The following is a 43,684-nucleotide window of genomic DNA, read 5'->3' as shown; positions in this document are numbered from 1 at the left end:
CTCATTTGAAGAAAATCGGTACATCACTAGATCATGGATACACTTTCGTAACTAGAAAGACATCTTTCCTGAGTCCTTTGATCGCTTCGCCTACTAAACGCTCAGAATCACCATTCCCATACATTTCCGCTGTGTCGATTAGCTTCATGCCTAATTCTATTCCAAGCTGTAAAGCTTTGATTTCCTTTGCTTTCGCCTGAGGATTCTCCCCCATGTACCATGTTCCCTGCCCTAAACTTGGGAGCGATGTTCCCTCAGACAATGTAACCTGACGTTTTTCCATATGATCTTTGATTTCGGTTATTTTCCCTTTGTCCAGTGAACTCATCGCAGGTCTTCCCTTTCTGTAGTAAATTCATGTCTCCGTTGTTTACGTTTTACCATTTATAACCAATAAAAAATGACGGCCTTCTCTTTCAGAGTAATGCCGCCATTTTTGTATAGTGTAACCAACTGTCCGATACTATCCGCTGTTTACCGCTTATTGATTTCCTTTTTTAACCCATTCTGCAACCGTAACGGTTCGTTTAGCCTGATATTCCACTGCTGCTTGCACATCTTCCTTCATGCCATTCTCACCAACCGTTACACTTGTTCCATATGGATTGCCGCCAGCAGAATAAGTTACAGGATCTGTATAACCAGGGGTCGCTACAATTGCTCCCCAATGGTACATGGTGGTGTAGAGCGATAAGATAGTTGCCTCTTGGCCGCCATGTGGGTTTTGGGCCGAACTCATCGCGCTGACGACCTTATTCACAAGCTTCCCTTTAGACCAGATGCCGCCAGTTGTATCCAAAAACTGCTTCATTTGCGCGGGCATATTACCAAATCTGGTAGGAACACTGAAAATGATCGCATCTGCCCATTCTAAATCGTTCAATGTAACTTCAGGGACATCTATTGCTTCTTCAACATGGGCTTTCCATGCCGGATTCGATTCAATCGCTGACTGCGGAGCGAGTTCCGGAACCTTCAATATTTTAACTTCGGCACCTGCTTCTTTTGCCCCTTCTCCAGCCCAATTTGCCAATTTGTAATTCGTACCTGTCGAGCTGTAATAGATAATCGCTACATTTACACTAGTCATTCCTGTTTGCCTCCTCCTTTTTATGAAATCCTTCTCAAAGCCTCGTATTCTCAATCCCCTCATTTATTTATTGTTAAACCTTAAATGAACATGATTTATTTTCCGGATATAGAGCAAAGTAAAATAAATCGACTCTAATTTGATTCATGAAAGGAGTATGTATGGCATGCCACATTTGCATGTAACGGGCTATGGAACCTACCCTGTAGAAAAAGGTATTAAGCTTGTACTGGCTTTGGAAGACAATGGCGTAAATATTCTTCACCGCTGCTGCGGAAATGCAAAATGCACGACTTGCAGGGTAGAAATATTATCTGGAGAGTATCAAGATGTAACAAATAAAGAGAAAAATGCGTTTGCTGAAAAAGGAATCGAAGATAATTTGAGGTTATCATGCCAAATCAGAATCGACGGGGATATTTCCGTTCGTCCTATTATGACTGTGGAGCAAGCAGATATGAATCCAGGCCCGAGACCGGCGGAGTGAAGAAGCACTTTTAAGGATTAGCTGCGGATAGAAACTATATATTTGAAGTTTTTCTGATTGAGTGCTAATCACAATTAGCTCATAAATTTGAATAACCGCTCTTAAATTTCCGGAATAGCTCTAAAATCTGAATAATCGCTCTTATTTCTTGATAATCGCTCTAATAAGTTAAAATAAAGATAAACTTGGAAAATATTTAGGATAACCGCTTGCTATTTTTCTAATTTCAACAATTACTTTGTTAAAAAGATGCCCATCGCTCTTATATCTCAATGAACGCTCTCATATTCTGATAATCGCTCTTATATTTCAATAATCACTCTTAGATTTGTATAATCGATCATAATGAGTGGCCATGTACGTGGAGTTAGAGGTTCTCCTTCCATAAGAACGAACATTTCACACAATTTTCAGGAAAACAAATCAAACTCAAGCCCGTGCCATCATAAATAAAAAAGTTTAAGTATCCATTATTTGTATTTTCACTAAATAAGATGAATCGATTATGTATGGAGAATTGATTATTAAACAAAGACCACTCACCTATAGTTTTAGGCAGCGGTCCTTTTCGAGTTCAGTTAATTACACCAAGTGTGCGCCCCCATCAATGAGAACGACTGATCCGGTTGTAAATCCGTTTTTCGCTAAGTACACATAAGATTGAGCAATATCTTCAGGCTGTGCTACCCGTGCTACAGGCAATTGCTGCGCAATTCCACTGTACATTTCTTCCCGTTGCTCTTCTGGCATCCCGGCATACATCGGTGTATCAACTATTCCTGGTGAAACAACGTTTACCCTTACAGGAGACAGGTCCACCGCTAGTCCGCGCACCAAGCCTTCGACCGCAGAATTAATTGCTGCTAAGGTAGAGGCCCCTTTAGGAGGGCGTATGCCGTACACACCGGACGTTAACGTGATTGATCCCTCTTGATTCAAATAAGGAAGTGCCTTCCTGACGGTTATGTATTGGCCCCAGAACTTGCTGTCAAATGCCTCTTTTACGTCTGCAACAGGCAACTCGCTAAAGTGACCCATTGCCCCATCTCCTGCTGTAATTACTAAATGATCAAACTTTCCAATCTTATTGAAAAAGTCCGCTACCTTCTCTTCACTGCGAAAATCGATTTCATATGTTTCTACATTACCGCCAAGCGTCTGTTTCGCATCAGAAAGTTTAGACGAGGAACGGCTGGCGATAATCACTTGGGCTGATTCATCAAGAAATGCTTTGGCAGTCGATAATCCAATCCCAGAAGTACCTCCGATAACGACCACTCTTTTTTCTTTCAATGACATAGTGAAAACCTCCTTAAAGATTTTGTTTAGTTTAACCAATATGCCGACTGAATACTGCTTGTTTACTATATTTTACTACCCTTACTTTAGCCGTGAAAGGAATTAGCTCATGGACTCCCCATCTGCCCCACTTGCCCTTCTTCTGAATTTTTAAATTTTATCTTCCCATTTAAGATTTAACAGCATGAAAAACTTCAATAGCAAAGTAAGAAACAATAACGCGGTAGGGATCTATCATGAAACTGTAATGATCGACTGCTTACAAAGCTGAGATAGATGAATTAAAATGCATTAAAAAAACCCTTATAAAATAAGGATTAGTTTGTGCAACTTTAAAGGTCCAAAATTAGATATAGAAAAAATCTACTTTTTCAAAATAAGTGATTAACTGAAGCATCCTTTTGCCAGGAGTATATTGAAGCATATAATTGCCATTCAAGCAATATATGCTTCAAGTGCTGGCCTGACTGAATTCCACTATGTAGTGGAGACGGTGGGACGTGCAACTCCATGCTTTCGGCACGGCACTGACTATATCTTGAACCTGCTTTACACAGGTCCTCCGGCGTATTATGCGAAATATGAATTTGCACAAATCATTCATGCAGAATCCCGCATCCTAGTACTACCGTATCACGGCAGCCTATAAGTCGATACACGGCTGTTGGATCGCTCCACATACCGCTCGGCATTGCCCTATCGCGCCTTTGCGACTTAGGTTTCACCGATAAAGCCGGATTATCACTTGTGTGTTGCCACACAAGGCGACTATTTACTAATCGAACCCACGTCCAGACATAACGGCACTTAAGCTTCTACGAGTGTAGTCGACATATTGGCAATTCGCTTACTAGTCGGCCTATCGACAGGCTTCCGAGCAGCTAGTCTGATTGTTCTCTTCCTTCATCCTCAGACGGTGGAATCCGGCGTAGCCCACTTAGAGTGAGTCCCTTACCCTACCACATGGGCAATGGAGGGAGGAACCGCAATCAACTGTTATTAAGCAGCGAAAGCGAGGTTGTTGTTTTGTTTGCCAGTTATAGGCTTTGACGTTTTAACGAGGCCGATCCCCTCGACTCGCAACCTAAGCTCGAACTATCCCTGTCGAATCCGTAACGTCCCCATGATAAGAATGGAGCGTACGAGAATGAATAGTCAACTCTTATTGCTGATATTCAATTGTCATTCGGTACATGTATTATTATATCATGTTCTCAGGAAATTTCAATTGTAAATTCCTGTAAAATCCTACATCTTTTGACGCTCGCGGAAAGCACGTTCGATATCGCGTTTCGCTTCCTTCTGCTTCACATCTTCTCGTTTGTCATACTGTTTTTTACCCCTGCCCAGGCCAATTAACACCTTGGCAAAGCCGTTTTTTAAATAAACCTTTAACGGCACAATCGTGTAGCCCTGCTCCTTTGTTTCACCGATCAGCTTATTGATCTGTTTGCGGTGCAGCAATAGCTTCCGGGTGCGCAGCGGTTCATGGTTATAACGGTTACCCTGTTCATAAGGGCTGATATGCATGTTATGGAGATAAACCTCGCCTCTTTCAATCTTTGCAAAGGCGTCCCTCATGTTGACCTTGCCGGCACGGATCGATTTTATCTCTGTACCCTGCAGCACGATCCCTGATTCAAAGGTTTCTTCGATAAAATAATCATGATTTGCTTTTTTATTCTGTGCAACTTGCTTGCCCTCTCCTTTTGGCATCTCTACTCCCCCTTGTGAAAATCTTCCTTATTTCCCATTAACCGAAAGAGAGCCTGTCGAAGAGGCTCTCCTTTTATCAATCATCCAGCAGAAAAGTTATCTTTTCCGCGGTTTCTTTTTTTTACGTTTGGCGGAAGGTGCGTTCTCATAAAACTTTTTCTTTTTCGGCTTTCCATCAGATGAAGATGCACCTTCCCCGGAACGATTCTTGCCACGGCCTCCCTGGCCACTGCTTCCGCCTTTACGGCGGCTGCGATCGCTTGGAGCTGCTTTAAAGATTCGCTTTTCTCCCATTTCACGGCTGCGGGTATTTTTCATGCCGATAATTTCAAAATCCACGGCACGTTCTTCTTTATTTACGCTCGCTACGCGGATGGAAATTTCATCACCGATTCGGAATACCTTTGCGGTGCGTTCCCCGATCATCGCCAGCTGACGCTCATCAAAGCGATAGTAATCGTCTGACATGGCGCTGACATGGACTAATCCCTCAATCGTATTAGGCAATTCGACAAACATCCCGAAGTTCGTGACAGAGCTGATAATGCCGTCGTATTCCTGCCCGATTTTATCAAGCATATATTCTGCCTTCTTCAGATCATCCGTTTCGCGTTCCGCATCAACGGCACGGCGCTCTCGTTTTGATGTATGGTCGGCTATTTCCTGCATTCGCGCATTCCATTTTTCACGGGTCGCCTCACCTAATTTTCCTTCGATGAGGTATGTCCTGATCAAACGATGGACAATCAAATCCGGATAGCGGCGGATTGGCGACGTAAAGTGTGTATAGTAATCGGTCGACAACCCGAAATGTCCAAGGCTTTCCGGATCATATTTCGCCTGCTGCATCGAGCGTAGCATAACTGTGGAAATGACCATCTCCTCAGGTTTGCCTTCAACTGCTTCAATAATTTCCTGAAGCGCACGCGGATGAACTGAATTCGCCTTTCCTCTAACGATATAGCCAAAGTTTGTGATGAATTCAAAGAAGCGCTGCAACTTTTCTTCTTTTGGGTCTTCGTGGATACGGTACAAAAAAGGTACATCCATCCAATGAAAATGTTCGGCAACCGTTTCGTTGGCAGCCAGCATAAATTCCTCAATCAGGCGTTCAGCAACGGATCTTTCTCTTAAAACGATTTCTGTAGGATGGCCTTCATCATCGACCAAAACCTTTGCTTCTTTAAAGTCAAAATCAATCGCACCGCGGCCCATCCGTTTCGTGCGCAGGATTTGGGCTAACTTTTCCATTTCCTTAAACATTGGAATCAATGGTTCATATTGTTTATAAAGCTCTTCATCTTTTTCGACGAGGATCTTTTTGACGTCGCTATAGGTCATCCGTTCTGTCGTTTTAATGACGCTCTGGAAAATTTCATGCTCAACCACTTCACCCTGCCCGTTAATTTCCATTTCACAGGATAGCGTAAACCGGTCCACTTTCGGATTCAAGGAACAAATCCCATTCGAGAGGCGGTGCGGAATCATCGGGATGACCCGATCGACAAGATAAACGCTGGTTCCGCGCTCAAAAGCTTCCACGTCGATGCTAGAGTTTTCCGTAACATAATGGCTAACATCGGCAATATGAACACCAAGCTTATAGTTGCCGTTTTCCAGCCTGGTGACAGTAACCGCATCATCCAGGTCTTTCGCATCGGCACCATCGATGGTAACAATGGTTTGATTGCGGAGATCTCTTCTATCTTTAATTTGGCTCTCTTCGATGGTATCAGGCGTTTCATTTGCCTGTTTCATTGCATCTTCAGGAAACTCCATCGGCAGACCATGCTTATGTATGACGGAGAGAATGTCTACGCCCGGATCGTTTTTATGCCCGAGAATTTGAATGACCTCTCCCTCGGCGCTGACACGGCCTTCAGGATAGGAAGTAAGCCGGACGACCACTTTATGTCCTTCCACTGCACCTCGTGATACTTCTTTCGGTATAAAAATGTCGTTGGCAATTTTCTTATCATCCGGTATAACGAAACCGAAACTCTTGCTCTCAACATATGTACCTACTACCTCTGTAACCCCGCGTTCAATAATTTTTTCAACAGTGCCTTCTCTTCTCGAACCCGAACTTTCCGAAGAAACTCTCACCAAAACAATATCGCCATGCATCGCATTTTTCGTCTCATTCGGCGGAATAAAAATATCATCTCGGCCTGGCTGATCATCAGGTGTTACAAACGCAAAGCCTTTTGCATGTCCTGACAACTTTCCGCGTATTAGGTTCATTTTTTGCGGCAAGCCGTAACGATTGCTTCTAGTCCGTACAACTAGGCCCTTTTCCTCCATTTTAACAAGCGCCTTAACGAAATCTTTAAAGTCGATGGAGTCTTCCACACCTAATGCTTCTTCAAGCTCCTGGACTGTTAACGGCTTATACGCTTCCTCCTTCATATAAGAAAGGAGCTTATCCATATGGTTCTGGATATTTTCTTCCATGCTAAAACCCTCCTTTATAGGGTGTTTTTAAACTAAATTTATGATATAGATAATGAAGGAGAAAGCTTTTCTTAAAAATTACTCAGACCAGTCCAGCTTTTCTAAAAACTGATAAACATCTTCATTAAGCTGCTCGCGTTCCCTATCAAGCGTAATGACATGCCCGGATTCCTCATACCATTTCAAATCCTTCATATCTGATTCAACTTCGTTATAAATAATGTTGGCACTGTCTGGATTTATCATCTTGTCAAGCCTTGCTTGGGCGACAAAGATAGGAGCGTAAATATGGTCTACATGGTTACGCACATCGGAAATAAGCTCCTGCAATGCCTTCAATGTAACCATCGGAGTATACAGTTCCATTTCCTTTTCGATTTGCTCAAGGGTTTTTCCTTCACGTTTCTTAAATTCCCTAGCGTACTCCAAAACTCCTCTATACATTGTCCCTTCACTCTTTATATACATTGGCGCACACATTGGCACGATACCCTTTATAGGAACAGTGTAACCTAATTTAAGGGAAAATACGCCTCCAAGTGAAAGTCCGGCAACTGCTATTTCCTCATGTCCTCTACTTTTCAGATGATCATAAGCCATCATGACGTCCTTCCACCAATCTTTTGGTCCAGTCTCAAGCAGTTCCTCCGGCGGCACCCCATGCCCTTTGTATTGCGGTGCATGGCATGTATAGCCCCTTTTCTCAAGATAACGGCCCAATATCCGCACGTCAGAGGAATTGCCAGTAAACCCATGCAAAAGCAAGACAGCACGTTTTCCTCCTTCAAAGGTAAATGGCTGCGGCAACTTAATTTTCATATGCTAAAAACCCCTTTATACTCTTCTAAAACGTTCTTAATCAATCGTTTGATTAAACTTATTTTATCCCCAATTGATGCGTAAAACCAGCTAATAAACCAACTTCTTTGATAGATTCTATTTATAGAAAAAAAACCCGGCATGGCTGCCAGGCTGGTCTTTTGTATTTTAAATTAAAGGCCAATATAAGTAACTAGCAGCGTCAAGATAAAGAAAAGGACAGACAGAACGATTGTCATGCGGTGCAGGACCAAATCAATGCCACGTGCTTTTTGCTTTCCAAACAACTGTTCAGCCCCACCGGCAATTGAACCGGATAATCCAGCACTTTTTCCCGATTGCAGCAATACACATGCGATAAGCCCGACACAAACAATAACTAATAATGTAACTAGAAGTGCGTGCATACATAATACCTCCCGAATACCATAAACCATTATTTCTATTGTATCACAAAATTACCATTTCCACAATGGAATTAAAGCTCCATTTACAAATTGCCTCTCGATCCCATCAGAATGATATTTTGCAGACTCTGTATATAACCTGTTTTACAAGTCTAGAATAACTAATAAAAGACAAACTCTAGGAGTCTTCCATATGCAAAAGCATATCATAATAACTGCCTTACTTTTTGCAATTTTTCTGACAGGCTGCCGGAATGAAGATCCTTATTATTTAGTGCAGGACAACGATGAGAAGATCATTCATATTCAGAGTAATAAGAATGACAAGGCAGAGTCAAGTACACCAATGGTCACTCATCCCAATAGCATTCCCGCCCTCGTAAACAAAGATTATGCCTTGCCGGAAAATTATAAACCAAAAGATCTTGTCTATCCGGATGTTCCCTTTCTTTTTGACGAAAAGATCGAAAAACGGATGATGCGAAAGCAAGCGGCGTATGCATTAGAAGAATTATTTCAGGCTGCAGAAAAAGATGGTGTGCATTTGGCCGGTGTTTCAGCCTACCGTTCCCATACAACCCAGAAGGATGTTTTTGAGAAGAATGTTGAAAAAGATGGCTATGAGATTGCCGCGACGTACAGCGCGTTTCCGGGAACAAGCGAGCACGAAACCGGACTGGCTGTCGATATAAGTGGCATTAGCGGCAAGTGTGCGACAATTGACTGCTTTGGAGATACCAAAGAATCTGCCTGGCTGTCCAATCATGCTCACGAACAAGGCTATATTATCCGCTATCCAAAAGGAAAGCAGGCTATTACCGGTTATAAATATGAACCGTGGCACTTGAGATATGTAGGAAAATCGGTTGCATCCGAGATCACAAATAAAGGAATTACGCTGGAGGAATATACAAATGCTGTACCTGTAACAAACTGATTCTCACCACCACAGTATCGGTAAAATTGGATTTGTGCATGCATTTTAAATTACGATGATATATTTCGACTTTGGTGATATCTCGACTTTCGGCGATAAATTCTGGAGAACATGCTGTTGATTTTCAAAAAAATCTGCCTCTCGTCAGAGGCAGATTTTTTTATTTATATCTTTAAGTTGTAGAAAGACTTCAAGCCAGCATAAATGGCTAATTCACCAAGCTCGTCTTCGATACGGAGCAATTGGTTGTATTTCGCGATACGGTCAGTACGGGACATCGATCCTGTTTTGATTTGGCCAGCATTTGTAGCAACGGCGATATCAGCGATGGTTGCATCTTCTGTTTCACCTGAGCGGTGGGAAACGACGGCTGTGTAACCGGCACGTTTAGCCATTTCAATTGCATCAAATGTTTCAGTCAAGGTTCCGATCTGGTTTACTTTGATAAGGATAGAGTTGCCTACGCCTTTTTCAATGCCTTCAGCGAGTTTCTTCGTGTTTGTAACAAATAAATCATCACCGACTAATTGAACTTTTTTGCCCAGGCGGTCGGTTAAGAGCTTATGGCCTTCCCAGTCGTTTTCGTCAAGTCCGTCTTCAATGGAGAGGATCGGGAATTCGTTAACCAATTCCTCGTAGAAGCTTACCATTTCTTCAGAAGTCACACCTGTGCGGCCTTCACCGGCAAGGTCGTATTTGCCTGTTTCTTTGTTAAAGAACTCAGATGATGCAACGTCCATCCCGAGGTAGACATCCTGCCCAGGCTCATAGCCGGCTTTTTTGATTGCTTCGATGATGACTTCAAGAGCTTCACGGTTTGAACCAAGGTTAGGAGCAAAGCCTCCTTCGTCCCCAACTGCTGTATTCAAGCCTTTAGATGAGAGAACGGATTTCAAAGCATGGAAAACTTCGGCGCCCATACGGATTGCTTCCTTGAATGTAGGAGCCCCTACCGGAAGGATCATGAATTCCTGGAAGTCCACGTTATTGTCAGCGTGGGAGCCGCCGTTGATGATGTTCATCATTGGAGTCGGCAATTGCTTCGCATTGAATCCGCCAAGGTAGCGGTATAAAGGAAGACCGACAGATTCTGCTGCTGCGTGAGCACAAGCCATAGAAACGCCAAGAATCGCATTGGCACCCAATTTTCCTTTGTTTTCGGTTCCATCCAGTTCAATCATAGTACGGTCAATGCCGACTTGATCGGTAACATCAAAGCCGATGATTGCTTCTGCTATGATGTCATTTACATTATCTACTGCATTTTGTACACCTTTTCCAAGGTAACGGGATTTGTCTCCATCACGGAGCTCAACAGCTTCGTATTCACCGGTGGATGCTCCGGATGGTACTATTGAGCGTCCAAAGAAACCGGACTCTGTCATTACTTCTACTTCCACTGTTGGATTGCCGCGGGAATCAAGTACTTCTCGAGCGTATACATATTGGATAAATGGCATATTAACTCTCTCCTTTTTATTTGCTAATTAATGATGTTCCTGTCATTTCCATAGACTTATCCACGGCGAGCAAGTCGAGCATTGTCGGGGCTAAATCTCCGAGAATACCATCAGTTCTTAATGTTACACCATTTTTCGTAACAATGACAGGCACCGGGTTCGTTGTGTGGGCTGTCATCGGGTTCCCTTCTAGCGTCATCACTTCATCGGCATTGCCGTGGTCCGCGGTGATGATGGCAACGCCGCCTTTAGAAAGGATTAAATCAACAACTTTGCCAAGACATTCGTCCACTGTTTCTATCGCTTTAATTGTCGGTTCAAGCATTCCTGAGTGCCCAACCATATCGGGGTTAGCAAAGTTCAGGATAATCGCATCAAATCTGTCATTTTGAATCTGCTCCATAAGTGCATCGGTAACTTCATAGGCACTCATCTCAGGTTTCAGGTCATAAGTCGCTACCTTAGGTGAATTAATCAAAATTCTCTCTTCACCCGGAAACTTTTCTTCGCGTCCTCCGCTCATAAAAAAGGTAACGTGCGGATACTTTTCCGTTTCTGCAATTCGTAGCTGCGTCAAGTTGTTTTGTGATAAAACCTCGCCAAGTGTATTATCGAGATTTACCGATTTGAAAGCAACATATCCGTCCACACTTTCGGAAAAATGTGTCAAGCATACGAAGTGAAGTTGTTTCGGATATCCGGGTCCGCGGTCAAACGAGCGGAAATCCTCGTTCGTAAATGTATTGGATATCTGTATCGCACGGTCGGGGCGGAAATTATAGAAAATGACCGCGTCGTTGTCCTTGATGGTAGCAACTGGCTTCTCATCTTCAGCAGTGATTATGGAAGGAATGACGAACTCATCGAAAATTCCGTGCTTATAAGAATCTTCCACACATTCAAGTGCTGAAGTATAGGCAGGACCGTCACCGTAAACCATGGAACGATAAGACTTTTCAACACGCTCCCAGCGTTTATCCCGGTCCATTGAATAGTAGCGTCCGGAAATCGTCGCAAACTTGCCGACCCCGATTTCCTTCATTTTAGCTTCTGCTTCTTCGATGAAGCCCTGCGCCGTTTTTGGGCCTACATCACGTCCGTCCAAAAACCCATGGACATACACATTTTTGATGCCTTCTTTTGCAGCAATTCTCAGAAGGGCATACATGTGGTTGATATGGCTATGAACTCCCCCATTAGACAGCAAGCCAAAGAGGTGTAAATCCGTTCCTTTTTCTTTAACATACTTCATGGCGTTAAGAAATGTTTCATTTTCGGAAAACTCACCTTCACGAATGGCAACATTAACCCGGGTTAGACTCTGATAGACGACCCTTCCGGCGCCAATATTTAAATGGCCGACCTCGGAGTTCCCCATTTGCCCTGCAGGCAAGCCGACTGCCTCACCGCTCGCAGTTAATTGAGCGTTCGGATACGTATTCCAAAAGCGATCAAAGTTAGGCTTTTTTGCATGAGCGACAGCATTTCCTTTTACTTCGTTACGTAAGCCGAAACCATCTAAGATGATTAACGCTACGGGTGGCTTACTCATTTTTTCCAGCCTCCAATAGTTGAAGGAAAGACTGTGCTTCAAGGCTTGCGCCGCCTACCAATGCACCATCGATATCCGGCTGTGACATGTATTCTTTGATATTGGACGGTTTCACACTGCCGCCATATTGGATACGGACACTATCGGCAATATCCTGTGAAAACTGAGAAGCCACTACAGAACGGATATGTGCACAAACTTCATTGGCATCTTCAGCAGTGGAGGATTTTCCAGTTCCGATCGCCCAGATAGGTTCGTAAGCAATGACTGTCTGCTTTGCTTGATCTTCAGTCAACCCTTCTAACGCTTTTTGAATCTGGTTCCCAACAAGTTCGTTCGTTTTGCCACTCTCGCGCTGCTCCAGGGTTTCACCACAGCACACAATCGGAATAAGATTGTATCTAAAAGCAGCCAGGGTTTTTTTGTTAACAGTTTCATCAGTTTCATTGAACATTTCACGGCGTTCGGAATGGCCAATAATGACATACTCGACGCCGACATCCTCTAAAGCTAGTGGGCTGATTTCTCCTGTAAATGCTCCGCTTTCTTCAAAATGCATATTCTGAGCGCCGATTTTGACGGCACTTCCTTGAGAAAGCGCGACAAGCTCGTTCAGAAATAGCGCAGGTGCACAAATGACTGAATCTACAGCTTCTTTTGTTGGTACGAGACTTTTCACTTCTTCTAAAAAGCTTTTCGCTTCCGAATGTTTCTTGTTCATTTTCCAGTTGCCTGCAATGATTGGTTTACGCATTTTGTAACATCCTTTCTTTAGTAAGACGGTTTTACATATGTCCAGACGATAATCTGCAAACCGTTATACCTATTTGAGCATGCTTTCTTTATTTATCGTTAAGGGCTACGACTCCCGGCAATTGCTTACCTTCCATAAATTCAAGTGATGCACCGCCGCCGGTTGAAATGTGCGACATTTTATCGGCCAGGTCGAATTTTTCGACAGCTGCTGCTGAATCACCGCCGCCGATGATGCTGTATGTATCGTCAGCTTCGCCAAGTGCTTCTGCCACTTCCTTCGTTCCACCCGCAAATTTGTCAATTTCAAATACGCCCATAGGACCGTTCCAGATCACAAGCTTTGAACTCTTGATCACATCTGCATAGATGTCCCTTGTTTTAGGGCCAATATCGAGAGCTTCCCAATCAACAGGGATCGAATCGATTGCCACTTCTTTTGTGTTCGCATCTTTTGAGAAGTCGTCAGCTACCACTACATCAACAGGCATATATAGCTTGACCCCTTTTTCTTCCGCCTTTTTTATAAAAGAGTTCGCAAGGTCAATTTTATCTTCTTCAAGCAAGGATTTGCCGATTTCGTAGCCTTTCGCTTTTACGAATGTATAAGCAAGACCGCCGCCGATAATCAGGTTATCGACCTTTTCAAGCAGGTTATCAATAACACCAATCTTATCTTTAACCTTGGCTCCGCCGATGATCGCAGTGAACGGACGTTCAGGATCCGACAAAGCCTTGCCGAGAACATCCAGCTCTTTTTCCATAAGGAAACCTGAAACAGAAGGCAAATGTTTAGCGATTCCTTCAGTGGATGCATGGGCGCGGTGGGCAGCACCAAATGCGTCATTTACATATACATCTGCTAGTTCTGCAAAGGACTTGGCCAATTCCGGATCATTCTTTTCTTCTCCTGGATAGAAACGGACATTTTCAAGTAATAAAACGTCTCCGTTGTCTAGCTTCTCGATTTCAGCCTTTGCAATATCGCCATAGGCTTCGTTCGATTTCGCCACATTTTTGTTTAACAATTCGCTTAACCTTTTTGTCACAGGAGTAAGGCGCAGCTCCTCAACAACTTGGCCTTTGGGACGTCCAAGATGGCTTGCCAGTATTACCTTCGCCCCTTGTTCGGAAAGATACTGAATCGTAGGGAGAGCTGCACGGATTCTCGTATCATCCGTTACATTGCCATTCTCCATTGGAACGTTAAAATCGACACGGCAAAAAACGCGTTTGCCTTTCACATCGATATCCTTAATCGACTTCTTACTCATGACCCAAGAACCTCCTTTAATAAAAAGCGCAAGCGCCTTAGCACGAGGACCGTCGACTAAGATCCGCCACGTCCTGTGGCGAACGTCGACGTCAGCGCATCCTGCGCAAGTCCGACAAGCATAAGACGAGCAGCTGTATGGGGAGCGGTTTTCTCCCCATCAGATGCTTGGCTTATGACCTCGAGGCCGACTAAGATCGCCACGTCCTTATGTCTTCGTCGGCACTAGCACGTCCTGTGCGTCGGGGCTAGGCTGCTTGCGCTAGACACCAGTACACATTGAAAAAGTTATACTTTCTTTCTCTTTTACAAACAAAGCTAAATCTCAGTTCAAAGGGGAGAGGGCATATATCCCATCTCCCCTTTTTCTCTTTTTCATTATAGTCTCTTTACAGTAAATTATCCAAAATTTCCATAAGAATAATTTCCAAAGTTATCACTTTATTATATCATGACAAACTTTTTTGTAGATTACAGTCCTTCTGAAGCAATATAGTCAACAAGGTCTACTACACGGTTGGAATAACCAGTTTCGTTATCGTACCAAGAAAGGACCTTCACCATGTTACCTTCCATAACCATTGTGGAAAGGGCATCGATAGAAGATGAATAACGGCTGCCATTGTAATCGGTAGATACTAGTGGAAGCTCATTGTATTCAAGAATACCTTTCAAATCACCTTCAGCTGCTTCTTTAAAAGCTGCATTCACTTCTTCTGCAGTCACGTCTTTGTCGAGTTCAGCAACTAGGTCAACAACAGATACGTTTGGTGTAGGAACACGCATAGCCATACCGTTTAATTTTCCTTTTAATTCAGGCAATACTAGTGCAACAGCCTTTGCAGCGCCTGTGGTTGTCGGAATAATATTTTCTGCAGCTGCACGTGCACGGCGATAGTCTTTGTGCGGAAGGTCAAGAATTTGCTGATCGTTTGTATAAGAGTGAACGGTCGTCATCATCCCACGTTTAATACCGAATTTATCATTTAGCACTTTCGCGAATGGAGCCAGACAGTTTGTTGTACAAGACGCATTGGAAATGACATGGTGGTTAGCTGCATCATATTTATCGTTGTTTACGCCCATAACGATTGTGATATCTTCATCGTTTGCAGGAGCTGAAATGATCACTTTTTTAGCACCGGCTTCAAGATGTTTCGCTGCATCCGCACGTTTTGTGAAACGGCCTGTAGATTCTACAACCACTTCAACGCCAAGGTCTCCCCAGCCAAGTTGTGCAGGATCGCGCTCCGCTAATACTTTAATCTTATGGCCTTCAACTATAAGATAATCACTATCTACAGTTACTTTTTCATTCAATGTTCCGTGAACGGTGTCATATTGTAATAGATGGGCCAACATATTTGCATCTGTTAAATCATTGATTGCTATTATTTCTACGTTTGGATTGCGTAAAGCCGCGCGGAATACATTACGTCCAATACGTCCAAATCCATTGATACCAACTTTTACTGTCATGTTTAGTTCCTCCTTTTAATTAGGAAAAGTTTTTATTTAAAAAGGATATTATCCCTTTAATAACTCTGTTGCAGCAGCTTCATCTGTTATCAAAACAGTAGACGAAGGAGCTCTTTTCATATAGGAACGGATTGCTTTTGCCTTTGATTTCCCACCGGCTACCGCAATTACGCTTCTTGCTTGTTCAAGATCGTCCAGCTGAATGCCGACTGTTTGCACTTTATGTACAACATCGCCATTTTCGTTAAAATAATACCCAAACGCTTCCCCAACAGCGTTGCCTTCCGTAATTACTTTCATAACATCCGGCGCTGTCTTCCTTCTTTCGGCCATCGCGAGTGCGTCCCCGACCCCATGTACAACGATATTGGCTGATCTGATGAGCGAGATTACTTCCTTGATCGTCGGTTCCTTCATAAAAGATTGATAAGCTTCGTTACTGACCTGATCCGGGATATAAAGGACACGGTACGAAGCATCCGCTTTCTCAGCCATCTTAGAAACAATCATATTAGCCTGGTTATGAACATCCTCCCCCAGGCCGCCGCGGGCAGGCACGAAAATTAACTCTTCGCCATCGGGGAGAGGTGTCAGCATGTTCGCCACCTCAGCCATTGTTGACCCTCCAGTTACAGCGATGATATTATTCCCAATCCATTCCTGTTTCATACGGTTTGCGCATGCTTTACCAAGCTCGCTCTTTACCCAGGGTGATTGATCGCTGTCACCAGAAACAATGACTACCTCATTTAAAGCTAATTTTCGTTTTAAATCCTGTTCCATTGAGTCTATCCCCATCACTTCCCGCATGATGCCTTCTAACTTTTCGAGGATGTCCTCGCCTTCCTCTGAGAGCCGCATGCCAGAGCTGAACACATAAATAAGTTGCTGATCCTTCAAAAAATCAACTTCGCTTCTCAACGTCCTTTCCGTTAAGTTCAAGCTAACCGCCAAACTCCTCCTGCCGACCGGCTGCATAATTTTGATATAACGCAGGATATCATATCGTTTTTGCATAACCGCAAGGAAATCGGGTAATAATTTCCTTTGTACGTCAAGCAATGAGCGCATGTAAAAAACTCCTTGGATAATTTTATAAAGGGACTTAATTTGTCCCGGTTAGACAATTAGTGTCCCACTTACGGTAAAAAAAAATTCCTGCTACTTTTTTTATTTTAGCAGGAAAGAATATCTACTTCAACATTTAAGTTTTGATTATTTTTGCAACCGATTAAGAAGACCATATTTATCTATATTGCCGTATTGCAGGATTTCACCTTGCCATTCAAGTACAGGAATCATCAATCCGAATCGCTCAATCAAATCATCATCGGAATAAATATCAATCTCTTTATATGAGATGCCGATTTCTTTTACTAATTCATCTAGAATATCTTTTGCCTTGTCACATAAAGGGCACTTTACCCTGCTGTAAAGCAGCAGCTCTCCTTGCATCAAATCAATCATCCTTTGCCTTTTCGTATAATAGGCTCATCAAGTTTTGTCTCAGTCAAATCTCTTTCTTTTTGATGAAGAAGGAATCCTCAACTGATCACGGTATTTCGCAACCGTCCTCCTTGATAGGACGATTCCTTTTTCAGATTTCAACGTATTGGAAATATCTTGATCCGAGAGCGGCTTTTGTTTACTTTCCTCATGCACTGCTTTTTCAACCGCTTTCTTTGCCTTTTGTGTGGAAATATCCTCTTCCGACGTTGTTTGCAATGTCGATGTGAAGAAGGCCCTCATTTCCACAGTTCCAAACGGAGCCTGCACATACTTATCTTTAACTGCCCGGCTGACAGTGGATTCATGAATTTCCAATTCCTCGGCAATTTCTTTCATCGTCATCGGAGCCAGAAATGACATTCCTTTATAAAAGCATTCCGGTTGCCTTTCGACAATCTTACCGGTAACCTTCATAATTGTTTCTCTTCTTTGCTGAACGCCTCGATGAATCCATTGGAATTCCTGCCACTTTTCTTGCAGAAAGCGGTCAACCTGCTGGTCTTTATGCTGCTTCATTTGTTCCATATAGGATTCGTTTGTACTTATTTTAGGTGCGTTTTTTTCGAAGCTTGTGATAATGAACTCCCCATCCCTGAGCTCGACTGCGACATCAGGAACGATGTAAGCTGGTTTCTCCTGAACATATAACGATCCTGGCCGGGGATTTAATGTTTGGATAAAGTCGGATACACCCTGGATTTCCTGTAAAGTAATTTGTAACTTCTTCGCCAGTTCCTTCCACTTTTTATCGGCGAAAAGCAGAAAGTATTCCTCAAGAATTTTCTCTGCCCATTTATGTTTCGCCTGTTTTGCCTGGATTAACAGGCATTCCTGCAAGTTTCTGGCACCGATGCCAAAAGGTTCGAGCTGATGAAGCACATTAAGGCACTCAGCAACTTCCGTCTCGTTTGTCCCGGTCACTGCGGCAGCGTCATGCAACCCAATTCTTAGATAGCCATTTTCATCAATATTTCGAATAAGCTGCAGAAAAATTTTCAGTCTGTTTTTTGATAGCTTGTTAACATTCAATTGTGATAATAATTGTTTTTCCAGGGTTTGCGTTTCCTCGCCAATTTGTTCGATCCAATACTTCGGATCCCGCCCCATGGTGATACGATTCCCTTTTGTCTTCGCTCCCTTTTGCTGAAAAATAAGCGACTGCGGGTATTCAAGGGAAATTAAAGGGTTATCTAAAGACTTGTTCTCCAGGAAAGCCGTTAGTTCCTGTGAAGAATATTGTAAAAGGGCAATTGCCTGGCTCAATTCTTGGGTCATCGCTAATTTTAATGTTTGCTGCTGAAAAAGCCCCGCTCTCATATTCATGCTTCTCCCCCCGTTTCTATTCTACAGCATACGGAGATAATCTTGTAGAAAAAGCCATTGAAAACGCTTACTAAATTATTCCTACCTTCTCCCTTCTTCCATTATATGAAAGAGAACGTTGGTAACAACAAAAAAGTTTAGCAACCATTAAAAATAATACTTGTAATACCAAATCAGCTACAAAAGAACCGATCAAGTCATTGTATTTGCGTGTATCTAATAAATGGCATATATTTTTCCTCCAATTGCGTGTTATTCGTTGCGTGCTATCCGCAATTGAAAAGCACCCAACAAAAAAAGTTCCTATGCTTGTATAAAAAACATACAAACATAAGAACTCATTGATTTCTATGATGCCCTCGGCGAGAATCGAACTCACATTTCAAGCTTCGGAGGCTTACGTGCTATCCGTTGCACCACGAGGGCATTAGAAAAGCGCAAGCGCCTTATTAGTCAACGAGTTTTATTATATGTCAGATTCCATTAGTTTGCAAGTGGCTTTCATGTTTAAATGCAATCATTATGGGTATCATGGATAAAGTCATTCTTTTTTTCACATTTTTGGAAAATTGTCGAACAAATTATTGTTATAGCAAGGTTGTTTTGTTTGACCTTAATTGACCAAAAAGTGTATCATAACTTACATAGAGGATTCCCAACAAGGAAACCGATAATAATTCTCTTCAATTTAAGGAGGAAGAAAATATGAACTTAATCCCTACAGTCATTGAGCAAACAAACCGCGGGGAACGTGCATACGATATTTATTCCCGTCTATTAAAAGACCGTATCATCATGCTTGGTAGCGGCATTGACGATAACGTCGCCAACTCAATTGTTGCCCAGCTATTATTCCTTGAAACGGAAAACCCGGAAAAGGATATTACTTTATACATCAACTCTCCGGGAGGAAGCATCACAGCCGGTATGGCGATTTATGATACGATGCAATATGTGAAGCCGGATGTTTCTACTGTATGTATCGGAATGGCTGCATCAATGGGTGCATTCCTTCTTGCTGCCGGCGCAAAAGGAAAACGTTACGCTCTTCCAAGCAGTGAAGTGATGATCCATCAGCCTCTTGGCGGCGCACAAGGCCAGGCCACCGAGATTGAAATTGCTGCACGCCGTATCCTTTTCTTGCGTGATAAACTAAATAAAATTCTTTCTGAACGTACGGGCCAGCCGCTTGATGTAATTGAGCGCGATACAGAGCGCGATAACTTTATGGTTGCCGAGAAAGCAAAAGAATACGGATTAATCGACAACGTTATCTCCCGCAACACTGACAGCGAGAAAAAAGAATAATCCAACTAAAAAGGATGCCAATCTTTCAGATTGTGCATCCTTTTTCTTATTAGATATCTTGTTCAATAAAAGCCTGCAAGGCTTCAAAAGCTTCCTCTTCATCCCTGCCCTCTACAGTCAGCTTAATGACTGACCCGGAGCTTACAGCAAGGCTCATTAAACCCATAATGCTTTTGGCATTCACTTTCCTTCCATCCTTCTCCAAGAAAACCTCCGAGCTAAACCGGGTCGCTTCCTGGACGAAAAGAGCAGCCGGGCGGGCCTGCAATCCGCTTTTCAAGCGTACTTCCACTTGTTTTTCAACCATTCCTTTTTCCTCCTTTTTTATATTTTTTGTGAGGGAACAGATTCACCGGTTTTTAGCTTCTCTGCAATTTCATCAATCTTTCGCAGCCTGTGATTAATTCCCGACTTACTGATTGTTCCCCCGGATACCATTTCGCCAAGTTCTTTCAGTGTCACATCCTGAAATGCCACTCTCAGCTCAGCAATTTCCCGGAGCTTGTCGGGCAATATGCCAAGGCCAATCGTTTCATCAATAAACCTGATGTTTTCTACCTGCCTTAAAGAAGCACCGATTGTCTTATTCAGGTTGGCTGTCTCACAATTCACCAGACGGTTCACGGAATTACGCATATCGCGGACAATACGTACATCCTCAAATCGCAGCAAAGCGTTGTGTGCACCGGCTATACTTAAAAAATCAGCGATTTTTTCCGCTTCCTTTAAATAGGTAATATAGCCTTTCTTGCGCTCGAGTGTTTTTGCTTTTAATCCAAATTGATTCATTAATTCACAAAGGGCATCATTATGCTCTTTATAAAGCGAGAACACTTCGAGGTGGTAGGAGGAGGTTTCAGGGTTATTGACAGATCCCCCTGCCAGAAAAGCACCTCGTAAATAAGCACGTTTGCAGCACCTTTTTGTGACCAGCTCTTTTGAAATGCTGTGCTGGATCGTGAAACCGCCCTCCAATATCTTCAAATCTGCTAGGATGGGTTGTCCACCTGAAGACATTCTTACTATATAGACATTATTTTTTTTCAGCTTCATTTTTTTGCGGACAAGCAATTCCACCTGGACTACTTCATAATTTTTCTTTAATAATGTGTAAATTCTTCTTGCAATCGCCGCATTTTCTGTTTGAATGTCGACCACAAGCTTTCGATTGGAAAACGAGAGCGAGCCATTCATTCGAATCAGCGCACACAATTCAGCTTTTCCACAGCAATCTTTTTCTTCCAATGTTGTCAGTTCCTTTTTCGTTTCCGAAGCAAACGACATGAATCCCACCTCCAATAAGAAAAGCGCAAGCGCCTTGTAATAAGGAACGTCGACTAAGAGCCGCCACGTCCTGTGGCGAACGTCGACGTCAGCGCATCCTGCGCAAGTCCGACAAGCATAAGACGAGCATCTGTATGGGGAGTGGTTTTTCTCCCCATCAGATGATTGGCTTATGGCTCGAGGGGCTAGGCGCTGGAGCTAGACACTCGTTCCCATCGAAAAGTATATTTTCTTATCAATTTGAGAAAAGCGCAAGCGCCTTGTAAAAAGGAACATCGACTATCCTTATCTACGAATGAATCGACGGTTAGTTTCATCTAAAAGCATATTGTACAGAATATGGGCTACCTTTTCTGTATCGTGCCTGATGACATGTTTATCGAAACTATAAATTTTATCTTCCACGATCTCTAAACCGAGAGCCGATAAACTCTTTATATCAAATTGCACCGGCTGGGCATACTCTTCTTTATATCGCTGCTGCACGGCATAAGGAATGGGTTCATTGTTGACTAGGATGCTTGAGATAAATTCACGTCCCATATGCCCGTAAATTGCCTTGACATGATCGCTTGCCGTGTAATCCAAGGTTTCTCCTGCCTGAGTCATTAAATTACAAATGTAAACCTTCTTAGCCTTTGAGCTGCGAATTTCTGCTCCAAGATTGGGTACAAGCAGGTTTGGAAGGATGCTGGTATAAAGGCTGCCGGGACCGATTACAATTAGATCGGCCTGCCGGATTTCCTGGATGGTCTCGTGCAATGGCATAATGTTATCCGGTGACAGGAACACGCGTTTAATCATTTTCCCTGCGTTCGGAATTTTTGATTCCCCTGTCACGATGCTGCCGTCATCCATCTCGGCATGGAGGATAACGCTTTGATTGGCGGACGGGAGAACTTTTCCCCTGACATTCAATACCTTGCACATCTCTTGGATTGCATGGACAAAATCTCCTGTAATTGAGGTCATGGCAGCAATAATCAGGTTCCCAAGCGAATGGCCGGTGAGTTCATTCGAACTTGCGAATCGGTGCTGGAACATCTGCTCGACAAGCGGCTCTACATCGGATAAAGCGGCCAGAACATTTCGGATATCACCTGGTGCCGGGATGTCCAGCTCGTTCCTTAATCGGCCCGAGCTGCCGCCGTCGTCCGCTACAGTGACAATCGCTGTAATATCAACAGGATATTTTTTTAAACCACGCAGTAAAACAGGGAGCCCGGTACCTCCCCCAATTATGGCAATTCGCGGTCGTTCAGGTTTGTTTGGTATCAATTTTACTCGGCCTCTTCTCTATATCACGATGGGTAACATGGGTAACGTAATCTTTTTTGAAATAATTCGCAATATATTCAGCCAGTGCTACAGACCTGTGCTGGCCGCCCGTACAGCCAATCGCAATGATAAGTTGCGCTTTTCCCTCCCGTTTATAGTGGGGGAGCATAAAACTCAACAAATCCGTTACCTTCTCTAAAAACTTGCTCGTTTCATTCCATTTCAATACATAACCTGACACTTCTTCATCAAGGCCTGTCTTATGCCGCATATGTTCAATGTAATGTGGATTTGGGAGAAAGCGGACATCAAAAACGAGGTCGGCGTCGATCGGCAGTCCATGCTTGAAGCCGAATGACATCACATTCACCGTAAAGATGGCCTTTTTATTATTGGAGTACTCTGTTAAAATTTTTTCCCTCAGTTCCCGCGGTTTTAATGCTGAAGTATTATATATCGTTTGTGCCCGGCCTTTTAATTCTTCTAACAGGTTTCGTTCCAGACTGATCCCCTCCAGAGGCAGTCCTGAAGGAGCAAGCGGATGTGTCCGCCTCGTTTCCTTATATCTCCGGACAAGGGCTGAATCGTCAGCATCCAGAAACAGAATCCGTGGAGTAACCCATGCCGTCTCCGCAAGATCGTCGAGCGCCTTAAATAAATGGTCGAAAAATTCGCGGCCCCGCAAATCCATAACAAGGGCAACTTTATTCATTTTTTTGCCGGATTCTTTCATTAATTCAAGAAACTTCGGCAGTAATGTCGGCGGCAAATTATCGACACAGAAAAACCCCAAATCTTCTAAGCTTTGGATAGCAACCGTTTTACCAGCACCTGACATGCCCGTTATTATCACTAACTGAGTCCCACTAACCGAACCTTTACTCATATATCCTCCCCCCAATGGAAAAGCGTAAGCGCCCTGTAAAAAGGAACGTCGACTAACAACCGCCACGTCCTGTGGCGAACATGGATTTGACTTAACCAGGATCAAGTCTGTATGAAATTAGTTTAAAATCTGGTGTATATGTAAACGTACCATAAATGATGCCGGTTCCATGAATCATATATTCCAAAATATGATGATCACCTTCTGCCATTGAAAGGTTGTTGATATCTTCCAGCCGGTGCCAGGATAGTTCTCCTTCTTCGGACTTTTCAAGATTCACACCGTCAGACTCTGACGCCATGAAAGTGAACATCATCCACTCGGAGAGGACTTTTTCTCCCTCTTTCATAATGAATGTGAAGATACCCTTGATAGCTGGGTTCTTTAAATACACTCCGGTTTCTTCGCGGTATTCTCTGATGCAGGCATCTCGCACTGATTCCCCCGGTTCCATTTTCCCGCCAGGAGCCACCCACCATCCACGCCGCGGCTTTTTTAACAGCAAGATATGATCATCCTTAACCAAAACACAATTCGTAACACGCTGCACTTTCTTTCACCTCAATCGCCTGAACTAAGACGTCTAAAAGCCTATTCACGCTAACTCTCTATTCTGCTTGCACGCACCGCCCAACCTGACATTCACAAAGATGGATTGTTATTTTTATCATTATACTATTTTTATAAAAAGCCCACAATGAGCATACTGGCCATCTGGAAAGATAAAAAAAAGAGGCACGGAACAATAATGTCCGTGCCAGCCAAGGTTTATATTAAAAAAGGGGGTCAATTTCTATTCTAACTATACCCGAACATTGTTTCATATATGTTACAGCATAATTAAAACGGAATTACGGATTGCTAAATATTACATTTTATCGTCCGATATCAGCCCCGATATTAAGCTTTAATTTCATCTGCTCTTTCAGCTCTTCTATATAATGCTGCGCAGCTTGGGCTGCAATACTCCCGTCACCTGTAGCCGTGACAATTTGGCGAAGCGTTTTTTCACGGATGTCCCCTGCCGCATAAATGCCCGGTATTTTCGTTTCCATTCTTTCATTGGTTTCAATATAACCGTTAACATTTGTGATGCCTAAGCTTTGGAACGGTTTAGTTAAAGGAAGCATTCCGATGTAAATGAACACGCCGTCCGCTTTGAATTCCTGTTCTTCTCCGTTCACAGTATTTATCAGCGTTACGCCGCCGACTTTTCCGTCTTTATCATTAATTTGTTTAATAGTATGATTCCAGATGAAATCGATTTTTTCATTATCAAACGCGCGGTCTTGAAGAATCTTTTGCGCGCGGAGCTCATCACGGCGATGCACGATCGTTACCTTAGAAGCAAACCTTGTCAAATACACTCCTTCTTCAACAGCAGAGTCTCCCCCGCCGACGACGACAAGCTCTTTTTGCTTAAAGAATGCTCCATCACAGACTGCACAATAAGAAACGCCGCGTCCTCCCAGTTCGTTTTCACCAGGCACACCGATCTTTTTGTATTCGGCACCGGCGCTTACAATGATGGCACGGGCCTTATACTCCTTGGAGCCGGCAATAATCGTTTTATATTCTTCGCCATCGATCACTTCTTTTACGTCTCCATATGCATATTCCGCACCAAACTTTTTCGCATGATCAAACATCTTGGTAGAAAGCTCAGGACCTAAGATGGAGCCAAAGCCCGGATAGTTTTCCACTTCTTCCGTATTAGCCATTTGGCCGCCGGGCACTCCGCGTTCGAGCATTAAAGTTGAAAGATTTGCACGGGATGTATATACAGCCGCTGTCATACCGGCAGGTCCTGCACCGATTATGATCACGTCGTAAATTTTTTCTTCAGTCACTTTGTCCACTCCTTCGATCGATCTTTTCCACTAACTATTAGTATTTCCTATCTACTATCCTATATAACAAATAAATATCAGTCCAAAAATTTGCTCATTGAAGGAGCGCATTCACTAATTTCACGTATTTGGATAGGGTAGACACCGAAATGAAATGTTTTTCCGCGATTTCCGGCTGGCTTTTTCTTTCATTGCGAAGCCTTTGCCATATATATTCCAAAGCTGCAGCCCAACCGGCGGGGTTGGTCAGCTTCTGGTTTGTTTTCCTTGCCTCCACAAACACCGAAAACCACATCAAGTACAATCCTGCCTCTGGAAGCTGCACGGGGTGAAAATGATGATACAGCATTTCCGCCGTCTGGTTCGCAAAATCGATTGCCGGCTGCGTCTTTTCCCTGCCCGGTTCCTTAACGGTGGCGGCATATTCTTTTTCAAGTGATGTAAAGAGCGGATTCTTTTGGAAAGCAGGGTGCATCAAAACATGCTCCTTTTGAGTCGAATGCTTCGCTAAAAATATCGCAAACAGCCTTTCTTCGATAAATTCGCTTCCCAGGCGTTTAATAATGGAAGGCAGGTGGTGTTCAAAGCCATTCACCGCAGAGTTCAAATCATTCCAGGGTTCCAGTCCTTCTTTTTCCGGATTAATCTCCAGCACCTTTTTCCAGGCTCGCAATGCAGTTCTTTCATGACCTAAATGGAAGGCGGACATACTAAGCCAGTAATAAAACGTTCCATCACCCTCGAATCCCAGTTTTTGAAGCTGCTTCAACCATTTATACGCAAATGCGTATTTGCCGATTAAAGCAAAGGTGGCCCCGAGCTTAAAGCGATGTTCCATTAACATTGGCCGGACTTTAGCCAGAGCCTTCACTAATTCTTCGACCTTTTCGTCGCTATGCTGGTAATAATGAAATACGACCATGTTGCATAGGGCATGCAGGTTGCCTGGACTCTTAGCAAGAATTTCCTCTAAGGTGTTGAAGGCCTCCTCTGTTTTTCCCAAGTAAAAATAAGCAAGCGCAAGATTGTTATAAGCTGACCAGAAGTCCGGATGTTCCTTTATCGTTTCATTCAGCACTTCAATCGCTTTTTGAAAATTGCCTGCCTCCAGATACTCACGAGCTTCTTCCTGCTTAAAAATCAATCCATCTTCATGCGCGAGGCTTTCTTCTGTTTCATCTGCCTCAAACATGATCAAATCCAGGAGATCCTCAGCATCTTCGCAGAATTCTCCATCTTCTTCTTTATCAAGATACGCGCTCGCGTGGCGGTATGCTTCCTTAAACATGCCTAAATGGGCATAATTGTTAGCTAAAAAATAATGGCATTCCGTCATATAAGGATCCAGGACATGCAATACATTCTCAAGCAAATTGTTAGAACGGCTGTATTCACCGATTTCCGTGCATGTGATTGCAAGCTGGCATGCAATCATCGGTTCAGTCGGTTCGAGCTCAAGCGCTCTTTCGAAATATTTTTTTGCTTTATATAAATCACGTCTATGATGTGCTTTTAAACCCTTGGAATAATAGTATTCTCCTGTTGGGTGAAAGGATAAAATTTTGGCCGTCTGGCCCAGTTTAGAGTCTTTAGCCATGAAATCCTCCATCTTCAAGTTGATTAACTATAGTAGTATACCATAACGGATAGGGTTTGAGTATCTTTCCATACTCTAGGATGAAAGCAACCCTCATTGCATAGTAGATACTGTCTACCATGTGAATAACTGCAAAAAATGAGAAGGGGTCTCGAACCCCTTCTCATTTTTCATTCTTTGCCGGCATGCCTTTGCTTTAGTACAGAGAGCACCGCCTCAAATGGCAGTTCCTGTTCCTGAAGCAGCACCAGCAAATGGTATAATAAATCAGCCGATTCCAATGATAACTCTTCGTGGCTTCTATTTTTCGCAGCGATAATGACCTCGGCTGCTTCTTCGCCGACTTTTTTGAGGATTTTGTCGACTCCCTCATCGAATAGGTAGGTTGTGTATGAACCTTCGGGCTTCGATTTTTTGCGCTCGGCGATAAGTGCTTCCAGCTCAAGTAAAAAGGAAGCGCCAGTATGTTCAGCCTCTGCTTTGCCTGCTTTATATACGGATTCTGTAAAACAGCTGGTTGTACCTTTGTGGCAGGCAGGTCCATTTGGTTTTACCAGGACCACAAGGGCATCACGGTCGCAATCTACTTTCATTTCAACAATTTTTTGGGTATTTCCGCTTGTTTCCCCTTTATGCCACAGTTCATTTCGTGACCGGCTAAAGAACCACGTTTCCCCTTTTTCAACGGAAAGCTGAAGGGATTCTTTATTCATGTAGGCAAGCGTCAGAACTTCTTTTGTGTCTGCCTCTTGAACAATAGCGGGAATCAACCCATTCTCATCAAATGTGACATCATTTATATTCATCTCACAACCACTCCTTGCTGTTTAAGAAACGACTTTACTTCTTTGACCGAGGTTTCTTTATAATGGAAAATCGAAGCGGCCAGAGCTGCATCAGCTTTTCCCTCTTTAAAGGCATCCTCGAAATGCCCGGCGTTTCCAGCGCCGCCCGATGCGATGACCGGGACTGTTACTGCTTCACTTACTGCTTTTGTCAACTGAAGATTAAAGCCGCTTTTTTCACCGTCGTTATCCATGCTCGTCAGGAGTATTTCTCCTGCACCCCGGTCTACTGCTTCCCTGGCCCAGGTGATAACATCCTGCTCTGTCGATTTTCTGCCGCCATGAGTATATACTCTCCAGGTGCCGATCGATTCATCATATTTGGCGTCTATGGCTACAACGATACACTGTGAGCCAAAATAGCCGGCTCCTTCATTGATTAATTCAGGGCGCAGCACAGCGGCCGTATTTAATGATACTTTATCAGCACCGGCGCGCAAAATCCGTTTCATATCCTCTAATGAGTTAATGCCACCGCCTACTGTAAACGGAATCGCAAGGCTCGCGGCGACGGATTTTACGACCTCGACCATCGTTTGCCTTCCTTCGTGTGATGCTGAAATATCCAGGAAAACCAGCTCATCGGCGCCTTCTCGATCATAAAAGGCCGCCAGTTCAACAGGATCGCCGGCATCCCGCAGCGAAACAAATTGAATTCCTTTCACAACTCTTCCTTCTTTTACATCCAGGCAGGGGATGATTCGTTTTGTAAGCATTATCCACGCACCTTCTCTAACGCTTCTTTAACCGTGAAGCGATTCGAATAAAGAGCTTTTCCAACAATCGTACCGACGATGCCATGGGCCTGGTTTGCTTTAAGCGAATGGATATCCTCGAGGCTGCTGACGCCCCCTGACGCAATCACATCTCGTCCGGTTTCTTCCGCCATCCGGACAACTCCCTCAATATTCGGGCCTGACAGCATTCCATCGGTGGCAATATCGGTTACGATAAACACTTCCGCCCCGGCGTCCGCCACCGCTTTGCCAAGTTCATAAGCATCGGTCCCGGAAGTCTGAAGCCAGCCATGTGTGGCCGCTTTCCCATCCTTTGCGTCAATCCCAATGGCAATATGGCTGCCATACTTTCGAATCATTTCTTTTGTGAAATTTGGATCCGAAACGACGACACTACCTAAAATCACTCGCGAAACGCCGTTTTCAAGGTAATGGACTACATCCGCTTCCGTACGGATCCCACCGCCAATCTGGATGTTAGCAGAAAGTTCCTTCGCTGCCTGGGTTACGTATTTGCCATTGATGCGTTCCCCCGTTCTGGCCCCGTCCAAATCAACCATATGAATCCATTCGGCGCCTTGGTCCGCAAAGCTCTTTGCCATATCGAAAGGAGAGTCGCCATAAACCGTTTCCTGGTTATAATCACCTTGAATCAAACGGACACACTTCCCTCCGAGCATATCAATCGCCGGATAGATGGTAAAGTTACTCATCGGACACCCTTCCCTTCCACTAATTCTAAGTAATTTTTCAAAAGAGACATGCCCATGCTGCTGCTTTTTTCAGGATGAAATTGCATGCCATATACAGAACCTCTGCCGACTATTGCAGGAACTTCTCCATGGTAATCGGCAGAAGCTATTACCACGCTCTTATCATCCGTTTTCAAATAATAGGAATGGACAAAATAAACGTAATCCTCTTGAAAATCTGTAACCAAGTCTGATTCATTGGTAAACTTCAAAAAGTTCCAGCCCATGTGCGGCACTTTATAGCTCTCTCCGTTTTTATCTGTACCCGGGAAACGGACAACCTTTCCAGGCAGCAAAGCTAAGCCGTTGGACAACCCATTCTCTTCACTTTCCTCAAATAACAGCTGCATCCCAAGACAGATTCCAAGCAGCGGCTTTCCACTGGACGCATAGTCTTTAATAAAACCTGATAACTCCTGCCTGTCTAAAAGGGTCATCGCATCCTTAAACGAACCGACACCCGGCAGGATAAGCCCCTTCGCATTGCCTAGCTCTGCAGGATCATCGGAAATAAACCATTCCGTACCAAGACGCTCCAGTGCCTGACTTACGCTAAAGAGGTTGCCCATGCCGTAATCAATAATGCCGATCATTACAACATCCCTTTCGTTGAAGGAATACCCTTCACCCTTGGGTCAATCGAGGTTGCTTCATCAAGTGCCCGTCCCAACGCTTTAAAAACGGCTTCAATCATATGGTGTGTATTCTGGCCGTAATGAACGATTACATGCAGGTTCATCCTCGCTTCGAGTGCTAGCTTCCAGAGGAACTCATGTACTAATTCTGTATCAAAGCAGCCTACTTTTTGCGACGGAAAAGAGGCTCGGAATTCAAGATGCGGACGGTTGCTCAGGTCGACAACCACCTGGGCCAGCGCTTCATCCATTGGTACAAAAGCATTGCCATAGCGCCGAATCCCCTTTTTATCGCCAAGTGCTTTAACAAGGGCCTGTCCCAGGCAAATCCCGATATCCTCTGTCGTATGATGACCATCCACCTCTATATCGCCTTTGGCATCAACCGTCATATCAAAGTGACCGTGCTTTGTGAACAAATCAAGCATGTGAGTCATGAAAGGAACCCCTGTTTCAATAGAGGAGGTGCCTTCCCCATCAATCGAAAAATCGAGCTTTATATTTGTTTCATTTGTGTTTCGCTCTATGTTTGCAACCCGCTGCATCCTGCGCTGCCCCCTTTATTAGTCTTCCTCGCTTCTACCGCACGTGCGTGTGCCTCAAGCCCTTCCAGTCTGGCAAAGGCTGCAATTTTCGCCGAGTTATCTCGGAAAGCATCTTCACTATACATAATGATGCTTGATTTCTTTTGAAAGTCATCAACGTTTAAAGGACTGGAAAACCGTGCTGTCCCATTTGTCGGCAGCACATGGTTGGGGCCTGCAAAATAGTCCCCCACCGGCTCACTGCTATAACGGCCAAGAAAAATCGCGCCAGCGTGGCGGATTTTCGCCATCACTTCCAGCGGTTTTTCTGTGAGAATCTCCAAATGCTCCGGCGCCAGCTCATTAACTGCTTCGACGGCATCCGCAGTGTCCTCACAGAGAATAATCCGGCCGTAGTCTTTAATTGCCTGCTCGGCAATCTCCCGGCGCGGAAGCCGTGCAAGCTGATTTTCCACCTCAGCGGAAACTTCCTCTGCAAGTTTCAGGGAAGTTGTCACCAATACACTGCAGGCCCGCGGGTCATGCTCCGCCTGTGAAAGCAAATCAGAGGCCGCTTCAGAAGCAACTGCCGTTTCATCTGCCAGGATCGCAATTTCACTCGGCCCGGCAATCATATCAATGGCAACATCGCCGAACACTTCCCGTTTTGCCAGTGCGACAAAAATATTTCCCGGCCCAACAATTTTATCCACCTTTGCAATCGTTTGCGTTCCATAGGCAAGGGCAGCAATCGCCTGAGCCCCGCCAACTTTGTAAATCTCAGTGACGCCTGCTATTTTTGCAGCAGCGAGAACGACAGGTGCCAGCTTGCCGTCCTTTGCCGGCGGTGAGACCATGACAATCCGCTGCACACCGGCTACGAGCGCAGGAAGAACATTCATCAAAACAGATGACGGATAGGCCGCAGTTCCACCAGGTACATAAACCCCGACCGCATCCAGCGCCGTAATCTTCTGTCCAAGCATCGTACCTGTTTCATCGGTCGTCATCCAGGAATTGCGCTGCTGTTTTTGATGGAAGGATTGAATATTCCCGGCCGCTTCACGAATAATCGCGATATGCTCCTTGCTAAGCGCTGCTGTGCCTTCCTCTATTTCCTTTTCAGTAACTTTCAGACCAGTTAATTTCACGCCATCAAAACGCTCCGTATATGTAAATAACGCCAAATCCCCGCTATTCCTTACATCTAATATGATGTCCCGAACCGTATTTCTCTGTTCATCTGTACCGGAATCAACCGAACGTTTTAAGGACACCCCTTCTGAGTATCTTTCGATTTTCATATACTCACCTCTTTCTATATAAGTTGGAGGAAACTCTCTCATATTAAAAGTCGTAGTTCTAGTTTTGGCGTCTCTTTTTCTGTTTTGTCGTCACTTTTTTAGTTTTGTCGTCACTTTTTAATTTTCGTCGTCTCTTTTTCTGTTTTGGCGTCTGGTTTCTAGTTTTGGCGCCACTTTTTTAATTTTGGCGTCTGGTTTCTAGTTTTGTCTAACAAGTGTTTATCGCTTCAACGATTCAATTACCGGCGTAAGCCGTTCGACGATTTCCGTGATCCGCTGTTCTTTAATGCGGTAGCTAACCGGATTTGCAACCAGCCTTGAAGTTACATCGGCAATTCGTGCATATTCCACCAAACCGTTTTCCTTCAGCGTCTGTCCGGTTGATACGATATCGACGATTAGCTCGGCAAGTCCGATTAACGGGGCCAATTCGATTGAACCATTCAACTTAATAATTTCAACCTGCTCGCCTTGTTCTCGGAAATATCCTGAGGCCACATTCGGATACTTGCTGGCAACCCTTGGGGCGACATCACTTAAAGTTGTATCAGGCAGGCCTGCAACCGCCAAATAGCAGGCGCTGATTTTTAAGTCAAGGAGTTCATATACATCCCGTTCCTCTTCCAGCATAACATCTTTCCCGGCAATGCCAATGTCGGCGACGCCATGCTCGACATATGTAACGACATCCATCGGTTTTGCCAGTATGAAACGGAGATTTTCTTCTTCTACTTCAAGGATTAATTTCCGGGAGTCGTCGAATTCCGGAGGCAGCTGGAAGTTCGCTTTTCTCAGCAGCTCAACCGCTTCCTCGAATATTCTTCCTTTCGGCATCGCAATTGTTAGAAAGCTATTCATCCCTGCTTGCCCCTCCTTTGCCAATAAAGAATTGCACATCGGAAAATGTGGCCGTGAACGCATCAACATTTTGGACGGCATTGATATCCTGAATCGCTACTCTTCTTCCTTCCGTTCTTCTCTTCCGTGCATAAGCCAGTGCTTCTTGTCTGTGTTCCTGGCTGAATAAGACACATTCGATAGGCTCCCGCGCGTTTAGTTCCCCTAACGCTTCCGTCAACCGGTCCATCCGGATGGCAAAACCGGTTGCAGGTGTATCCCAGTCAAATTTTTGGAACAAGCTGTCATATCTGCCGCCGTTTCCGATCAGCGAACCGACCTGCCCTGCATACACTTCAAACAAAGTCCCGGTGTAATAGCTCATATGGCTGACAAGCGTTAAATCGAAGCTAATGTATGGTTCGACGCCAAACTCTTTTAATTGCATATATAGTTCTTTTAATTCATACAGTGTTTCTTTACCTCTGCCATTTTCAAGCAGCTGCATGGCATTTTCTATCGTCTCTTCCCCTCCCTGAAGTGAAATGAACTGGATCAGCCTTTGTTTATCAATGGAGGAAAGTGGAAGAAATTTAATATGTTCCCGGTAGCCTACGTAATTTTTTTCATATAAAAACTTTCTTAATACAGCGGCTCTTTCCTCATTTCCAAGGATACCGGTAAACAACTCCTGCAGAAAACCTACATGCCCGATGGAAATCTTAAATCCATCCAGGCCGGCTTCCTTTAAAACAGATACCAATAGAGAGATAATTTCCGCATCGGCACTGATAGAACCATTGCCAATGCACTCGATCCCGATCTGCTCAAATTCAACAGGTTTGCCGCCTTCGATTTGCTGGGCGCGATAAACGTTTTCCGAATACGCCAGCCGAGTCGGAATTTGCTGTTTTAAAAGCTTGGACGCTGCTACTCTCGCAATCGGTGTCGTCATTTCGGGACGTAAGACGAGCGTATGACCTTGTTGATCGAGGAGTTTAAACAGCTGCGCGTCTAAAATCGCAGAAGTCTCGCCGATTGTTTCATAAAATTCCAGAGCCGGTGTTTCAATAAATTGATAGCCCCACTGTTTTATTTCTTCGCTCATTTTATTTCTTATTACTTGTTTCGTTTCGTATAAAAGCGGAAGAGTGTCTCTCATTCCGAGCGGTTTTTCAAACATAAACGGCTTAGTCATGGCCACACGTCCTTTTTAAATTGATAGGCATAGGCTTTTAGTGCTTTTTTTAGGATAAAAGTGTCCTTTACTTATATTACCCATTTAACATTAGTTTCTCTGTAAACTCAAAGATTCGTTTTTCAATTGCTTTAGTTCGCTAATATAGTGAAGTTATAGTCTTAGTCTACCGCTGATGACTTTTTACGTCAAGAAATCATGATAAATAAGCTTAATGTACTGAATTATCATAGTTATTTGAAAAAATACTATTTTTACCGCTATTTTCCAATAAAGTTTTTCTATTCTATTTACCAATATAAGATTATAATTTTCTAGAAGTTATTTTACATAGAGTAATAGGGGGAGAAAAATGAAAAAGTTTTTGATGATCATCGTAAGTGCTGTAATCGTTCTCATGTTCAGTGTACCAGCGTTTGCAGCAGGTATTACCGATGAAGAGCTGAATGGTTATTTAGCCGGTACTATGACAGTAAAAGAGTTCAAAGAGGAATACCTGGCCAGCTGGGAGATTGACTTAAAAGATTATGAGTCATTAGATGAATTGCGCGAAGATTTCGGGGAACCGCTTACTGAGGAGAATCTTGCAAACTATTTAGAAGAGAATCAAATTTCCGAGGAAGAGCTTAAAGACATTTTGATAGAATATGGTGAATTGGAGGAAGGCCAAAGTATTCTTGATGGCGAATATCTTCAATTTACTTCCGATCTGGATTTTTACCTTGAAGACGAAGAAGATTATCAACTTACTGATGAAGATTACGAGGCAATGAAAGAAGATTTCTATGCTGAAATAAAGGATATGTTCGACGAATTGAGTATTACCAGAGCAGAATATGATGCTTTATTCGATCACGTCAACACCGTTCGCAAGGATACAGACATTACGAGCTCCATAGAAGAGCTTGATGTACTGGCTGGTGAAATGATGTCTGTCGGTGATTTCGAGACTATCGATGAAATTTCCGACGAGGAAATCGCCCAGATGCTAAAAATCTACGATGAAATCCAACGAATTTTCCAAGTAAAATTTACGTACGCGCTTGTGAAAGACGGAGTTGAGAAAGAATTATCACTGGAGGCATTAATGCAGCTTGAAGATCCTGGTAAAGCTTCATTAAAGGTTTATGTTACCGATCTAAATGGCAAGCTGCTTTTAGATTTAATTGTAACTCCTGAAATGTTTGGATCTGAATTTATCGAGAAAACCGGAAGTGACCTTAAAGGATCTACAGAGGTCGTAAAGGAAGTACAACAAAAAGAGGTACAACAGAAAGAAGTAAAGCATAAAGAAATGAAACATAAAGTCCCAATCAAGACAGAAAAAGGCGGCAAGCTTCCAAAAACAGCCGGCAATTATATGGCCGGAATGCTATTCGGAATTCTTTTATTGGGCGGATCATTCGTATTCCTGAAAAAAGCGCGATCTGTTAAATAAGATGAAGGAAAAACAGCCTTCAAAGAAGAGAACCTGGCTGATCGCTTGTGCAGTATTGCTGTTTTGTGGCGGTATCTATTTTACAACAACAAACGCGTTTACATTTATCAAAGGGTATGCGATGTATAAGATTGATAAGCCTGAGGCTGCCGCAGAGACCAAGCCTCAAAAGAGTCTCCCTGCTTCCAAACCAGAGAAAAAAGAAGAAGTCCTTTATCCGGAAAGGCCGAAAACCGGTGAAATGATGGGAGAACTTTATATCCCTAAGCTGGAGAAAAGTCTCTCGATTTACCATGGCACAGATGAGAATGAACTGGAAAAAGGCGTTGGCCATTATGCACAATCGGTCCTTCCCGGCGAGCGCGATAATTCCGTTTTGTCAGGACATCGCGACACGGTTTTTCGCAGGCTGGGAGAAGTCGGAAAAGGTGACTTGCTTATAGCCAGAACAGAGGCAGGGACATTTACTTACAAGGTCAGGAAGGTGCGGATAGTAGATGCCGATGACCGAACAGTGATCGTCCCCAAGCCGAAAGCCACTCTTACCGTTACTACCTGCTACCCATTTTCGTTTATCGGCCATGCACCGGAGCGTTACGTATTGGTCGCTGATTTACTAACAAGTGAAATGAAATAGAAAGCTGCTATGTTTAGCAGCTTTTTATTGCGGGTAAATGGATCAAGGTGTACCCAATAAACGACAAATTTCGCCGAAAAGATGTATTTTTCACTTTTCCAGGAAGGACGACTATCTATCATGGATAAGCAAACACAAGAGAACTTTTTTCAGCTTCTAAAACACACCTATGAAACTACCTTGAACCGTAATGATATCTCATTGGAAGAATTAATGACTACCTTAAAAGATGAGCTCGTGGTTTTATTTGCCGAAACCAACAAAGGACCTGACCGTTTGTAGGGCAAGTCCTTTTTATATTGGAATTATGCAACGGCTGTTTCTATATGGCTTCTGTTTTGTAGCCAAGCTTTTGTTTTGGTTGCTAAACCTAAATTCCTAATTTGGAACTGTTTACATTCAAATGGCGTCACAGCTTGCCTTTTCCTATTCAAGCATCCCCCGCTGCGCCATTTCTTCTTTCGTATAAATCATTTTCATCGGATTGCCACCGACAAACGCTCCCTCGGGGACATCCTTATGGACGAGTGTACCCGCCGAAACAATGGCACCGCTTCCGATCGTTATGCCTGGCAGGATCGTTGAATTGGCACCGATCATGACCTCATCCCCGATATGGACCTCTCCGATACGATATTCCTTGATTAAATACTCATGTGCCAGAATCGTGGTATTATAGCCGATCACTGTATTCCGGCCGATTGAAATTTTCTCTGGGAACATGACATCAAGCATGACCATGAGTGCAAATGAGGTTTGGTCGCCAACCTTCATCCTCAGGAAAGTCCGGTACATCCAGTTTTTTGCCGCTAAAAAAGGTGTATACCGTGCCAGTTGAATCACGATAAAGTTTTTTACAACCTTCGAAAACGGGACTGTACTATAAACATGCCATAACGAGTTCGCACCTTCAACCATGTGTCTTTCGGTGCGTCTCATTTCCCTGGATCCCCGAGGATTCTTAATAAATCACCCATGTGTTCAAGAATGTAATCCGGCTTAAATTCCTCCAGATATTCACGGCCTTTCACCGTCCAGGCGACTCCTGCCGTTTGTGTTCCGGCATTTTTCCCGGCAAGAACATCATGATGGTTATCGCCAATCATCATGGCTTCTGATGGAGACGAGTTCAGAAGATGAAGCGCCTTTAACACAGGTTCCGGATCCGGTTTGGCTCTCACGACATCATCCAATGATACAATCACTTCAAAAAAATCATCCAGCTTGCTCAGATGCAGACCTTTGAGGACGACATCGCGCTTTTTTGTCGTAACGATACCGAGTTTATATCCTTCCTCACACAAAGCCCTGATCGTTTCATAAACGCCTTCATATTCCGTCACCATCGCATCGTGATTTTGGATATTATGCTCACGGTAGCGGGCGATCATTTCCTCGACCCGCTCCTGGTCGATCGAATAGAAAGTGTCAGAGAGAGGCGGCCCGATAAACGGTAAAATGTCTTCACGTGTGTATTTATCAGGATAGTAATGATTTAAAGTCGCTGTAAATGAAGCAATGATTAAATCGTTCGTATTGATCAATGTTCCGTCTAAATCAAAAAGTAGTGTCGTTATCTTATTGCCCATATGTTGCTTCCTTCCTTTGTGTAATATCAGAGCGGTTCCATATAAAGCCGACGATCATTGTCAATAGAAATGCTACAGCAAGCCTAATTAATAATAGCGGTAAGACCGGAATGCCGAGGGGAATAAAAATCAATGTATCTTCGACAACGGCATGACAGGCAACCAGAAAGATAAATGCTAATGTAATATCCTTTTTGCTGACATTGTCCTCCCGGACAGCCTGGATCATCACTCCGGCCCCGTAGGCAAGGCCAATTGTCAAACCCGCAACGAGTGTCATTGAGGCATTTGGCTTCATGCCGAGAATCTTCATCAAGGGTGCCAGCAGCCGCGAAAATACATCAAGCCATCTTAAGTCCTTCATGATTTGGATAACCACCATGAGCGGGATTACAATGATGGCAAGCTGAAGAACCCCTGAAGCCGCTTTTTGGGTTCCATATAAAAGGATCGCCCCGATTCCGTCCAGCTCCGGGGCACCGGCGCTGATAAAACCGTACTGTGCCGTTTCACTTCCGCCGTGCCAGACCAGGTTGATTACAACAGCGGAAATAACCGCGAGCCCAATCCGTACGGTCAGGATAATCCATAGCTTCACCCCCGTCTTAAGGGCAACCCCGGATTCAATCAGCAGGTTATGGGAAAAAGAAAGCATGACTGCAATAATGAATACTTCTTTTACCGAAAGTTCGAGGGTCAAAATCCCGGCAATCCCGGCATATAAATTCAAGAAATTACCCAGGACGAGTGGAATGGCCGCATCTCCTGGGAGTCCAAACAGGTTCATCAACGGAGCGATAACTTTGATAACCCAATCGAGCACTGGTGTATATTGAAGCACAGAAATGATCAGAGTGACCGGAAAAATGATCTTTCCGAGGGTCCATGTTGTTTTCAGGCCGGCAAGCAGTCCTTTTTTAACCGAATCTATCATCAATTTCCTTCTCCCCTTGTCGGGCATATTGCCTTTAAGATTCTAAATATCTCTTGTCTGCATAGCCGCGCGTTCTTCTAAAAATAATTAAAACAGCCGCAATGACTATTAACGCAATCGAGATGACCTGTGCCATTCGAAGCGTTTCCGTCAGCATCAAGCTGTCCGTACGGAGTCTTTCGATAAAGAAACGGCCGACTGAATACCAGATTACATACGCCAGGAACAGTTCTCCCTGACGCAAGTTTGCTTTCCTCAATAGAACAAGGATAACAACCCCGACAATGTTCCAAACAGATTCATATAAGAATGTTGGATGATAATAGGAACCGTTTATGTACATTTGGTTGATAATAAAGTCAGGAAGAAGCAGATTCTCCAAAAACGCCCTGCTTACTTCCCCGCCATGTGCTTCCTGGTTTATGAAGTTTCCCCAGCGCCCAATGGCCTGGCCAAGCAGGAGACTTGGCGCTGCAATATCCGCGAGCTTCCAGAAAGATACCTTTTTGATCCTGGCAAATACAACAGCGGTGGCAACGGAACCTATAAGGGCACCATGAATGGCAATCCCGCCATGCCAAACCTTTATAATTTCCCCTGGATGCTGGCTGTAATAATCCCATTCGAATAGCACATAATAAATCCTTGCACAGATAATGGCAATCGGAACAGCAAACAAGATTAAGTCAACAAATGTATCCTTGCTTAGCCCCCTTCTTTCTGCTTCCCTGACAGCGAGGTACAGGGCAAGCAGCACACCGGCACCAATAATCAGGCCATACCAGTGTACCTGCAGCGGCCCCAAATCTAAGGCAATCGGGTTTAATGGCTTTATTTCTTCTTCCATACAGACTCCCTCTTTCTATCAACTTTTCATAAACAATTAGTTACTTAATAATCTTCATGGGCTCCCTGGGAGATCGCATTATTCAATCGGTTTGAAAACTGCTCAGCCGCGTTGACTCCCATTCGTTTTAACCGGAAATTCATCGCCGCCACTTCGATAATGACAGCCAGGTTCCGTCCAGGACGGACAGGTACCGTTAACGTCGTAACATCCGTATCAATAATTTTCATCGTTTCCTCGTCGAGGCCAACCCGGTCATATTGCTTATTTTTTTCCCATAATTCAAGGTGGATCACGAGCGATATTTTCTTATTACTGCGCACCGCACCGGCCCCGAATAAGGTCATTACGTTAATGATGCCGAGTCCGCGAATATCAAGCAAATGCTCAATCAACTCTGGAGCATTACCTACGAGCGTGTCCTGATCCTCCTGACGAATTTCAACGCAATCATCGGCAACAAGCCGATGTCCCCGCTTGACTAATTCAAGGGCCGTCTCACTTTTACCGACTCCGCTTTTCCCAGTAATCAAAACGCCTACTCCGTAAATATCGATCAAGACCCCATGGATCGCGGTCGTAGGAGCCAGTTTACTTTCTAGAAAATTTGTCAGATGGCTGAACAATCTTGTTGTCTTCATGTTCGATCTCATTACCGGCACTGATTCACGTTCGGATGCCTGCATTAATTCTTCGGGAACTTCCTGGCCGCGGGTAATGATAATTCCCGGAGTAATATCGCGGCACAGCTCTTCCATCCTGATTCTCTGCTCCGGCTCGCTCAGTTTGTTAAAGAAACTCATCTCCGTCATCCCAAGCAGCTGCAGCCGTTCAGCCGGATAATAATCAAAGAAACCGGCAATCTCCAATCCTGGCCGTGAAAGGTCACTGGTCACAATCGGTCGGTTAATCCCTTCTTCCCCGCTAATTAGTTCTAATTTAAATGTTTCGATTACATCTTTTATGCGGACTTTAGCCATTTATGTGATTCCCCCTTTGAAGTCTATTCAGTAAAGCGCACCTTTTAGTAATATTGCTTAAAGTAAATGCTCCCTCTATTTTAGCATTTTTTGAAAAAGAACCAAACTAAGGATTAAAAAACATTCATTCCATTCTCATAGCTGGTGTATTAAAATTCTTTTAGGGAAGGCACTTCCTTTTGCATCCTTATATATATAATTCTGTGAGGGAACTGTCCTCTCACTTTATATTTCTTATAGAAAGGGGTTCTATTATGAAAATTATCCTTGATGCCGGACATGGTTATCAAACGTCCGGAAAACGGACACCGGATGGGATGCAGGAGTACGAATTTAACCGTGCTGTTGCTTCCCATGCTAAATTACTTTTGGACAAGCATGAGGGAGTCACGGTCCATTTCACACATTCAGATCATGAGGATACTCCACTACGCCAGAGAACCGACCGTGCCAACGTTCTAAAAGCTGATGTGTTCGTTTCGATTCATGCAAATGCATTCGGAAATGGCTCATGGAACGACGCCTGCGGGATTGAAACATTTGTGTATACTTCGAAACCAATAGAATCACTCACTCTTGCAGAAAAGATCCAAAGTAACATGACAGCCATGACTGGGCTTTCCGACCGCGGCGTGAAAGCAGCCAACTTCCATGTCCTTCGCGAAACAATTTGCCCTTCCATTCTCGTTGAATGTGGCTTTATGACCAACCTCCATGAATCCGCCCTCCTCCATTCCGATGAATATCGGAAGATCTGCGCAAAAGCGATTGTAAAAAGTATCGTCGAACAGTTTCAACTGAATTCCGAAAAAGCATCTTTCAATAATCAGAAGAAAGTGCAGGATGGTACAACCATGTATCGAGTTCAGGCCGGTGCCTTCAAAAACAGGAAAAATGCTGAAGAACTTGTAAAACAATTAAAGCAGGCCGGCTTTGAAAGCACGATCATTCAAGATTAATAAAGCAAAGGTCCAGGAAAGGAGTTCCCCCTTTGCTGGACCTCCTTTTCATGCGCTGGTGATGGCAAATTAGTTTATCGATATGGTGCCCGTCTTTGTATCGGCAAAAATATGAAGTACAGGTGCCGCGAAATGTACGGTTTTAAATAAAAGCACCTTTTGAATGACTTCCTTTTTTTCCTCTACAATTTCAATGCCAGGAAGATTAACCTGTAAACTGCCTATATTTGATTTTAACTCTCCATTAACAGCTGTTTCCGATTCCAGGCTCATATACACTTTCCCAGTTATCGTCTTTGCATGAATGTAATCTCCGGTCTGTCCTTGAAGATCACAGGAAATATCGCCTGTAAACGATTGAGCATCAATTTTATTGAAAAAGCCATCAGCTACAATCGCACCATTCAATGTTTCGGCTTCGATTTTATCCAGACGAGCTTGCTCTACTGTTATTCCGCCGTTAGCAGTCTCAAACTCAGCTTTTTCCCCAGAAATCCTTTGCAATTGAATCGTTCCATTAGCGGTTTTAGCCTTTATCTTTTCGAATTGAAGGTCCTTTCCGCTAATCGGGCCATTGAACATCCTTACAAAAATTCGATCATACTGTTTTTTTGGTACATAAATATCTGCTTCTACCTTCATCCACTTTTGTTTTGCAGCAAATAGGAAGCTATCCTCGTTTATGGAAAAAAGGACATCCCGCAGAAAAGTTTCTTTTGCTTCACCCCGATCTTTTATCCGGTATATTCTCGCCCTGCATTCCACCCGTAAATCCTGCTGATCCCAGGGAATTATATTTGCTTTCCCGTTTGCTATTTCAATATTTATTTCCTTAAAAAAGGCTTCATTCTGTTGGAATATATGAGAAATTTCTTCCGAAGTTCCAAAGTTAAAGTCCAAATCCGTTTCTTTCATTTTTTTTATGGTGTTATCAATAAAGTCCATAATCTTTTCTTTCGAGAAGTGAATTTTTTCCTGAAAGGAGGCATGCGTTTTTTCGTACGATTCTTCCTGGTTTGTGACCGGTACAAGTTCATGAACCAAATCTTTTTCTTTTTGTACGCTTTCCTCTTCGGCCTTTTCCAGTTCCAATAGAAGAGCAAAGGCAGCGTCAGCTGATAGCTGCCCTTCCTGAACCAACTGTAGTATTCGTTTCTTTTCCTCCTGCATATTCTTCCCTACCTTCATTATCTAGATAGATTTTGAATTCCACTTCTTATATTTACGCATAAACTCGTAAAAAGTTTCGTACGGCATAGATGAATACGTTCCCCAATGTTTCGACAACAGGAAATCGACAATATTTTTCAGGAAATATCTATAAATTTCCCCGGAAATATAGTTTTCTCTCGATTTTAATTAAACGTTTGATTAACAACCAAATTGATAAATTCCGATAGAAAACGACAAAAAGCAAAGCAAGCCGACTCGGCTTGCTTTACTTTACATGTTCATGTTCTTTTTCCTGGATCAACTTATCCATACGGATACGTTCACGGGTAAGTATTGGCTTCAAGTAGCTTCCGGTATACGATTCTTCTACCTGAATAATTTGCTCAGGTGTTCCTGTAGCGACAATCGTGCCACCTTTATCCCCGCCCTCTGGGCCAAGGTCGACGATATAATCAGCTGTTTTAATGACATCAAGATTATGTTCGATCACCAAAACGGTATCCCCGTTCTCAACAAGCCTCTGTAAAACCAGCAGCAGTCTGGAAATATCATCGACATGCAGCCCTGTAGTCGGCTCATCCAGGATATAGAATGAACGACCGTTAGAACGGCGATGAAGCTCAGAAGCAAGCTTAACCCGCTGCGCTTCCCCGCCTGAAAGCGTGGTAGCCGGCTGCCCAAGTGTAATGTAGCCAAGACCGACATCATAGATCGTTTGCAGCTTTCTTTTGATTTTGGGGACATTTTCAAAGAATGTCAGAGCATCCTCCACTGTCATATCAAGAATATCCGAAGTATTCTTCCCTTTATATTTTACTTCCAGCGTTTCACGATTATACCGCTTTCCATGACAAACTTCACAAGGAACATAAACATCCGGAAGGAAGTGCATTTCGATTTTGATGATTCCATCACCGCGGCATGCCTCGCAGCGGCCGCCCTTTACATTAAAGCTGAAGCGTCCTTTTTTATATCCCCGGATCTTCGCTTCATTTGTTGAAGCAAATAGATCACGGATATCGTCAAAAACGCCTATATAGGTAGCCGGATTGGAGCGTGGTGTTCTGCCAATGGGCGATTGATCAATATCGATGACTTTTTCTAGGTGTTCGATCCCCTTCATCTCTTTAAACCGACCCGGTTTTGCCTTCGCACGGTACAGCTTCTGAGAGAGATTTTTTCGAAGGATTTCATTGATCAGGGTACTTTTCCCAGATCCTGAGACACCGGTAACTGCTATAAAATTGCCGAGCGGAAATTTCACGTTGACGTTCTTCAGGTTATTTTCCTTAGCACCTTTAATCTCCAGATATCTTCCGTCGCTCTTGCGGCGCTCAAGCGGAAGCGGAATGAATTTCTTCCCTGATAAATATTGTCCGGTTAAAGAATTGGAGTCTTGCATCACATATTCGGGAGTTCCTTCAGAGACAATGCTGCCGCCGCGGACACCTGCCCCGGGGCCGACGTCGATTAAATAGTCAGCCGCGAGCATCGTATCCTCATCATGCTCAACGACAATCAAAGTATTGCCAAT

General features: G+C 43.7%; 44 protein-coding genes, 1 tRNA gene, 1 other RNA gene and 1 pseudogene (1 of these 47 running past the window's edge). 7 read left to right on the top strand and 40 right to left on the bottom strand.

All coding sequences use genetic code 11. The annotated features are described in order from the left end of the window. Positions 1–34: 34 nt before the first annotated feature. Positions 35–328, bottom strand: a pseudogene (locus ELQ35_RS02675) (aldo/keto reductase); the annotation flags it as partial. Positions 329–481: 153 nt separating this feature from the next. Then, on the bottom strand, positions 482–1,090 hold the full coding sequence (gene wrbA, locus ELQ35_RS02670; protein ID WP_126863313.1) for an NAD(P)H:quinone oxidoreductase: 609 nt from the start codon (positions 1,088–1,090) through the stop codon (positions 482–484). Positions 1,091–1,256: 166 nt separating this feature from the next. On the opposite strand from wrbA, the gene ELQ35_RS02665 reads away from it, so the two are divergent. After that, positions 1,257–1,577 (top strand): 2Fe-2S iron-sulfur cluster-binding protein, encoded by a 321-nt coding sequence (locus ELQ35_RS02665; protein WP_126863312.1) that lies wholly within the window; start codon positions 1,257–1,259, stop codon positions 1,575–1,577. Positions 1,578–2,159: 582 nt separating this feature from the next. Here the strand turns inward: ELQ35_RS02665 and ELQ35_RS02660 are convergent. The 6 genes from ELQ35_RS02660 to secG all read right to left on the bottom strand — a co-directional run bounded on the left by ELQ35_RS02660 (position 2,160) and on the right by secG (position 8,272). Next, positions 2,160–2,876 (bottom strand): SDR family oxidoreductase, encoded by a 717-nt coding sequence (locus ELQ35_RS02660; protein WP_126863311.1) that lies wholly within the window; start codon positions 2,874–2,876, stop codon positions 2,160–2,162. A gap of 776 nt (positions 2,877–3,652) precedes the next feature. Next, positions 3,653–3,991: a transfer-messenger RNA gene (gene ssrA, locus ELQ35_RS02655) on the bottom strand. A 133-nt stretch (positions 3,992–4,124) separates the two neighbouring features. Continuing rightward, entirely contained in the window at positions 4,125–4,592 is a 468-nt protein-coding gene (gene smpB / locus ELQ35_RS02650) for an SsrA-binding protein SmpB (RefSeq protein WP_126863310.1), read from the bottom strand. 96 nt (positions 4,593–4,688) lie between these two features. Continuing rightward, positions 4,689–7,046, bottom strand: a complete 2,358-nt coding sequence (gene rnr / locus ELQ35_RS02645; RefSeq protein ID WP_126863309.1) for a ribonuclease R — start codon at positions 7,044–7,046, stop codon at positions 4,689–4,691. Between the two features lie 78 nt (positions 7,047–7,124). Then, positions 7,125–7,865: an alpha/beta hydrolase gene (locus ELQ35_RS02640; RefSeq protein WP_126863308.1), complete on the bottom strand. Its 741-nt coding sequence runs from the start codon at positions 7,863–7,865 to the stop codon at positions 7,125–7,127. Positions 7,866–8,038: 173 nt separating this feature from the next. Beyond that, positions 8,039–8,272 carry a preprotein translocase subunit SecG gene (gene secG / locus ELQ35_RS02635; protein WP_126863307.1) on the bottom strand — a complete coding sequence of 78 codons (234 nt, stop codon included), beginning with the start codon at positions 8,270–8,272 and terminating at the stop codon, positions 8,039–8,041. Between the two features lie 193 nt (positions 8,273–8,465). On the opposite strand from secG, the gene ELQ35_RS02630 reads away from it, so the two are divergent. Continuing rightward, positions 8,466–9,209, top strand: coding sequence for a M15 family metallopeptidase (locus ELQ35_RS02630; RefSeq protein WP_126863306.1), 744 nt, complete (start codon positions 8,466–8,468; stop codon positions 9,207–9,209). 164 nt (positions 9,210–9,373) lie between these two features. On the opposite strand, the gene eno is transcribed toward ELQ35_RS02630, so the two are convergent. The 10 genes from eno to ELQ35_RS02580 all read right to left on the bottom strand — a co-directional run bounded on the left by eno (position 9,374) and on the right by ELQ35_RS02580 (position 18,984). After that, on the bottom strand, positions 9,374–10,669 hold the full coding sequence (gene eno / locus ELQ35_RS02625) for a phosphopyruvate hydratase (RefSeq protein ID WP_126863305.1): 1,296 nt from the start codon (positions 10,667–10,669) through the stop codon (positions 9,374–9,376). 16 nt (positions 10,670–10,685) lie between these two features. After that, positions 10,686–12,221: a 2,3-bisphosphoglycerate-independent phosphoglycerate mutase gene (gene gpmI, locus ELQ35_RS02620; protein WP_126863304.1), complete on the bottom strand. Its 1,536-nt coding sequence runs from the start codon at positions 12,219–12,221 to the stop codon at positions 10,686–10,688. Then, complete coding sequence (gene tpiA / locus ELQ35_RS02615; protein ID WP_126863303.1) at positions 12,214–12,975, bottom strand: triose-phosphate isomerase; 762 nt, start codon at positions 12,973–12,975, stop codon at positions 12,214–12,216. Before tpiA ends, gpmI begins: the two co-directional genes overlap by 8 nt. Before the next feature lie 88 nt (positions 12,976–13,063). Beyond that, the gene (locus tag ELQ35_RS02610; protein ID WP_126863302.1) at positions 13,064–14,248 is read right to left on the bottom strand and encodes a phosphoglycerate kinase; all 1,185 of its coding nucleotides are present in this window, start codon (positions 14,246–14,248) and stop codon (positions 13,064–13,066) included. A 56-nt stretch (positions 14,249–14,304) separates the two neighbouring features. Next, a complete protein-coding gene (locus ELQ35_RS22490; RefSeq protein ID WP_185861638.1) occupies positions 14,305–14,451 on the bottom strand; it encodes a hypothetical protein in 147 nt (48 codons plus the stop codon). A gap of 267 nt (positions 14,452–14,718) precedes the next feature. Next, on the bottom strand, positions 14,719–15,726 hold the full coding sequence (gene gap, locus ELQ35_RS02605) for a type I glyceraldehyde-3-phosphate dehydrogenase (protein ID WP_126863301.1): 1,008 nt from the start codon (positions 15,724–15,726) through the stop codon (positions 14,719–14,721). A 48-nt stretch (positions 15,727–15,774) separates the two neighbouring features. Then, on the bottom strand, positions 15,775–16,797 hold the full coding sequence (locus ELQ35_RS02600) for a sugar-binding transcriptional regulator (RefSeq protein ID WP_126863300.1): 1,023 nt from the start codon (positions 16,795–16,797) through the stop codon (positions 15,775–15,777). A gap of 144 nt (positions 16,798–16,941) precedes the next feature. Continuing rightward, entirely contained in the window at positions 16,942–17,181 is a 240-nt protein-coding gene (locus tag ELQ35_RS02595) for a glutaredoxin family protein (RefSeq protein WP_126863317.1), read from the bottom strand. A 51-nt stretch (positions 17,182–17,232) separates the two neighbouring features. Continuing rightward, a complete protein-coding gene (rpoN, locus tag ELQ35_RS02590; RefSeq protein WP_126863299.1) occupies positions 17,233–18,558 on the bottom strand; it encodes an RNA polymerase factor sigma-54 in 1,326 nt (441 codons plus the stop codon). A 354-nt stretch (positions 18,559–18,912) separates the two neighbouring features. Beyond that, positions 18,913–18,984, bottom strand: a tRNA-Arg gene (locus ELQ35_RS02580). 225 nt (positions 18,985–19,209) lie between these two features. Here ELQ35_RS02580 and clpP point away from each other — a divergent pair. After that, on the top strand, positions 19,210–19,866 hold the full coding sequence (gene clpP, locus ELQ35_RS02575; protein WP_281278095.1) for an ATP-dependent Clp endopeptidase proteolytic subunit ClpP: 657 nt from the start codon (positions 19,210–19,212) through the stop codon (positions 19,864–19,866). Between the two features lie 49 nt (positions 19,867–19,915). Here clpP and ELQ35_RS02570 read toward each other — a convergent pair whose 3' ends face one another. The 15 genes from ELQ35_RS02570 to ELQ35_RS02500 all read right to left on the bottom strand — a co-directional run bounded on the left by ELQ35_RS02570 (position 19,916) and on the right by ELQ35_RS02500 (position 33,593). After that, positions 19,916–20,173: an HPr family phosphocarrier protein gene (locus tag ELQ35_RS02570; RefSeq protein WP_126863296.1), complete on the bottom strand. Its 258-nt coding sequence runs from the start codon at positions 20,171–20,173 to the stop codon at positions 19,916–19,918. A 17-nt stretch (positions 20,174–20,190) separates the two neighbouring features. Then, positions 20,191–21,150 carry a DNA-binding protein WhiA gene (whiA, locus tag ELQ35_RS02565; protein WP_126863295.1) on the bottom strand — a complete coding sequence of 320 codons (960 nt, stop codon included), beginning with the start codon at positions 21,148–21,150 and terminating at the stop codon, positions 20,191–20,193. Positions 21,151–21,435: 285 nt separating this feature from the next. Next, entirely contained in the window at positions 21,436–22,425 is a 990-nt protein-coding gene (locus tag ELQ35_RS02560) for a gluconeogenesis factor YvcK family protein (RefSeq protein WP_370873488.1), read from the bottom strand. Beyond that, positions 22,409–23,314 (bottom strand): RNase adapter RapZ, encoded by a 906-nt coding sequence (gene rapZ / locus ELQ35_RS02555; RefSeq protein WP_126863293.1) that lies wholly within the window; start codon positions 23,312–23,314, stop codon positions 22,409–22,411. The genes ELQ35_RS02560 and rapZ overlap by 17 nt, the downstream gene beginning before the upstream one ends. A 91-nt stretch (positions 23,315–23,405) precedes the next feature. After that, entirely contained in the window at positions 23,406–23,864 is a 459-nt protein-coding gene (locus tag ELQ35_RS02550) for an NUDIX hydrolase (protein WP_126863292.1), read from the bottom strand. Between the two features lie 325 nt (positions 23,865–24,189). Then, entirely contained in the window at positions 24,190–25,164 is a 975-nt protein-coding gene (gene trxB / locus ELQ35_RS02545; protein WP_126863291.1) for a thioredoxin-disulfide reductase, read from the bottom strand. A gap of 94 nt (positions 25,165–25,258) precedes the next feature. Then, entirely contained in the window at positions 25,259–26,761 is a 1,503-nt protein-coding gene (locus ELQ35_RS02540) for a tetratricopeptide repeat protein (RefSeq protein ID WP_126863290.1), read from the bottom strand. A 170-nt stretch (positions 26,762–26,931) separates the two neighbouring features. Further along, positions 26,932–27,567 (bottom strand): bifunctional phosphoribosyl-AMP cyclohydrolase/phosphoribosyl-ATP diphosphatase HisIE, encoded by a 636-nt coding sequence (hisIE, locus tag ELQ35_RS02535; RefSeq protein ID WP_126863289.1) that lies wholly within the window; start codon positions 27,565–27,567, stop codon positions 26,932–26,934. Then, complete coding sequence (gene hisF, locus ELQ35_RS02530; protein ID WP_126863288.1) at positions 27,564–28,322, bottom strand: imidazole glycerol phosphate synthase subunit HisF; 759 nt, start codon at positions 28,320–28,322, stop codon at positions 27,564–27,566. The genes hisIE and hisF overlap by 4 nt, the downstream gene beginning before the upstream one ends. Further along, complete coding sequence (gene hisA, locus ELQ35_RS02525; RefSeq protein WP_126863287.1) at positions 28,322–29,056, bottom strand: 1-(5-phosphoribosyl)-5-[(5-phosphoribosylamino)methylideneamino]imidazole-4-carboxamide isomerase; 735 nt, start codon at positions 29,054–29,056, stop codon at positions 28,322–28,324. The genes hisF and hisA overlap by 1 nt, the downstream gene beginning before the upstream one ends. After that, the gene (gene hisH / locus ELQ35_RS02520; RefSeq protein ID WP_126863286.1) at positions 29,053–29,688 is read right to left on the bottom strand and encodes an imidazole glycerol phosphate synthase subunit HisH; all 636 of its coding nucleotides are present in this window, start codon (positions 29,686–29,688) and stop codon (positions 29,053–29,055) included. Before hisH ends, hisA begins: the two co-directional genes overlap by 4 nt. After that, positions 29,688–30,275, bottom strand: a complete 588-nt coding sequence (gene hisB / locus ELQ35_RS02515; protein ID WP_126863285.1) for an imidazoleglycerol-phosphate dehydratase HisB — start codon at positions 30,273–30,275, stop codon at positions 29,688–29,690. Before hisB ends, hisH begins: the two co-directional genes overlap by 1 nt. Then, positions 30,254–31,558 carry a histidinol dehydrogenase gene (hisD, locus tag ELQ35_RS02510; protein ID WP_126863284.1) on the bottom strand — a complete coding sequence of 435 codons (1,305 nt, stop codon included), beginning with the start codon at positions 31,556–31,558 and terminating at the stop codon, positions 30,254–30,256. Before hisD ends, hisB begins: the two co-directional genes overlap by 22 nt. Positions 31,559–31,777: 219 nt before the next feature. Next, entirely contained in the window at positions 31,778–32,416 is a 639-nt protein-coding gene (hisG, locus tag ELQ35_RS02505) for an ATP phosphoribosyltransferase (protein WP_126863283.1), read from the bottom strand. Further along, positions 32,409–33,593: an ATP phosphoribosyltransferase regulatory subunit gene (locus ELQ35_RS02500; protein WP_126863282.1), complete on the bottom strand. Its 1,185-nt coding sequence runs from the start codon at positions 33,591–33,593 to the stop codon at positions 32,409–32,411. Before ELQ35_RS02500 ends, hisG begins: the two co-directional genes overlap by 8 nt. A 352-nt stretch (positions 33,594–33,945) precedes the next feature. Here ELQ35_RS02500 and ELQ35_RS02495 point away from each other — a divergent pair, with 352 nt between their 5' ends. The 3 genes from ELQ35_RS02495 (at position 33,946) to ELQ35_RS22485 (ending at position 35,950) form a co-directional block, all read left to right on the top strand. After that, complete coding sequence (locus tag ELQ35_RS02495) at positions 33,946–35,031, top strand: processed acidic surface protein (protein WP_126863281.1); 1,086 nt, start codon at positions 33,946–33,948, stop codon at positions 35,029–35,031. A 1-nt stretch (position 35,032) separates the two neighbouring features. Then, complete coding sequence (locus ELQ35_RS02490) at positions 35,033–35,668, top strand: class D sortase (RefSeq protein ID WP_126863280.1); 636 nt, start codon at positions 35,033–35,035, stop codon at positions 35,666–35,668. A 120-nt stretch (positions 35,669–35,788) separates the two neighbouring features. Then, a complete protein-coding gene (locus ELQ35_RS22485; protein WP_185861637.1) occupies positions 35,789–35,950 on the top strand; it encodes a YwzD family small protein in 162 nt (53 codons plus the stop codon). Positions 35,951–36,094: 144 nt separating this feature from the next. On the opposite strand, the gene ELQ35_RS02485 is transcribed toward ELQ35_RS22485, so the two are convergent. Genes ELQ35_RS02485 through hprK form a run of 5 tightly spaced genes read right to left on the bottom strand, consistent with a single transcriptional unit; the run spans position 36,095 to position 40,018 of the window. Further along, entirely contained in the window at positions 36,095–36,607 is a 513-nt protein-coding gene (locus ELQ35_RS02485; protein ID WP_126863279.1) for an acyltransferase, read from the bottom strand. Then, on the bottom strand, positions 36,604–37,257 hold the full coding sequence (gene ppaX, locus ELQ35_RS02480) for a pyrophosphatase PpaX (RefSeq protein ID WP_126863278.1): 654 nt from the start codon (positions 37,255–37,257) through the stop codon (positions 36,604–36,606). Before ppaX ends, ELQ35_RS02485 begins: the two co-directional genes overlap by 4 nt. Further along, a complete protein-coding gene (locus ELQ35_RS02475) occupies positions 37,247–38,191 on the bottom strand; it encodes a nucleoside recognition domain-containing protein (RefSeq protein ID WP_185861636.1) in 945 nt (314 codons plus the stop codon). The genes ppaX and ELQ35_RS02475 overlap by 11 nt, the downstream gene beginning before the upstream one ends. Positions 38,192–38,225: 34 nt before the next feature. After that, positions 38,226–39,038, bottom strand: a complete 813-nt coding sequence (lgt, locus tag ELQ35_RS02470) for a prolipoprotein diacylglyceryl transferase (protein WP_126863276.1) — start codon at positions 39,036–39,038, stop codon at positions 38,226–38,228. A gap of 44 nt (positions 39,039–39,082) precedes the next feature. Further along, complete coding sequence (hprK, locus tag ELQ35_RS02465) at positions 39,083–40,018, bottom strand: HPr(Ser) kinase/phosphatase (protein WP_126863275.1); 936 nt, start codon at positions 40,016–40,018, stop codon at positions 39,083–39,085. A gap of 254 nt (positions 40,019–40,272) precedes the next feature. Between hprK and ELQ35_RS02460 the strand changes: the two genes are divergently transcribed. Next, on the top strand, positions 40,273–40,977 hold the full coding sequence (locus ELQ35_RS02460; protein WP_126863274.1) for an N-acetylmuramoyl-L-alanine amidase: 705 nt from the start codon (positions 40,273–40,275) through the stop codon (positions 40,975–40,977). A gap of 69 nt (positions 40,978–41,046) precedes the next feature. Here ELQ35_RS02460 and ELQ35_RS02455 read toward each other — a convergent pair whose 3' ends face one another. Together ELQ35_RS02455 and uvrA are read right to left on the bottom strand one after the other, a co-directional pair. Next, the gene (locus ELQ35_RS02455) at positions 41,047–42,147 is read right to left on the bottom strand and encodes a DUF4097 family beta strand repeat-containing protein (RefSeq protein WP_185861635.1); all 1,101 of its coding nucleotides are present in this window, start codon (positions 42,145–42,147) and stop codon (positions 41,047–41,049) included. A 268-nt stretch (positions 42,148–42,415) separates the two neighbouring features. Next, on the bottom strand, positions 42,416–43,684 hold the 3' end of the coding sequence (uvrA, locus tag ELQ35_RS02450; protein ID WP_126863272.1) for an excinuclease ABC subunit UvrA. It continues 1,608 nt past the right edge of the window; the window shows 1,269 of its 2,877 coding nt (coding positions 1,609–2,877); its start codon lies off the right edge, out of view; the stop codon is at positions 42,416–42,418.

Origin of the sequence: Peribacillus cavernae, assembly GCF_003989135.1 — a bacterium.
GTDB classification, from domain to species: domain Bacteria; phylum Bacillota; class Bacilli; order Bacillales; family DSM-1321; genus Peribacillus; species Peribacillus cavernae.
Note: the sequence above shows the minus strand (reverse complement) of the source record. Positions and strands in the feature narration are given on the sequence as shown.

Excerpts from the sequence above, each read along its gene's own strand:
- wrbA (WP_126863313.1), bottom strand. The coding sequence starts at position 1,090 with ATGACTAGTGTAAATGTAGCGATTATCTATTACAGCTCGACAGGTACG.
- ELQ35_RS02665 (WP_126863312.1), top strand. The coding sequence starts at position 1,257 with ATGCCACATTTGCATGTAACGGGCTATGGAACCTACCCTGTAGAAAAA.
- ELQ35_RS02660 (WP_126863311.1), bottom strand. The coding sequence starts at position 2,876 with ATGTCATTGAAAGAAAAAAGAGTGGTCGTTATCGGAGGTACTTCTGGG.
- smpB (WP_126863310.1), bottom strand. The coding sequence starts at position 4,592 with ATGCCAAAAGGAGAGGGCAAGCAAGTTGCACAGAATAAAAAAGCAAAT.
- rnr (WP_126863309.1), bottom strand. The coding sequence starts at position 7,046 with ATGGAAGAAAATATCCAGAACCATATGGATAAGCTCCTTTCTTATATG.
- ELQ35_RS02640 (WP_126863308.1), bottom strand. The coding sequence starts at position 7,865 with ATGAAAATTAAGTTGCCGCAGCCATTTACCTTTGAAGGAGGAAAACGT.
- secG (WP_126863307.1), bottom strand. The coding sequence starts at position 8,272 with ATGCACGCACTTCTAGTTACATTATTAGTTATTGTTTGTGTCGGGCTT.
- ELQ35_RS02630 (WP_126863306.1), top strand. The coding sequence starts at position 8,466 with ATGCAAAAGCATATCATAATAACTGCCTTACTTTTTGCAATTTTTCTG.
- eno (WP_126863305.1), bottom strand. The coding sequence starts at position 10,669 with ATGCCATTTATCCAATATGTATACGCTCGAGAAGTACTTGATTCCCGC.
- gpmI (WP_126863304.1), bottom strand. The coding sequence starts at position 12,221 with ATGAGTAAGCCACCCGTAGCGTTAATCATCTTAGATGGTTTCGGCTTA.
- tpiA (WP_126863303.1), bottom strand. The coding sequence starts at position 12,975 with ATGCGTAAACCAATCATTGCAGGCAACTGGAAAATGAACAAGAAACAT.
- ELQ35_RS02610 (WP_126863302.1), bottom strand. The coding sequence starts at position 14,248 with ATGAGTAAGAAGTCGATTAAGGATATCGATGTGAAAGGCAAACGCGTT.
- gap (WP_126863301.1), bottom strand. The coding sequence starts at position 15,726 with ATGACAGTAAAAGTTGGTATCAATGGATTTGGACGTATTGGACGTAAT.
- ELQ35_RS02600 (WP_126863300.1), bottom strand. The coding sequence starts at position 16,797 with ATGCGCTCATTGCTTGACGTACAAAGGAAATTATTACCCGATTTCCTT.
- ELQ35_RS02595 (WP_126863317.1), bottom strand. The coding sequence starts at position 17,181 with ATGCAAGGAGAGCTGCTGCTTTACAGCAGGGTAAAGTGCCCTTTATGT.
- rpoN (WP_126863299.1), bottom strand. The coding sequence starts at position 18,558 with ATGAATATGAGAGCGGGGCTTTTTCAGCAGCAAACATTAAAATTAGCG.
- ELQ35_RS02570 (WP_126863296.1), bottom strand. The coding sequence starts at position 20,173 with ATGGTTGAAAAACAAGTGGAAGTACGCTTGAAAAGCGGATTGCAGGCC.
- whiA (WP_126863295.1), bottom strand. The coding sequence starts at position 21,150 with ATGTCGTTTGCTTCGGAAACGAAAAAGGAACTGACAACATTGGAAGAA.
- rapZ (WP_126863293.1), bottom strand. The coding sequence starts at position 23,314 with ATGAGTAAAGGTTCGGTTAGTGGGACTCAGTTAGTGATAATAACGGGC.
- ELQ35_RS02540 (WP_126863290.1), bottom strand. The coding sequence starts at position 26,761 with ATGGCTAAAGACTCTAAACTGGGCCAGACGGCCAAAATTTTATCCTTT.
- hisIE (WP_126863289.1), bottom strand. The coding sequence starts at position 27,567 with ATGAATATAAATGATGTCACATTTGATGAGAATGGGTTGATTCCCGCT.
- hisF (WP_126863288.1), bottom strand. The coding sequence starts at position 28,322 with ATGCTTACAAAACGAATCATCCCCTGCCTGGATGTAAAAGAAGGAAGA.
- hisA (WP_126863287.1), bottom strand. The coding sequence starts at position 29,056 with ATGAGTAACTTTACCATCTATCCGGCGATTGATATGCTCGGAGGGAAG.
- hisH (WP_126863286.1), bottom strand. The coding sequence starts at position 29,688 with ATGATCGGCATTATTGATTACGGCATGGGCAACCTCTTTAGCGTAAGT.
- hisB (WP_126863285.1), bottom strand. The coding sequence starts at position 30,275 with ATGCAGCGGGTTGCAAACATAGAGCGAAACACAAATGAAACAAATATA.
- hisD (WP_126863284.1), bottom strand. The coding sequence starts at position 31,558 with ATGAAAATCGAAAGATACTCAGAAGGGGTGTCCTTAAAACGTTCGGTT.
- hisG (WP_126863283.1), bottom strand. The coding sequence starts at position 32,416 with ATGAATAGCTTTCTAACAATTGCGATGCCGAAAGGAAGAATATTCGAG.
- ELQ35_RS02500 (WP_126863282.1), bottom strand. The coding sequence starts at position 33,593 with ATGACTAAGCCGTTTATGTTTGAAAAACCGCTCGGAATGAGAGACACT.
- ELQ35_RS02495 (WP_126863281.1), top strand. The coding sequence starts at position 33,946 with ATGAAAAAGTTTTTGATGATCATCGTAAGTGCTGTAATCGTTCTCATG.
- ELQ35_RS02490 (WP_126863280.1), top strand. The coding sequence starts at position 35,033 with ATGAAGGAAAAACAGCCTTCAAAGAAGAGAACCTGGCTGATCGCTTGT.
- ELQ35_RS22485 (WP_185861637.1), top strand. The coding sequence starts at position 35,789 with ATGGATAAGCAAACACAAGAGAACTTTTTTCAGCTTCTAAAACACACC.
- ELQ35_RS02485 (WP_126863279.1), bottom strand. The coding sequence starts at position 36,607 with ATGAGACGCACCGAAAGACACATGGTTGAAGGTGCGAACTCGTTATGG.
- ppaX (WP_126863278.1), bottom strand. The coding sequence starts at position 37,257 with ATGGGCAATAAGATAACGACACTACTTTTTGATTTAGACGGAACATTG.
- ELQ35_RS02475 (WP_185861636.1), bottom strand. The coding sequence starts at position 38,191 with ATGATAGATTCGGTTAAAAAAGGACTGCTTGCCGGCCTGAAAACAACA.
- lgt (WP_126863276.1), bottom strand. The coding sequence starts at position 39,038 with ATGGAAGAAGAAATAAAGCCATTAAACCCGATTGCCTTAGATTTGGGG.
- hprK (WP_126863275.1), bottom strand. The coding sequence starts at position 40,018 with ATGGCTAAAGTCCGCATAAAAGATGTAATCGAAACATTTAAATTAGAA.
- ELQ35_RS02460 (WP_126863274.1), top strand. The coding sequence starts at position 40,273 with ATGAAAATTATCCTTGATGCCGGACATGGTTATCAAACGTCCGGAAAA.
- ELQ35_RS02455 (WP_185861635.1), bottom strand. The coding sequence starts at position 42,147 with ATGCAGGAGGAAAAGAAACGAATACTACAGTTGGTTCAGGAAGGGCAG.